This window comes from Streptomyces sp. NPDC001492, from assembly GCF_053597275.1.
The window spans coordinates 57672-113679 of the sequence record NZ_JBSFHW010000018.1 but is presented as its reverse complement, the minus strand read 5'-3'; the positions used below and the strand labels follow the sequence as shown (position 1 = coordinate 113679).

Sequence of the window (56008 nt, the reverse complement as noted above, 5' to 3'; positions counted from 1 at the left end):
GCCCGCTCCCCGCACTCCGACTTCCACACTCGCCCGGTCGTCCTCGTCCCGGCCGTGGGCGAGGGCATTGGCCAGCAGGTTGTCGAGGAGGAGCCGTAGACCGGGTTCCCAGCCGTGGACGGTGAGCCCGGGTGCCGCATCCAGCATGATGCCCGCGTCGGGCGCGCGGCGTCGGGCCTCGGCGACCGCCGCATCCGCCACCTCGGCGAGGTCCACCGTCCGCAGCGCCTCCGCCTCCACCAGGTCGCCGCGCCCGAGTTCCCGCAGCATCACCAACAGGCCGAGCAGCCGGGCGTGTTCATGGCGCAGGTCGGTGAGGACCTCGGTGCGGTCGGGCTCGGGGAGGTCGGGGTGGGCGGCGAGGATGTCGAGGTTGGTGCCCATGCTCATCAGCGGGGTGCGCAGTTCGTGCGAGGCGGCCGCGGAGAAGGAACGGGCCGTGTCCAGCGCCTCCGCGGTACGAGCGGCCTGTTCGTCGTAGCGGGCGAGGACCGTGCGCAGGGTGGCGGCCAGTTCGTCGACCTCGGTGACCCCGCTCGGCTCCTCGGGCAGCCGGGCCGAGCTGGTGCGCGGGTCGAGTCCGGCGGTACGGCGGCCCAGCCGCCGCAAGGGACCGCTCGCGCCGGTGGCGATACCCCAGGCGAGCAGGCCGGCCAGGGGTGCCGCGAGCACGGAGGTCACCACCACGCGGCGCCGTACGAGACGGAGTTGGGCCTGGTCGGCTGCGTTGGGCGAGAAGACCCAGAGGGTGCCGGAGCCGCGGGCGGTGGTGATCGGCACGGACAGCGCACGCCAGCTGGTGCCGCCGTCGCGGACCGTGACCGGCCTGGTCGCGCGCGCCGGGAGCGGCACCGAGGCGTCCGGCTGCGGGCCGCCGCTGAAGGTGGCGTCCGGTCCGATGACGCGTACGCCCACGTCGAGGGCGGCGCTGTAGAGGAGCCGTTCCCTGTTGTCGGCGGCCTTGGGCCGGTTGTTGGCGCTGGCCCTCAGCAGAGCACGGGCGTCCTGGGCGACGGCTGTGGCGCGGGTCCGCAGATGGTCGTCCTCGGCGCCGTGCAGATCGTGGTTGACCAGCTGCAGCAGCAGCCAGCCAGAGGCCAGCACGAGCAGCGGCACGGTGACTCCGACGGCTAGCCCGATGCGAGTGGAGAGCCTCACGACGACTCGTCCCGCAGCACGAACCCCACCCCGCGCACGGTGTGCACCAGCCTGGCCCGCCCGTCCGCCTCCAGCTTGCGCCGCAGATAGCTGACGAACGTGTCGACGGCGTCGGTGCGCACGTCGAAGTCGTAACCCCACACGCGTTCCAGCAGCTGGTCCCGGGTGAGGACCAACCCGGCGTTGCGGGCGAGGACTTCGAGGAGTTCGAACTCGCGGCGGGTCAGCTCCAGCGGCCGGCCGTCCCGCTCGGCGGTGCGGGCCGCCGGGTCGATCACCAGGCCGGCCACCCGCAGCACCTCGCCCGCGGGCGGCCTTCGCCGCAGGAGCGCGCGCAGCCGCAGCACCAGTTCCTGCAGGGCGAACGGCTTGACCAGGTAGTCGTCGCCGCCCGCCTGCAGCCCGGCGATACGGTCGGCGGTCTCGTCGAGCGCCGAGAGCATCAGGACGGGAAGATCCCGGCCGTCCTCGCGAAGCCGTTCGCACACCTCGATACCGCTCATGCCGGGCATCGACACATCGAGGACGAGCACGTCCGGGGGCGTCTCCTCGACGACCGCGAGCGCCTCCCGGCCGCCGTCCGCGGTACGCACCCGGAAGCCGCTCAGCCGCAGTCCGCGTTCCAGCGAACGGCGGATGGCCGGGTCGTCGTCGACGACCAGTACGGCTCCGGGACTGCCCTTCTCGGTCATGCACCCCTCCCCTCGGCGTTCGGTCAGGGTACGACCCTCAGGGCGTCGACGCCGGGGCCTTCTTGGGCCAGAGCAGATAGGTCAGCGCGATCAGCCCGTGGATGACGACAATCCGCAGCGCCGTCCACTGGCAGGAGCGCAGGGACGAGGTGTCGCCGTCGCCGACGTACCAGATCGCACCCTGGAGCAGGGCGAGAGCGACGGCGGCGGCCAGCAGCGTGCGCAGCCACAGGACGCCCTCGTGGCGGGCCCGGGGCAGGCCGTAGCGCGGGGGCCTTGGCGGTTTCGGTGCCCCGGCGAGGCGATGCGCCGCGTGCCCGTCGAGCCACCGGATCGTGGAGTGGCCGTAGGCGATGGTGAAGCCGATGTAGAGGGCGGCCAGTCCGTGCTCCCAGCCGGGCTTCGCCCCGTTTTTCAGGTCGACGGCCGTGACGACGAACAGCACGACCTCCAGCAGCGGCTCGCACAGCAGCAGCGCCACGCTCGTCCGGCGCCACTTCAGCAGGTAGCGGACGGCCAGCCCGGCGACGAGCAGCACCCAGAACCCGACCTCGCAGGCGATGATCAGCGTGACGACCACGGTTGGCTCCTCTCGGTCACCCTTCCAGGCTCCCGACCGGGCCGGCGGCTTTCGTCGTCGGCGATGACGAAGCCGCCGTACATCGAAAGATGCAGTTCGGGACCCTCCCCCGGAAGCACGCAGGCGGTGCGCGGGGCGTGTTGGATGGAGCCATGGCCGCACGACTCACCCGCCCGCACCGCGACGACGTCCTCATCGCCGTGGGCGGACTGGTCGGAGGGCTGCTGCTCTGTGCCGTCGGCCTCTACAGCCGCACGGCGGACGACCCGATCGCCGTGGTCGACGCCCGCTGGGCGGTCCTCGTGCCGCTCGTCGTCACCGCGGCCTGCGAACTGCTGCGCCGCACCCGCCCGCGCACCGCCCTGCTCGTCGGCACGGTCGCGATCACCGCGGACCTGGTGACCCGCGGGAACCTCGCCACCATCGTGATGTTCACGGACCTCGTCTATGCGGCCGTCCTGTACGGCACGCTCGCCTCGGCCCGCCGCATCACCTGGATCACCGGCCTGCTCACGGTGATCGGAACCGTCGTCCCGTACGTGGCCTGGCGCGTACCGCAGGCCCTGCTCATCGGGGCGGGCGTCGCGCTCGTCACCCTGGCGCCCGCGGCGACGGGCTGGGTCGTGCGCGACCACCGTGACACCGCCGACGCCGAGCGGCTGCGCGCCGAACAGACCGCGCTGCTCGCCGAGATGGACCGCAGCCAGGCGGTCATTGCCGAACGGGCCCGGATGGCAAGGGAGTTGCACGACATGGTCGCCAACCATCTCTCCGCGATCGCCACCCACTCCACGGCCGCACTGTCCATCGACGATCCCGGCACGTCGAGACAGGCCCTCTCCGTCATCCGCGAGAACAGCGTCGAGGGGCTCGCGGAGATGCGGCGACTGATCGGCATCCTGCGCGACGGCGACGGTGAGCCGAGCGCGGTCCCGACCCTCGACGGCCTCACCGCGCTCGTCGACGGCGCCCGCGCCAACGGCCTCGACATCGGCCTCGACACCGACCACGGCAAGGTCCCCGCACCGGTCGAACTCGCCGCCTACCGCATCGTCCAGGAGTCCCTGACCAACGCCCTCAAGCACGCCGGCCCCGGACGCGTCACCGTCGCGCTCGCACAGCGGGACGGCGCCCTCGACGTCCGGGTGACCAGCCCGTACGGCCATCGGGACGGCCCGCGCGCACCCGGCTCCGGTGCCGGACTGGTCGGCATGCGGGAGCGGGCAGGGCTGCTGGGCGGCACCTTCGAGGCGGGACCCGACGGCGCGCTGTGGACCGTACACGCCACGCTCCCCCTGCCCGAAGGAGACTCCGAATGATCCGCGTCCTCGTCGCCGAGGACCAGTCCGCCGTCCGCGCCGGACTGGTCCTCATCCTGGGCAGCGCACCCGACATCGAGGTGGTCGGAGAGGCCGCGGACGGGGAACAGGCCGTGGCGCTGGCACGGGAGTTGCGGCCGGATCTCGTACTGATGGACATCCAGATGCCTCGTCTGGACGGAGTGTCGGCGACCCGGCAGGTCGTCGGGGAGGGGCTGGCCGACGTCCTCGTCCTCACCACCTTCGACCTCGACGAGTACGTCTTCGGGGCACTGCGCGCCGGCGCCGCCGGTTTCCTGCTCAAGAACACGGAGGCGAAGGACCTGCTGGAGGCGGTACGGACCGTGGCGCGCGGGGAGGGGCTGATCGCCCCGGCAGTCACCCGCCGCCTGATCGCCGAGTTCGCCACCAGGTCCGTACGCGAACCCACGGCCGATCCCGCCGTCCTCGACAGCCTCACCCGCCGTGAACGCGAGGTGCTGTCCTGCCTGGGCGAGGGTCTGTCCAACGCCGCCGTCGCGGCCCGCCTCGACATGGCGGAGGCGACGGCGAAGACGCACGTCAGCCGCCTCCTCGGGAAGCTGGAGCTGCGCAGCCGGGTCCAAGCGGCCGTGCTGGCCCAGGAGTTGGGGATCTAGCACGGTCGCCCCAGAGTGGTCCAGACCTATTGACCGATGGTCCAGACCTTTCTATTCTCGCGGCACTGTGGGCGTGAAGGCTCAGTCATGCCCCCCAACTCCCCATAGGAGGCGCACCATGCGCTTCGGACACAGAGCCGCGGCAGGCTTCGCGACCCTGTTGCTGCCGCTGGCCGGCCTCGTCGGCCTCGCAAGCCCCGCCCAGGCCGCGACCACCGCGACGGCGACCTACGCCAAGACCCAGGACTGGGGCACCGGCTTCGAAGGCAAGTGGACGGTGAAGAACACCGGCACCACCGCCATCAGCTCCTGGACGGTCGAGTGGGACTTCCCCTCCGGTACGTCCGTCACCTCGGCCTGGGACGCGGACGTCACGTCCTCCGGCACCCACTGGACCGCCAAGAACAAGTCCTACAACGGCTCCATAGCCCCGGGCGCCTCCGTCTCCTTCGGCTTCAACGGAGCGGGCTCGGGCTCACCCTCCAACTGCAAGCTGAACGGCGACAGTTGTGACGGCGCGACGGTCCCGGGCGACGCGGCCCCCTCCGCGCCGGGCACCCCGACCGCCTCCTCCATCACCGACACCTCGGTGAAGCTGTCCTGGAGCGCGGCCACCGACGACAAGGGCATCAAGAACTACGACGTCCTGCGCGACGGCAAGGTCGTCTCGACGGTCACCACGACCTCGTACACCGACACCGGCCTGACCGCCGGCAGCGACTACTCCTACACCGTCCAGGCCCGTGACACCGCGGGCCAGACCGGCCCGGTCAGCGGCTCGGTGGCCGTGCACACCACGGGCGGCACGACCACTCCCCCGACCTCCGGCTCCACGGTCAAGCTCGGCTACTTCACCGAGTGGGGCATCTACGGCCGCAACTACAACGTCAAGAACCTGGTGACCTCGGGCTCCGCCGCGAAGATCACGCACATCAACTACGCCTTCGGCAACGTCACGAACGGCCAGTGCGCGATCGGCGACTCCTACGCCGACTACGACAAGGCCTTCACCGCCGACCAGTCCGTCAGCGGGGTCGCCGACACCTGGGACCAGCCGCTGCGCGGCAACTTCAACCAGCTCCGTGAGCTGAAGGCCAAGTACCCGAACATCAAGGTCCTGTGGTCCTTCGGCGGCTGGACCTGGTCCGGCGGCTTCGGGCAGGCGGCGGCCAACCCGACCGCCTTCGCGAACTCCTGCTACAACCTGGTCAAGGATCCGCGCTGGGCCGACGTGTTCGACGGCATCGACATCGACTGGGAGTACCCGAACGCCTGCGGCCTGTCCTGCGACACCAGCGGCGCGGCGGCCTTCAAGAACGTGATGTCGGCGCTGCGCGCCAAGTTCGGCTCCGGCGCGCTGGTCACGGCCGCGGTCACCGCGGACGGCTCGTCCGGCGGCAAGATCGAGGCCGCCGACTACGCGGGCGCCGCACAGTACGTCAACTGGTACAACGTGATGACGTACGACTTCTTCGGCGCCTGGGACGCCCAGGGCCCGACCGCCCCGCACTCCCCGCTCACCTCGTACAGCGGCATCCCGAAGGCCGGGTTCACCACGGCCGACGCGATGGCCAAGTACAAGGCGGCCGGCGTCCCCGCGAGCAAGCTGCTGATCGGCATCGGCTTCTACGGGCGCGGCTGGACCGGCGTGACCCAGGACGCCCCCGGCGGCACCGCGACGGGCCCGGCCGCGGGCACGTACGAGCAGGGCATCGAGGACTACAAGGTGCTCAAGACGTCCTGCCCGGCCACCGGCACCGTCGCCGGCACGGCGTACGCGCACTGCGGCAGCAACTGGTGGTCGTACGACACCCCGTCGACCATCGCCGGGAAGATGAGCTGGGCCAAGTCCCAGGGTCTCGGCGGCGCGTTCTTCTGGGAGTTCAGCGGCGACACCAGCAACGGTGAGCTGGTGAGCGCCATCAGCAGCGGGCTGAGCTGATCGTCCGAGCCTCGCCCCGCACCCGCCGCGGACGGTCCACGAGCCCGTCCGCGGCGGGCTTCTCTGTGCGCAGAACGGCGGGTGGCAGTGGGTCGCCGACGACACCCAACACCCGGTCTGTCAGGCCACGTTGACGCTCCCCCAGGCTTCGTCCGGGGGCACCCTCATTCAACCGGCTGGGAATTAGGCGACATTTACCCGTTGCCCGGGCGGAGCTGCCTCCAGCCACGCGAGGAACCCGGTCAGCGCGTCTTCGCTCATCGCGAGTTCGAGACGCGTGCCCCGGTGCAGACAGGTGAGGATCACCGCGTCGGAGAGCAGCGCCAGCTCCTCCTCGCCCTCGGGGAGGCGACGGCCGGCGACCTCGATCGCGGCGCGTTCCAGGATGCGGCGCGGACGATAGGCGTAGGAGAAGACGCGGTACCACTCGATGCGGTCGCCGTTGTAGCGGGCGACTCCGTAGCTCCAGCCTTTTCCGCTCGTGTCCGTCTTCTCGGGGACGTCCCAGCGCAGCGAACAGTCGAAGGTGCCCCCGGAGCGCTGGATGAGTCTGCGGCGCAGGCCGAAGACGAACAGCCCCAGCACCACCAGGGCGACCACGACTCCGCACACAGTCAGAGCGAGGACCATCGACACCGACCTCCTCGTCTCCTAGGTACCGAAAATAGGTAACGGAACGGAAAAAACACCTATATCTGCCTCAGCCGCGGTCGGCTCCGGATTGCTCCGGTGCCGACCGCGGCTGAGTGAATTCATACAGCTCCGCGCGGGCTCAGCTCGTCGCCGCCGCGCGCAGTCGAACATCGGCGCGACGCTCGGCGGCGGCGTCACCCTCCGCCTTCGCGCGCTCCAGCTCGCGCTCCACGCGCTGGACATCGATCTCGTCCGACAGCTCGGCGATCTCGGCCAGCAGCGACAGCTTGTTGTCCGCGAACGAGATGAAACCGCCGTGCACCGCGGCGACGACCGTTCCACCTTCACTCGTACGGATGGTCACCGGGCCCGACTCCAGCACACCGAGCAGCGGCTGGTGACCGGGCATGACGCCGATGTCGCCGGACGTGGTGCGCGCGACGACCAGGGTGGCCTCGCCGGACCAGACCTCTCGGTCGGCCGCGACCAGCGCGACGTGCAGCTCAGCAGCCAAGGTGGCTCCTCGGGTCACCACCCGGCGTCTCCTGCCGGGTGTTGGTTACAAGTCTAATGGGCGTGAAAGAGGGGGCGGGACGTACCCCGCCCCCTCTTACGAACTCAGGGAGTTCAGGAGACGCCCAGCTCCTTGGCGTTGGCCTTGAGGTCCTCGATGCCACCGCACATGAAGAACGCCTGCTCCGGGAAGTGGTCGTACTCGCCGTCGCAGATCGCGTTGAAGGCCGCGATCGACTCGTCCAGCGGGACGTCCGACCCGTCGACGCCGGTGAACTGCTTGGCGACGTGGGTGTTCTGGGACAGGAAGCGCTCCACGCGACGGGCACGGTGGACGACGAGCTTGTCCTCCTCGCCGAGCTCGTCGATACCGAGGATCGCGATGATGTCCTGGAGGTCCTTGTACTTCTGCAGGATCGTCTTGACGCGCATGGCGGCGTCGTAGTGGTCCTGCGCGATGTAGCGCGGGTCCAGGATGCGGGACGTGGAGTCCAGCGGGTCCACGGCCGGGTAGATGCCCTTCTCCGAGATCGGACGGGACAGAACCGTCGTCGCGTCGAGGTGGGCGAAGGTGGTGGCCGGGGCCGGGTCGGTCAGGTCGTCCGCGGGGACGTAGATCGCCTGCATCGAGGTGATCGAGTGACCACGGGTCGAGGTGATGCGCTCCTGGAGGAGACCCATCTCGTCGGCCAGGTTCGGCTGGTAGCCCACCGCGGAGGGCATACGGCCGAGCAGCGTGGAGACCTCGGAACCGGCCTGGGTGAAGCGGAAGATGTTGTCGATGAAGAACAGCACGTCCTGCTTCTGCACATCGCGGAAGTACTCCGCCATGGTCAGACCCGCGAGGGCCACGCGCAGACGGGTGCCCGGGGGCTCGTCCATCTGACCGAAGACCAGCGCGGTCTTGTCGATGACGCCCGAGTCGGACATCTCCTCGATGAGGTCGTTGCCCTCACGGGTGCGCTCGCCGACACCGGCGAACACGGAGACACCGTCGTGGTTGTTGGCGACGCGGTAGATCATCTCCTGGATGAGCACCGTCTTGCCGACGCCGGCGCCGCCGAACAGACCGATCTTGCCGCCCTTGACGTACGGGGTCAGCAGGTCGATGACCTTGACGCCGGTCTCGAACATCTCGGTCTTCGACTCGAGCTCGTCGAAGTTCGGGGCCTTGCGGTGGATGCCCCAGCGCTCGCCGTCGTACTTCTCGTCGACGTTCAGCACCTCACCGAGGGTGTTGAACACCTTGCCCTTGGTGAAGTCACCGACGGGCACCGTGATGGAGTTGCCGGTGTCGGTGACGGCGGCCTGGCGGACCAGACCGTCGGTGGGCTGCATGGAGATGGTGCGGACCAGGCCGTCACCCAGGTGCTGGGCGACCTCCAGGGTCAGCGTCTTCTTCTCGCCCTCCTTCGCCGGGTCGAGGACCTCGACGTGCAGAGCGTTGTAGATGTCGGGCATCGCGTCGACGGGGAACTCCACGTCGACGACCGGGCCGATGACCCGGGCGACGCGGCCCGTGGCAACGGCCGTCTCAACTGTCGTCGTCATTACCTGTCACTCCCCGCGGTCGCGTCGGCCAGGGCTGCGGAGCCACCGACGATCTCGCTGATTTCCTGGGTGATTTCGGCCTGGCGGGCCGCGTTGGCAAGTCGGGAGAGCGTGGTGATCAGCTCGCCCGCGTTGTCGGTGGCCGACTTCATCGCGCGCCGCGTGGCGGCGTGCTTGGAGGCGGCCGACTGGAGCAGCGCGTTGTAGATACGGCTCTCCACGTAGCGCGGCAGCAGGGCGTCGAGGACGTCCTCCGCCGAGGGCTCGAAGTCGTACAGCGGAAGGATCTCGCCCTGGGGGGTTGCTTCCTTCGCCACCTCTTCGAGGCTGAGCGGCAGCAGACGGTCGTCGAGCGCCGTCTGCGTCATCATCGACACGAACTCGGTGAAGACGATGTGGAGCTCATCCACGCCGCCCTCGGCCGTCTCGGTCTCGATGGCCTCGATCAACGGGGCCGCGACCTTCTTGGCGTCCGCGTACGTCGGCTCGTCGGTGAAGCCCGACCACGACTCCACGACCTTGCGCTCGCGGAAGTTGTAGTGGGCGAGGCCCCGGCGGCCGACGATGTACGTGTCGACCTCCTGGCCCGCGGCCTCGAGACGCGCGGTCAACTGCTCCGCGGCCTTGATGGCGTTGGAGTTGAAGGCACCGGCGAGACCACGGTCGCTCGTGAGGAGCAGCACCGCGGACCGCGTGACCGTCTCGGCCTGCGTGGTCAGCGGGTGCTTCGTGTTCGAGCCGGTACCGACCGCCGTGACCGCACGCGTCAGTTCCTGCGCGTACGGCGTGGAGGCCGCCACCTTGCGCTGCGCCTTGACGACGCGCGAGGCGGCGATCATCTCCATCGCCTTGGTGATCTTCTTGGTCGCGGTGACGGATCGGATGCGACGCTTGTAGACCCGGAGCTGGGCTCCCATGAGTCAGGTCCCTTCCTTACGTCACTTGGCCGCGGCCGGGGCGTCCTCGCCGAGAAGCTTGCCGTCCGAGGTCTCGAACTGCTTCTTGAACTCGGCGATCGCGTCGGCAACAGCGGTGAGGGTGTCGTCCGACAGCTTGCCGCCCTCGCGGATGGAGGTCATGAGGCCCTGCTCCTTGCGGTGCAGGTACTCCAGGAGCTCCTTCTCGAAGCGGCGGATGTCGGCGACCGGGACGTCGTCCATCTTGCCGGTGGTGCCGGCCCACACCGAGACGACCTGGTCCTCGGTCGACATCGGCTGGTACTGGGCCTGCTTCAGCAGCTCGACCATGCGCTGACCGCGCTCCAGCTGCGCCTTCGACGCGGCGTCCAGGTCGGAACCGAAGGCGGCGAACGCCTCCAGCTCGCGGAACTGGGCGAGGTCGACGCGCAGACGGCCGGAGACCTGCTTCATCGCCTTGTGCTGCGCGGAACCACCGACTCGGGAGACGGAGATACCGACGTTCAGCGCGGGGCGCTGACCGGCGTTGAACAGGTCCGACTCCAGGAAGCACTGGCCGTCGGTGATGGAGATGACGTTGGTCGGGATGAACGCCGAGACGTCGTTGGCCTTGGTCTCGACGATCGGCAGACCCGTCATCGAGCCCTTGCCCATGTCGTCGGAGAGCTTCGCGCAGCGCTCCAGCAGACGGGAGTGCAGGTAGAAGACGTCACCCGGGTAGGCCTCGCGGCCCGGCGGACGGCGCAGCAGCAGCGACACGGCGCGGTAGGCGTCGGCCTGCTTCGAGAGGTCGTCGAAGATGATGAGGACGTGCTTGCCCTCGTACATCCACTGCTGACCGATGGCCGAACCGGTGTACGGCGCCAGGTACTTGAAGCCGGCCGGGTCGGACGCGGGGGCGGCGACGATGGTCGTGTACTCGAGCGCGCCGTTCTCCTCCAGCGCGCGGCGGACCGACGCGATGGTCGAGCCCTTCTGGCCGATGGCGACGTAGATGCAGCGGACCTGCTTGTTCACGTCGCCCGAGCGCCAGTTGTCGCGCTGGTTGATGATGGTGTCGACGGCCAGGGCGGTCTTGCCGGTCTGTCGGTCACCGATGATCAGCTGGCGCTGGCCGCGGCCGATCGGGGTCATCGCGTCGACGGCCTTGTAGCCGGTCTCCATCGGCTCGTGCACCGACTTGCGCTGCATGACCGTGGGGGCCTGCAGCTCGAGGGCGCGGCGACCGGTGGTCTCGATCTCGCCGAGGCCGTCGATCGGGTTGCCGAGCGGGTCGACGACACGGCCGAGGTAGCCCTCGCCGACTGCCACGGAGAGCACCTCACCGGTGCGCTGCACCGGCTGACCCTCCTCGATGCCGCTGAACTCACCGAGGACGATGGCACCGATCTCGCGCTCCTCGAGGTTGAGGGCGAGGCCGAGGGTGCCGTCCTCGAACTTCAGCAGTTCGTTGGCCATGGCCGAGGGCAGACCCTCGACCTTCGCGATGCCGTCGCCGGCAAGGGTGACCGTACCGACCTCCTCGCGCGAGGCCGCGTCCGGCTTGTACGACTGGACGAAGTTCTCCAGCGCGTCCCGGATCTCCTCCGGCCGGATCGTGAGCTCCGCCATCTGGGTTCCCTGCTCTCCTTGTTGGGCCCGAAGTTTCAACTTGGGGGTCTGGGGGCGACCCCCAGGAATCCTCTGCACGACCCAACCGGGCCGTAGGTACGTACTGCTGTACTGCTGTTCTGCTTATGAAGTTGCTGCTCAGCTCGCCAGGCGGCGGCCGGCGTCCTCGATGCGGTCCGCGATCGAGCCGTTGATGACCTCGTCGCCGACCTGCACCCGGATCCCGCCGAGAATCTCGGGGTCCACGTCGATGTTGAGGTGCATCGTGTGGCCGTAGAGCTTCGCGAGGGCGGCGCCCAGGCGCTGCTTCTGCGTGTCGCTCAGCGGTACCGCCGAGGTCACGACGGCGACCAGCCGGTCCCGGCGCTCGGCGGCCAGCTTGGACAGGGACTCCAGTCCCGCCTCCAGGCTACGTCCCCGCGGCGCGGTCACAAGGCGCGTCACAAGACGCTCGGTCGACGGGACGGCCCGGCCGCCGAGCAGCCGGTGCAGCAGCTCGGTCTTGGCCGCGGTGGTGGCGGCGCGGTCGGTCAGCGCGGCGCGCAGCTCGGTGTTCGAGGAGACGATCCGCCCGAAGCGGAACAGCTCGTCCTCCACGTCGTCGAGCGCGCCCCTCTTCTGCGCGGCGGTGAGCTCGGCGGTGTCCGCCAGCTCCTCCAGCGCGTCCACCAGGTCACGGGACTGCGACCAGCGGGAGCGCACCATGCCGGACACCAGATCGGCAGTCGCGCCGCCGACCTGGGAGCCGAGCAGACGCCGGGCCAGCTCGGCCTTCGCCTCACCGGGCTGCGCCGGGTCGGTCAGGACCCGACGCAGCGACACCTCGCGGTCGAGCAGCGCGGTGACGGCGGCCAGCTCGTCGGCGAGCTTCGTCGCGTCGGCGGACGTGGAGTCCGTCAGCGCGTCGAGACGCTCGCGTGCGGCTGCCAGGGCCTCGCGGCTCGCTCCGTTCATCGGGTGGCCTCGGCCTTCTCCTCGAGCTCGTCGAGGAAGCGGTCGATGACGCGGCTCTGCCGGGCGTGGTCCTCGAGGGACTCACCGACCAGCTTGCCGGCCAGCTCGGTCGCGAGGTGACCGACGTCCTGCCGCAGCGCGGACGCGGCGGCCTTGCGGTCGGCCTCGATCTGCGCGTGACCGGCGGCGACGATCTCCTCGCGCTGGCGCTGGCCCTCGGCGCGCATCTCGGCGATGAGCGCGGCACCCTGCTCCTGCGCCTCCTGGCGCAGACGCGCGGCCTCGTGCCGGGCCTCGGCGAGCTGGGCCTTGTACTGCTCGAGGACGCTCTGGGCTTCGACCTGAGCGGCCTCGGCCTTCTCGATGCCACCTTCGATCGCCTCGCGGCGCTCCTCCAGAACCTTGTTGATGTTCGGGAGCAGCTTCTTCCAGAAGAAGAAGAACACGATGGCGAAGGCGATGGCTCCAACAAGCAGCTCGGGGCCGGCCGGGATCAGCGGGTTCTGCTTCTCCTCGGCCGCGAGCGCTACCAGGTTGGCGATCACATCAGTGCCTTTCGTCGGAACGTGTCAGGTAAGGCGGATCAGGTACCGAACACGAACGGCATGACGATGCCGATGAGGGCGAGCGCCTCACAGAAGGCGAAACCCAGGATCTGGTTGGCGCGGATCAGGCCGGCCGCCTCGGGCTGACGGGCCAGGGCCTGCGTGCCGTTACCGAAGATGATGCCGACGCCGACGCCGGGGCCGATGGCTGCAAGGCCGTAGCCGATGGAGCCGAGCGAGCCGTGAACGGTGTCAGCAGCAAGTGTCTGGAGAGCGGACATGCCGGTTCTTCCTTCTCTTTCTTGGACCGGTGGGGGTTGGCCACCGGACGTCTCGGGGGTGCGGGCGGGTGGTACTCGGCTCAGTGATGCTCGGCGAGAGCGCCCTGAACGTAGGAGCAGGCCAGCAGCACGAAGACGTACGCCTGGACGGCCTGTACGAAAAGCTCGAAGAGGATCATGACCACGGTCATCACGAACGAGACACCGGCGGCCGGGATCATGTAGCTGTTCAGCAGGTACCAGGAGGCGACGGTGAACATCACCAGCATCAGGTGACCCGCGAACATGTTGGCGAAGAGTCGCACCGCGTGCGTGAACGGGCGGACCAGCAGGTTCGAGAAGAACTCGATGACCATGACGAGCGGCAGGACGCCACCGAGCGACTTGTCGTAGCCCGTCACGTTCTTGAAGAAGCCGACGAAGCCGTGCTTCTTGAAGGTCAGGGAGACCCACGTGATGTAGACGACCGCGGCCAGCACCACCGGGAAGGCGAAGACCGAGGAAACCGGGAACTGGGCCAGCGGAATCACGGACCAGATGTTCATGATCCAGATGAAGAAGAACAGCGAGACCATGAGCGGGACGTATTTCTCGCCCTCGCGCTTGCCCAGCGTCTCGTAGACGATCCCCCGGCGTACGAAGTCGTAGCCCGCTTCGGCAACCATCTGGAGCTTGCCCGGGACGACCTTGGCCTTGCCGAAGGCCGCCGCGAAGAAGGTGATGACGAGGAGGCTGGTGATGAGGGCAAGGAGCATGACCTTGTTGAACTCGAACCCCCCGACCGTGACGATCGGCTTGAAGAGGAACGAGTTCAGGCCCGGGGCCGGGAAGCCACACCCGTTGTCGGACATGATCCGACAACTCCAGTCAAAGGCGAGCTGGGTCTGGTCAGCACTCACCGCGGGCTCCTTCGGCGTGACGCATGGGTACGGCAACCTCGTTGTGTCGGCGCGGCGCGCAGCCGCGGGTCGGCACTGGACTGGTGTTACGGATGTGAGGGCGGCTGGGGGGCATCAAGCCTCGCGATCGATCAGGCGTCAGCTCAGATGCCCGCGCCCGCGATGCCGCAGTTGGCACCGGACGATAGCAGGAGATCCCACAAGCCTTTATCCCGCCCCTATCCCTCACGACGACGACCCTGTCTTCTCGGACTTTCCACTCTTCTCGGAGTCGGGGTCGATGTAGAAAAGCTTGGCTTTCATATGCGCACGAGCCTGCGCGGCCATCCACACGACAGTTGCGACGACGAGCGAGACGGCGAACGTCTTCGCATTGAAGAGGTTGGTGTCCTTGAAGACGGCGACGAAGATCAGGAGCAGCAGGAGCTGAGCGACGTAGAGCATCAGCCCCATGGCCTGGAACAACTGCGGGAGCGTTTTTGCCGTCCACTGCAGGACATACAGACCGATCCCCATGAACAGGATCGCGAGCAGTGTGCCGACCACCGCGCCGAGCGCACCCTTGCCGCCGGCGACCCCAGCGCTGACGGCGACGACGATCGCGCCGGCAGCCGCTGCGGGCACAGCGGTCTGCAAGAGGTTCCGGACGTCATTGGACGGCATGGCGGCAACTCCGCTTTCACAGGGGGGCAGGTGTCGTCATGGACGAGCGTAGTCCCGGATCGAGAGGGGAACTCACGGCCAATGGACCGTCGCACTACGGTCCTTCAGCTCTCTCCGGGGTTCTCGTGAACCGTATCACAAACTATTTGATGCGGTCTTTACCTAGTCGGTGTGCTTGCTGTCACACATGAGAGTGACAGTGCGCGTCTGTGCAGAAACAGAACCGGCTTGTCTGGTATTGGGAGACTTTGCTCCCCCACGAGTTGGCAATGCTCTAGTCAGATTCTTACCTTGCCCGGTCAACGCGGGGTACCGGCCTTGCGCCGGTCCAGGAAACGCGGCCGCGCGCCGAGGGCGGTCGCACCGTTGACCCCTGCCACACCGGCCACGGCCGGTGGGCGCTGTTCCTCTTCGACCGCGGCCGCGTGCGCGGGAGTCGAGGCCGATTCGGCGACGGCCCTGCGGCGGCGGTAGCGCGGCGGCACGAAGTGCTCGGCCCAGCGCGGGGCGCGTGGGGTGAAGCGCGGCAGCAGGAGGAGCAGCAGACCGATGGCGCACAGGACCACGATGCCCAGCACGATCCACATGGAGGCCGAGTTGACCGAGTAGGCGAGGGCGCCGAAGGCGATCAGCGCCGACCAGAAGTACATGATCAGGACGGCCCTGCTGTGCGAGTGCCCGATCTCCAGCAGCCGGTGGTGCAGATGCCCGCGGTCCGCGGCGAAGGGCGACTGACCGCGCCAGGTGCGGCGCACGATGGCCAGCACCAGGTCGGCGGCGGGGATCGCGATGATCGTCAGCGGCAGCAGCAGGGGGATGTAGACCGGCACCATCTGGTGCACCGCCTGGCGCTGGGACCCGCCGAACAGGCTGTCCGGGTCGACCTGCCCCGTGATGGAGATCGCGCCCGCGGCCAGCACCAGCCCGATCAGCATCGAGCCCGAGTCGCCCATGAAGATGCGCGCCGGGTGCATGTTGTGCGGCAGGAAGCCGAGGCACATGCCCATCAGAATGGCCGCGAACAGCGTCGCGGGGGCGGCGGCCTCGATGCCGTACGAGTACCAGATGCGGTAGGCGTACATGAAGAACGCGGCGGCGGCGATGCACACCATGCCGGAGGCGAGACCGTCGAGGCCGTCGACGAAGTTGACCGCGTTGATGGTGATGACGACCAGCGCCACCGTCAGCAGGGTGCCCTGCCACTGGGTCAGCGCGACGGTGCCCACGCTCGGGATCGGCAGCCACAGGATCGTCAGACCCTGCATGACCATGACGCCGGCGGCGATCATCTGGCCGCCCAGCTTGATCAGGGCGTCGATCTCGAACTTGTCGTCCAGGACGCCGATGAGCCAGATGAGCGCCGCTCCGGAGAGCAGCGCCCGCGGTTCGTTGGACTTCTCGAAGACCTCGTTGAGGTTGGTGAGATGGTCCGCGACCAGCAGGCCCGCGCACAGGCCGAAGAACATGGCGATCCCGCCGAGGCGCGGAGTGGGCTCCCGGTGCACGTCACGGGCCCTGATCTCCGGCATGGCTCCGGCCACGATCGCGAACTTCCGTACCGGCCCTGTCAGCAGATACGTCACCGCGGCCGTGATGCAGAGCGTCAGCAGGTATTCACGCACAGGCTTCCCCACAGGTCTCGCTGGCCATCTCAGCCCCACACCCTAGCGACGCACGCATATGAATGGGGACTGCCGGGTAGCGACGATGGTTGCACGCGTGCCTGTGCACGCAGGCTGCACCCAGTGGTACGCAGGTGCGTCTACCCCCGCTCAGCCGGTGTACGGCTGAAATCTACCGGTGAGCTCGCGCACCTGATCACGCGCCTTCTGGCTCTCGGTCCCGCCCCGCAGCACATCCGCGAGCAGCGAGGCGATCGAGGCCATTTCCTCCTCTCCCATCCCCTGGGTGGTCACGGCCGCCGTGCCGAGCCGCAGGCCACGGGCGTCCCCGTGCGGCAGCGCACAGCAGTCCAGGACGATTCCGGCCGCGGCGAGGCGGCCGCGCGCGGTGCGTCCGTCGACGCCGAGGGGCGCCGGGTCGGCGGTGATCAGATGGGTGTCCGTGCCGCCCGTGGTGACCACCAGGCCCTCCGCGGCCAGCAGCGCCGCCAGTGTCCGGGCATTGGCGACCACCTGATGGGCGTACAAGCTGAACGCCGGTGTTGCCGCCTCGCCGAACGCGACGGCCTTGGCGGCGATGGTGTGCATCTGCGCGCCGCCCTGGGTGAAGGGGAAGACGGCCCGGTCGACCCGTTCGGCGAGTTCGGCGCCGCACAGGATCATCCCGCCGCGCGGCCCGCGCAGCACCTTGTGCGTGGTCGCGCAGACCACATCGGCGTACGGCACCGGGCTGGGCGCCGCTCCCCCGGCGATGAGTCCCATGGGATGGGCGGCGTCGGCGATGAGATAGGCACCGATCTCGTCGGCGATCTCGCGGAAGAGGGCGTAGTCGATGTGCCGGGGGTAGGCGATGGAGCCGCACACGATCGCCTTGGGGCGGTGCGTACGGGCGAGGGTGCGCACCTGGTCGTAGTCGATGAGCCCGGTCTCGGCGTCGACGCCGTAGCCGACGAAGTCGAACCAGCGGCCGGAGAAGTTGGCGGGCGAGCCGTGCGTGAGATGGCCGCCGTACGGAAGGCCGAGGGCGAGGACGGTGTCGCCGGGCCGCAGGAGTGCCGCGTACGCGGCGAGGACGGCCGAAGACCCGGAGTGCGACTGCACGTTGGCGTGCTCGGCGCCGAACAGGGCCTTCGCGCGGTCCACGGCGAGGCGCTCGGCGACGTCGACGATCTCGCAGCCGCCGTGGTGGCGGGCGCCCGGGTACCCCTCGGCGTACTTGTTGGCCAGCGGCGAGCCCAACGCGGCCAGCACCGCGGGCGAGGAGAAGTTCTCGGCGGCGATGAGCTGCAGCGTCGTCGACTGCCGGTCGCGCTCACCGAGCAGGATCTCGGCCAGCTCGGGGTCCTGCCGGCGCAGGACATCGGCCTCGAGGGTGTGAGTGACCGGCATGATGGGCTCCGGGGGCGTCGACGGTGACGTACGACCAATGTAGGCCCGGTACGGGTGAGGTGCTCGGTTGTTACGCCTTCGCAGGTACCCCGGTGAGTGATGTGACACGACGCGTCCGGCGTCAAGCGCGCGCGGGCACCCCTGTCAGCGCCGTCACCACCGGATCCAGCGCCTGGTGTATCTCCTCACCGATGGACCGGAAGAAGGACAGCGGCGCCCCGTACGGGTCGTACACCTCGTCCGCCTCGGCGGTCGGGGCCAGGAGCCACCCGCGTAGAGCCGCCGCAGCCCGCACCAGGGCACGCGCGCGCGCCACCACGCCGTCCTCCAGGGGCGGCAGCGTCGCGGGGTCTATCGCCTTCACCAGGCGGGTGAACTCCTTCAGGGTGAAGGTGCGCAGGCCCGCCGAGTGACCCATGGAGATGACCTGGGCGCGGTGGTCGCGGGTCGCCGTCAGGACGAGGTCGGCCATGATGACGTGCTCGTCGAGGAGTTCACGGCCCATGAAGCCGGAGGCGTCCGCGCCGAAGTCCGCGAGGACCGCCTCCGCGTTGGCCTCCATCGGCGCGCCCTCGTGGCCCCAGGTGCCCGCGCTCTCCACGATCAGCCCGCCCCACAGGGGGTCGCCGAGCCGGGCCGCCAGGGCATGGCGGGTCAGCCGCTCGGTGATCGGCGAGCGGCACACATTGCCGGTGCTGACGTGGAGGATGCGGAAGTTGGTCATGGGGACGCCGTGTTCGAACAGGTTCCCCGTCTCTTCCCCGTTGCCTATGCCACGCCCCGCGTCAGGGGCCGTCAATTCGCCACCTCGAGGTCGGGTACGACCTTCCGCAGCTCGTCCGGCGAGATCGCGCCCTCGCGCAGCAGCACCGGCACCGTGCCGGTGACGTCGACGATGGAGGACGGGACGTTGCCGGGGGTCGGGCCGCCGTCCAGGTAGACGGAGACCGAGTCACCGAGCATCTCCTGCGCGGCGTCGCAGTCCTCGGGGGCGGGGTGGCCGGTCAGGTTCGCCGAGGACACGGCCATGGGGCCGACCTCGGTCAGCAGTTCGATGGCGACCGGGTGCAGCGGCATCCGGATGGCGACCGTGCCCCGGGTGTCCCCCAGGTCCCACTGCAGGGACGGCTGGTGCTTGGCGACGAGGGTGAGCGCGCCCGGCCAGAAGGCGTCGACGAGCTCCCAGGCCGGCTCGGAGAAGTCGGTGACGAGACCGTGGAGCGTGTTCGGAGACCCGATCAGCACGGGGGTGGGCATGGTGCGGCCCCGGCCCTTGGCCTCCAGCAGGTCGGCGACCGCCTCCGAGGAGAACGCGTCCGCGCCGATGCCGTACACCGTGTCGGTCGGGAGGACCACGAGCTCGCCACGGCGAACGGCGGACGCGGCTTCGCGCAGACCGGTCGTGCGGTCCGTCGCGTCGTTGGTGTCGTATCGCCGAGCCATCTCTAGCGGGCCTCCTCGTACACGAAGTACACGTACATCGGGAAGTGGGTCGTCGGGGCGGTCACGGCAGTGCCTTGCGGGCCGTCGCGAACCGGGGGCGGTTGTTGAGGTCCGGGTGGTCGGCCGCGTCGGCCCAGCCCCGCTCCTCCGTGAAGATCCACGGCACCTGGCCGCCCTGGGTGTCGGCGTGCTCGATGACGACGACACCGCCCGGGCGCAGGAGCCGGTGCGCGGTCCGTTCCAGACCGCGGATGAGATCGAGGCCGTCCTCCCCCGAGAACAGGGCGAGTTCGGGATCGTAGTCCCGCGCCTCGGGAGCGACGTACTCCCATTCGGTCAGCGGGATGTACGGCGGGTTGGAGATGACCAGGTCGACCTGGCCGTCGAGGTCCGGGAAGGCGTCGAGGGCGTTGCCCTGGCGCAGGTCGACGCGCGAACCCTCGACGTTCTTGCGGGTCCACTGGAGCGCTTCCTCGGACAGCTCCACGGCGTGCACACGCGAGCGCGGCACCTCCTGGGCGAGGGCGAGCGCGATGGCGCCGGAGCCGGTGCACAGGTCGACGATGCAGGGCTCCACGACGTCCATGGCGCGTACGGCGTCTATGGCCCATCCGACCACGGACTCGGTCTCGGGCCGCGGCACGAACACGCCCGGCCCCACCTGGAGTTCGAGGTAGCGGAAGTAGGCCCGCCCGGTGATGTGCTGCAGCGGCTCGCGCTGCTCACGCCGGGCGATGACCTCCCAGTAGCGGGCGTCGAAGTCCGAGTCCTTCACGGAGTGCAGTTGGCTGCGCTTCACGCCGTGCACGAACGCGGCGAGCTCCTCCGCGTCGGTGCGCGGCGAGGGCACGCCGGCGTCGGCCAGCCGCTGGGTGGCCTGTGCCACCTCTGCGAGCAGCAGGTTCACGCATTCCTCCGTGTCGTACTGGGTGGTGCGCAGGTGCCTTTATGCAGCCGCCAGCTTCGCCGCCGAATCCGCGTCGACGCAGGCCTGGATCACCGCGTCGAGGTCGCCGTCCAGGACCTGGTCCAGGTTGTAGGCCTTGAAGCCGACGCGGTGGTCCGAGATGCGGTTCTCCGGGAAGTTGTACGTGCGGATCTTCTCGGAGCGGTCGACGGTGCGGACCTGGCTGCGGCGGGCGTCGGCGGCTTCCTTCTCCGCTTCCTCCTGCGCCGCTGCGAGCAGCCTGGAGCGCAGGATACGCATCGCCTGCTCCTTGTTCTGCAGCTGGCTCTTCTCGTTCTGGCAGGAGGCGACGACTCCGGTCGGAATGTGCGTGATGCGCACCGCGGAGTCGGTGGTGTTGACGGACTGGCCGCCGGGTCCCGAGGAGCGGTAGACGTCGATGCGGAGGTCGTTCGGGTTGATCTCGACGTCGACCTCCTCGGCCTCGGGCGTGACCAGGACACCGGCCGCGGAGGTGTGGATACGGCCCTGGGACTCGGTGGCCGGCACGCGCTGCACGCGGTGCACGCCGCCCTCGTACTTCAGCCGGGCCCACACGCCCTGCCCGGGCTCGGTGGCGCCCTGGCCGCCCTTGGTCTTCACGGCGACCTGGACGTCCTTGTAGCCGCCCAGCTCGGACTCGGTGGCGTCGATGATCTCGGTCTTCCAGCCGACGCGCTCGGCGTACCGGAGGTACATGCGCAGCAGGTCGCCGGCGAAGAGCGCGGACTCGTCGCCGCCCGCGCCGGCCTTGATCTCGAGGATCACGTCCTTGTCGTCGGACGGGTCCCGGGGCACGAGCAGCAGGCGCAGCTTCTCCGTCAGCTCCTCGCGCTGCTTCTCCAGCTCCTTGACCTCGGCGGCGAAGTCCGGGTCGGCGGCGGCGAATTCCTTCGCCGTCTCGATGTCGTCGCCGGTCTGCTTCCAGGAGCGGTACGTGGCGACGATCGGGGTGAGCTCCGCATAGCGCTTGTTCAGCTTGCGCGCGTTGGCCTGGTCGGCGTGGACCGACGGGTCGGCGAGCTTCTTCTCCAGGTCGGCGTGCTCACCGACGAGTTCCTCGACGGCCTCGAACATCTTGGGCTCCTGTACTGCGTGGAAGAAGGGGGAAGGCGGGCGACCAAAAACGCCGGTCCCGGCACGCCTGAGAAGGGCGCGGCCGTGGACCGGCGAATGGGAGCCAGCTACTTCTTGGAGCCGGCAGCAGCCTTGCCGAAGCGGGCCTCGAAGCGGGCCACACGGCCACCGGTGTCGAGGATCTTCTGCTTGCCCGTGTAGAACGGGTGGCACTCGGAGCAGACCTCGGCGCGGATGGTGCCGCTGGAGATCGTGCTACGGGTGGTGAACGACGCGCCACAGGTGCAGCTGACCTGCGTCTCGACGTACTCGGGGTGGATGTCGCGCTTCAAGGTGTCTCCTAGTTTCGGGAGGGCGCCGGGTCGCTTCCGCGGGGTGCGGTCGCGTGAACCGGGGCCGACGTACCAGTCTGCCAGGACTGGGGCCATCCCCCAAAACCGGGGGTTCGGGTCGTGTATTCCCGTGCGGGCCAGTGGGGGTTGATCGCGCAGTTCCCCGCGCCCCTCAAGGGGCGCTCACCACACCCTTTGCTTCGCCACTTGCCGTTCCCTCAGTCGCCGACTTCGGGATCGTGCGGTCGTTCTTGAGAGCGTCCCAGACCTGTTGGGCCTTGACCTTCTCCACGATCACGCGGTTCGGGTTCGACGGGTCGTACTGGACCGGCATCGTGATCATGTGCATGTTGCTGGAGCCGATGCTCTTCAGGCCGTTGGCGAAGCCCATGAGGGAGTTGACCGAGCCGAGGTCGGAGTCGGTCGTCACGGCCTTGGTGGCGGTGTCGGCGAGGTCGTAGAGCTTCTTCGGGCTGGTGAAGATGCCGACGTGCTTGACCTGCTCGACCAGGGCCTTGATGAAGGCCTGCTGGAGCTGGATACGGCCGAGGTCGGAGCCGTCGCCGACGCCGTGCCGGGTGCGGACCAGGCCGAGGGCCTGCTCGCCGTCGAGCGTGTGCGTGCCGGCCTTGAGGTTCAGATGGCTCTGGGAGTCCTTGATGTTCTTGGTCGTGGTGACCGGGACGCCGCCGAGCTCGTCGATGAGCTTCTCGAAGCCGCTGAAGTCGACCTCGAGGTAGTGGTCCATGCGCAGCCCGGTGATCGACTCCACGGTCTTCACGGCGCAGGCGGCGCCGCCGGTGGAGTACGCGGTGTTGAACATGGCGCCGGTCGCGGCGGGATGCGTCCTGCCGTTCGTGTCGGTGCACTCGGGGCGGTCGATGAGGGTGTCGCGGGGCATGGAGACCACACTGGCCTTCTTGTGGCCCTTGTAGACGTGCACGACCATCGCCGTGTCGGAGCGGGCGCTGCCGTCGTCGGTGCCGCCGCCGAGCTTCTTGTTGCTGCCCGAGCGGCTGTCCGAACCGAGGACCAGGATGTTCTCGGAGCCGTTGTCGACCTTGGTCGGCCGGTCCGTGCCCAGGGCCGAGTCGATGTCGACGCTCTTGATGTTGCCGTTGAGCTTGAAGTACAGGTATCCGGCTCCGGTGCCGCCCAGCACGACGATGCCCGCGGCGGTCCACGCCGCGATCAGCAGGCCTTTGTGGCGCGTGCTGCGGGGCTTGCGGCGGCGGCCCTTGGCGCGGCCGCGCGTGCCGTTGGTGCCGGGCTCCCCCGGTATCCCGGGTTCCGGCGTGCTCTCGGCGGACATGTGCTCCTCGTTCTCGTCCGGTCGGTTACCCCCTGCGTTCAGGGACAGGCCTGTCGAAACGGCGCTTACCGCACCATCGTCGCTCCGTCGGGTCAGACGGAGGAACTCGGGAAAGGGTTGCACAACGCTCTGTGCCCAACCCGCGGAGGATTGGGCACAGAGCGTCACTGCCTGTTTATGGCGGTACCAGGCTCACCAGCGGTTTCAGCCGAAGATGTCGTACTGCTTGTAGTCGCTGCCGACGGAGATCCTTGTGGCAAAGATCTCCGTCGTGGCCTTGCCGGTGCCCTTGTAGAGATAGAGCGTGCCGCCCGAGGTACGGGCCAGGAAGTCGGCCTTGCCGTCGCCGCTCACGTCCCCGACGGCCGCGAAGGCGTTGTATCCGGTCCAGGCGCTGCGCACCTTGACACGGGCCGAGAAGGCACCCGTGCCGGACTTGCCGGTGCCCTTGTACAGGTACAGGTCGCCGGTGCTGCTCTTGCGGGCGAGCAGGTCGGCCTTGCCGTCACCGTTGAAGTCGCCGTGTCCGCGCAGCATGTTGTACTGGTTCCAGCCCGTGCCCACGGACACGCGCGCCCCGAAGGAGCCGTTGCCCTTGCCGGGGTAGATCCACAGCGTGCCGCCGGAGTCGACCGAGAGCAGGTCGGGCAGGTAGTCACCGGTGACGTCGCCGGGCGTGATGATCCGCAGGCGGGTCTTCCAGTCGCTGTACAGCTTCGACTTGGCCCAGGAGTCGCTGGCGGGCACGTAGTGCGTCCAGTAGACGTCGCCGGTGGAGCTCTGCCGGACCACGAAGTCCTGGTAGCCGTCCCGGTTGAGGTCGGTCTGCAGCACGACGTTGAGGCCCGAGAAGCTGCCCAGGTTCACGACCGGGGAGAACGCGCTGCCCTTGGAGTCCGCCTCGTAGCCCGTGCCGTCGGAGGCACGGCGCAGGAACAGGTCGGCCTTGCCGTCCGTGTAGCTGAGGTTGGTGTCGGCGACGTTCGCGTAGGCGGCACCGATGTAGGTGCTGACCTTGGAGAAGACGCTGTAGTAGCCCTTCTCCACGCAGTCCGCGACGCCCCATGAAACGACGCCCACGATGCGGTTGTTGACGATCAGCGGACCGCCGGAGTCGCCGTTGCAGGCGGCCTTGGTACCGGTGTCGCTGCCGCTCTGCGTGCCTGCGCAGATCATGTGGCCCGCGATGTACTCGCTGCCGTACACGCCCGAGCAGGTGCTGTCGGCGTGAATGGTCAGGGAGACCGACTTCAGCGTGTCGGAGATGTCCTGGCTCTGGGAGCTGGTGCGTCCCCAGCCGTAGAGCGTGGCGCTGGTGCCGCCCGCGTAGGAGGCCGTGTCGCCCGAGGTCGTCATCCTGATCGGGGTGGCCGTGATCGGCGAGGCCAGGGTGAGGACGGCGATGTCGTTGTTGATCGTCGACGGGCTGTACGACGGGTGGTTCCACTGCCTGAGCGGGAGCGAGACGGTGCCGCCGTGCAGGTCGGTGTTGCCGGAGCTGTCCGTGGTCGGCAGCTGCGAGGTGCCGGTCAGGACGGCGCCGTAGGCCTTCCAGTTGTAGCTGGTGCCGTTCTCGTCCTTGACGCAGTGCGCGGCGGTGAGGATCTTCGTCGGCGAGACGACCGTGCCGCCGCAGAAGAAGCCCAGGTCGTCGCTGGTGTCGGTGGTGCCCTGGTCGTCGTAGTACCAGAGCTGCGCCATCCAGGGCGCCGAGGTGATGGCGGTGTCGGTGCCGCCGATGACGTACGGGCTCACGGTGGAGCCGGACGAGGTGGAGTCGGTGGTGCTCGCGCTGAACGACGACTTCGGGGCCGTCTTCCCCGCGGTGCCGCCGGTGGCGAGCGCACCGGCGATCCGCTTGGTCAGCTGTGCCGTCGAGACGGACTTGGTGGCGGGCTTGGTGGCCGGCGCCGGCACGGAGGTGGCGGCATTCGCCGAGGAACTCAGCAGCGCGGCGGCGACGGCCGCGGCAACGCCTGCGGCGGCGACGGGCAGGGCAAGACGCATCCGACGTCTGTGACGACCGCTGCCGGACATGGGTGTGGACAAGGGTGTTTCCCCCTGGGGACACAAGTGACAGGAGGGGCGCAAGAGTGCACCCCTTCCTCTCAGCGCCAAAAGGCCGCCCCCCGTCACTGCTGTGACGGGGGGCGGCCTTTTGGTGTCGAGCTGTCAGTCGCCGTTCCCAGGCGTGGGAGTCGTCTTCTGAATCTGCATCAGGAACTCGACGTTCGACTTCGTCTGCTTCATCTTGTCCAGCAGCAGCTCGATGGCCTGCTGCTGGTCGAGCGCGTGCAGCACCCGCCGCAGCTTCCAGACGACCGCCAGCTCCTCGTTGCCGAGCAGGATCTCTTCCTTACGGGTGCCGGACGCGTCCACGTCCACCGCCGGGAAGATGCGCTTGTCGGCCAGCTTCCGGTCCAGCTTGAGCTCCATGTTGCCGGTGCCCTTGAACTCCTCGAAGATCACCTCGTCCATGCGGGACCCGGTGTCCACCAGGGCGGTGGCGAGGATGGTCAGCGAACCGCCGTCCTCGATGTTGCGCGCCGCACCGAAGAAGCGCTTCGGCGGGTACAGCGCGGTCGAGTCGACACCACCGGACAGGATGCGGCCGGAGGCGGGCGCGGCGAGGTTGTAGGCACGGCCCAGACGGGTGATGGAGTCGAGCAGCACGACCACGTCGTGACCCAGCTCCACCAGGCGCTTGGCGCGCTCGATGGCGAGCTCGGCGACCGTGGTGTGGTCCTCGGCCGGGCGGTCGAAGGTCGAGGAGATGACCTCGCCCTTGACCGACCGCTGCATGTCGGTGACCTCTTCCGGACGCTCGTCGACCAGGACGACCATCAGGTGGCACTCGGGGTTGTTGTGCGTGATCGCGTTGGCGATCGCCTGCATGATCATGGTCTTACCGGTCTTCGGCGGGGCCACGATCAGACCGCGCTGGCCCTTACCGATCGGCGACACGAGGTCGATGATCCGGGTGGTGAGGACACCGGGGTCCGTCTCCAGGCGGAGGCGGTCCTGCGGGTAGAGCGGGGTGAGCTTGTTGAACTCCGGGCGGCCACGGCCGTGTTCGGGCGCCATGCCGTTGACGGAGTCGAGACGCACCAGCGCGTTGAACTTCTCGCGCCGCTCGCCTTCCTTGGGCTGACGGACCGCGCCGGTCACGTGGTCGCCCTTGCGCAGGCCGTTCTTGCGGACCTGGGCGAGGGAGACGTACACGTCGTTGGGGCCCGGCAGGTAGCCCGACGTACGGATGAAGGCGTAGTTGTCCAGGATGTCGAGGATGCCCGCGACCGGGATCAGGACGTCGTCCTCGCCGATCTGCGGCTCGCTGCTGCCCATCTCGTCACGGCCACGACGGCCACGGCGGTCCCGGTAACGGCCCCGACGGCCGCGGCGGCCGCCCTCGAAGTCGTCGTCGTCCTGCGGGCCGTTGTCACGCTGCTGGCGGTCCTGGCGGGCGCCGCCCTGCTGGCGGTCCCCCCGGTCCTGACGGTCCTGACGGTCCTGGCGCTGCTGGCCACCGCCCTGGCCGCCCTGCTGCTCGTCGCCCTTGTTGCCGCGGCCCGAGCGGTCACGGCCTCCGCGGTCACGGTCCCGGCGGTCACGGCGGCCCTGACGGCCCTCGCCGTCACCGGCGTCGCCCTGCGCCTGCGGGGCGGGCGTCTCGGCCTTCGGCTCGCTCTTCGCCTCGGCGGCGACCGTCTCGGGGCTGCCCGCCTCGGCGGTGGCGCGACGACGGCGGCGCTCGACGGGAGCGTCCTCTCCCCCGCGCTCGGCTTCGCTCGCGCGGGAGGGGCCCCCAGCCGGCTGGCCGGGGATCTCGATCTGCTGCTGGGCCACGGCCTTCTCGGCCGAGGCGGCCGCCTTCTTCTCGGCGGCGGGAGCGGCGTCCTCGCCCGTACGAGCCTTGGAGGTGGCGCGGCGCTTGGGCTTGGTCTCGGCGGCGGCCTCGGCCTTCGCCGGGGCACCGCCACCCGCCTGCGCCTCCTTGATGACCTCGATCAGCTGGCTCTTGCGCATGCGCGCGGTGCCCCTGATGCCGAGGCCGGATGCGACCTGCTGCAGCTCGGCCAGCACCATGCCCTCGAGGCCGGTACCGCGGCGCCGCCGGGAGCCTGCACCGGTGGCAGGCGCGGAGGCGTCCGTGGCGGGCGCGGCAGCGGTCTCCTCGACACGTGCGCCCATCAGATCGGTGGTGTCGCTCACGAAGGGTCCTTCCCTGGAGCGGACGTCGGCCTGTCTGGCTCGGCGACCGGTTGTGCTTCCGGCTTCGGTCCTTGCTGTGTGGACCGTGCCGGGGCGGTGGTCCGCCAAAGGTGGCGGAGGCAATATCTGGGATGGCGCTTCCCAAAGCCGTGGCACCGAGTGTCGGTGTCACGTGGCTTGGTCGCACCGATTCCGGAGCGTGCCCGGCAAGTCGCTCAGTGCCCGCGTACGAGGTACTGCCCGCGTACGTCGTACGGAACACAGTGCGGCTTGGGAGGCTCCCGGAAGAATGTCTGTCCCGGACGGGGACACGAAGCACCTCGCCATGGTGGGGTCGGGTGCAGACTTGAGATTAACACTACCGGATCCAACAAACATTCCCCCTCTCGAAATCCGGCAACCGCAGGCTTTTTAATCAACACCCTGGGTGGCGAGCGGCAGCACGCTCGCTCCCTGGGCATCGAGTTCGAGCCGGTTCGCGGCCCAGCCTTCGCCTGCCAGATGGGCGACCTTGTCGGCGCTGTCGGCGTCGGCCAGCGCCAGCACGGTGGGTCCCGCACCCGAGATGACTGCCGGGACTCCGTCGGCCCGCAGCCGCTCCACCAGCGCGGCGCTCTCCGGCATGGCGGGAGCGCGGTATTCCTGGTGGAGGCGGTCCTCGGTGGCGGGCAGCAGCAGCTCGGGGCGCCTGGTGAGGGCCTCGACGAGCAGGGCGGCACGGCCCGCGTTGGTGGCGGCGTCGACGTGCGGCACGGTGCGCGGGAGCAGGCCGCGCGCGGTCTCGGTGAGGACCGGCTTTCCGGGCACGAAAACCACCGGAACGATGGAATCGGCGGCATCCATCCTGATGGCGCGGGCGGCGCCCGCCTCCATCCAGGAGAGGGTGAAGCCGCCGAGCAGACAGGCCGCCACGTTGTCGGGGTGGCCCTCGATCTCGGTCGCGAGCTCGAGCAGGGCCGTGTCGTCCAGCTTCGACTCCCCGCCTATGGTCACGGCCCGCGCGGCGACGATGCCCGCGCAGATGGCGGCAGAGGAGGATCCCAGGCCACGGCCGTGCGGGATGCGGTTGGCGCAGACGATCTCGAGGCCGCGCGGCTGCCCGCCGAGCAGGTCGAAGGCGGTGCGCAGGGAGCGTACGAGAAGGTGTTTCTCGTCACGCGGCAGCGTCTCGCTGCCCTCGCCCGCGATGTCGATGTGCAGCCCGGAGTCGGCCACCCTGACGACGACGTCGTCGTAGAGCCCCAGCGACAGACCGAAGGCGTCGAAGCCCGGGCCGAGGTTGGCGCTGGTGGCGGGGACGCGCACCCTTACGGCGGCGGCGCGGAAGGCGGGACCGGCCATCTCTCGATGACTCTCCTTGAGCTGCGTGATGGTCGAAAACATTCGATACGACATCGGCTACGTACGGGGAGACCCTCAGGCCGCAGAGACGGCGCGGCACCGTCCAGACGCTCCACGGGTGGAGGCATATGCGGCGGGCGGGTTCGGTACAGCCTATCGAAGGATGCTTCTGTGGCGACATAGGGCGCACAGGAGGCGCACGATGCGTGCCGTAAGCCCCCTGTGCACCCCTCGGAGGGAGTTCCCCCTCGGGCCGGACGTCGTGCCGGTCGTCAGGCCAGACCGAGGCGCTCGGCCGCCGTCACCGCGTCGACCGGGACGGTGACCGGCTGCGGGGCGCCGGCGACGGCCCAGTCGGGATCCTTCAGGCCGTTTCCGGTGACCGTGCACACGATCTTCTGGCCCGGGTCGACCTTGCCCTGCTCGGCGGCCTTCAGCAGGCCGGCGACGGACGCGGCGGACGCCGGCTCGACGAAGACGCCCTCCTGCGCGGCCAACAGCCGGTAGGCGCGCAGGATCTCACGGTCCGTCACCTCGTCGATGAAGCCGCCGGACTCGTCCCGCGCGGCCAGGGCGTACTGCCAGGAGGCGGGGTTGCCGATGCGGATCGCGGTGGCGATGGTCGAGGGGTCCTTGACGATCTCGCCGCGCACGATCGGGGCGGAACCGGAGGCCTGGAAGCCCCACATGCGGGGGGTGCGGGTGGCGACGCCGTCGGCGGCGTACTCCTTGTAGCCCTTCCAGTACGCGGTGATGTTGCCCGCGTTCCCGACCGGGAGGACATGGATGTCCGGGGCGTCGCCCAGCATGTCGACGATCTCGAAGGAGGCCGTCTTCTGGCCCTCGATGCGCACCGGGTTGACCGAATTCACCAGCGCCACGGGGTAGTTGTCGCTCAGGGCGCGGGCCAGGGTGAGGCAGTCGTCGAAGTTGCCGGCGACCTGGAGGATCTTGGCGCCGTGCACGAGCGCCTGTCCCATCTTACCGAGGGCGATCTTGCCCTGCGGGACGAGAACGGCCGAAACCATGCCGGCCCGCACGGCGTACGCGGCCGCGGACGCGGACGTGTTGCCGGTGGAGGCGCAGATCACGGCCTTCGCGCCCTCCTCCTTGGCCCGCGTGATGGCCATGGTCATGCCGCGGTCCTTGAAGGACCCGGTGGGGTTCGCGCCCTCCACCTTCAGGTGGACCTCGCAGCCCGTGCGCTCGGAGAGCACCTGCGCGGGCACGAGGGGCGTGCCGCCCTCGCGGAGCGTCACGACCGGCGTGGTGTCGGACACCGGCAGTCTGTCCCGGTACTCCTCGATGATTCCGCGCCACTGGTGGGTCATTGCTGGTTACTCTCCTTCAACCCGCATGATGCTGGCGACACCCCGCACGGTGTCGAGCTTGCGCAGCGCCTCGACGGTCCCGGAGAGGGAGGCGTCGGACGCGCGGTGGGTGACGACGACGAGCGATGCGTCGCCGTCCCCCTCTGGCCGGCCTTGCTGGCGAACCGTATCGATCGACACACCGTGCTCAGCGAAGACGGTCGCCACCTGGGCGAGAACACCCGGTTTGTCCGCCACGTCGAGGCTGATGTGATAGCGGGTGACGACGTCACCCATGCCCGACACGGGCAGCGCGGCATACGCCGACTCGCCGGGCCCCGTTGCCCCGCTGAGCCGGTTGCGGCAGACGGCGACGAGGTCGCCGAGCACGGCGGACGCGGTCGGCGAACCGCCGGCACCGGGCCCGTAGAACATGAGCTGGCCGCTCGCGTCGGACTCGACGAACACGGCGTTGTACGCGCCGCGCACGGAGGCGAGGGGGTGGCTCAGCGGAATCATGGCGGGGTGCACGCGCGCGGACACCGAGCCGCCGTCCTGCGCCCGCTCGCAGATGGCGAGGAGCTTGATGGTGCAGCCCATGTTCTTCGCCGAGGCGAAGTCGGCCGCGGTGACCTCGGTCATCCCCTCGCGGTAGACGTCGTCGAGCCGCACCCGCGAGTGGAAGGCGATACCGGCGAGGATGGCGGCCTTCGCGGCGGCGTCGAAGCCCTCGACGTCGGCGGTGGGGTCGGCCTCGGCGTAACCGAGCGCCGTGGCCTCGTCGAGCGCCTCCTGGTACCCGGCCCCCGTGCTGTCCATCTTGTCGAGGATGAAGTTCGTCGTCCCATTGACGATGCCGAGCACCCGGTTGACCTTGTCGCCGGCGAGGGACTCGCGCAGCGGGCGGATCAGCGGGATGGCGCCGGCGACGGCGGCCTCGTAGTAGAGGTCCTTGCCGTGCTCCTCGGCGACGGCGTGCAGCGCGGCGCCGTCCTGGGCGAGCAGCGCCTTGTTGGCGGAGACGACGGACGCGCCGTGCTCGAAGGCGGTGGTGATGAGGGAGCGGGCAGGCTCGATGCCGCCGATGACCTCGACCACGACGTCGATGTCGCCGCGTTTGACGAGCGCGGTGGCGTCGGTGGTGACGAGATTCGGGTCGATGCCCTCGCGGACCCGGTCGGGCCGGCGCACGGCCACACCCGCCAGTTCGACGGGCGCCCCGATCCTGGCGGCGAGGTCGTCGGCGTGCGTCGTCATGATGCGCGCCACCTCTGAGCCGACAACCCCACAGCCCAGCAGCGCCACCTTCAGCGGACGCGTACGCATCATCCGACCTCGTTTCCTCATACCGTCTACGGTGGGACCAGTCTCACTCACCGGACGGGAGTTTCTGTCCTATGTCCGGATCGTGAGACATCTATTTCATTTGTACTGGGGTGGCAGACAGGAGATCTTCCACCCCGCCGGGAGTTTCCCGGACGTCCGGCTCATCCGACGTCGAGACGCAGGAGGTCCTCCTCCGTCTCGCGGCGGACGATGACCCGCGCCTCGCCGTCGTTCACGGCGACGACGGGCGGCCGGAGCACGTGGTTGTAGTTGCTGGCCATGGACCGGCAGTACGCACCCGTGGCGGGCACGGCGACGAGGTCACCCGGTGCCAGGTCGGCGGGCAGGAACGCGTCCTTCACCACGATGTCCCCGCTCTCGCAGTGCTTGCCGACGACACGGGCGAGCATGGGTGCGGCGTCCGAGGTCCGCGACACGAGCGCGACGCTGTACTCGGCGTCGTACAGCGCGGTGCGAATGTTGTCCGACATACCGCCGTCGACGGAGACGTAGGTACGGAGGTTGTCGAGGGGCTTGATGGTGCCGACCTCGTACAGCGTGAAGGCCGTCGGACCGACGATGGCCCGTCCCGGCTCGACGGAGATGCGCGGGGTGCGCAGCCTGGCCGACTCGCACTCACGCGTGACGATCTCGGTGAGCGCCTTGGCGATCTCGTGCGGCTCACGCGGATCGTCGTCGCTCGTGTACGCGATCCCGAGCCCGCCCCCGAGGTCGATCTCGGGCAGCTCGACGCCGTGCTCGTCACGGATGTCCTTGAGCAGCCCGACCACCCGGTGCGCGGCAACCTCGAACCCGGACATGTCGAAGATCTGCGACCCGATGTGGCTGTGGATCCCGATGAGCTCGAGCCCGTCGAGCTGCAGCGCCCGCCGCACGGCCTCCGCGGCCTGCCCGCCGGCCAGCGGGATCCCGAACTTCTGGTCCTCGTGCGCGGTGGCGATGAACTCGTGGGTGTGCGCCTCCACACCCACGGTGATACGAATCTGCACCCGCTGCCGCCTGCCGAGTTCCTGCGCGATGTGGGCCACGCGCACGATCTCCTGGAAGGAGTCGAGGACGATCCGCCCGACACCGGCGCGGACGGCCCGCTCGATCTCCTGCACCGACTTGTTGTTGCCGTGGAAGGCGATGCGGTCGGCGGGCATGCCGGCGGAGAGAGCGGTGGTGAGCTCGCCCCCGGAGCACACGTCCAGATTGAGCCCTTCCTCGTGCAGCCACCGCACGACGGCACGCGACAGGAACGCCTTGCCGGCGTAGAAGACGTCGGCGTCGGCCCCGAAGGCACTGCGCCAGGCCCGCGCCCGGGCCCGGAAGTCGGCCTCGTCGAGGACGTAGGCGGGGGTGCCGTACTGCTCGGCGATGGTCTTCACGTCGATACCGCCGACGGTGACCACCCCGTCCTCGTCACGGGTGACCGTCTGGGCCCAGACCTTGGGGTCGAGGACGTTGAGGTCGCTGGGCGGGGCGGAGTAGTGGCCCTCCGGGAGGACGTCGGCGTGACGGGGCCCGGCGGGGTGTGCGGAACGGCTCATCTTCTTCGCTGGCTCTCTAGAGGTGTTGGGGTGCGTCGATGCCGAGCAGGGACAGGCCGCCGGCCAGCACCGCCCCGGCGGCTTCGGCGAGCGCGAGCCGGGCACGGTGGGCGGCCGAGGGTTTCTCGTCACCGCGCGGCAGCACCACCGGAAGGACGGCGAGAACGGCGTCGGCGACGGTGACGAGGTGCCGGGCGAGACTGTCGGGCGTGCGCTGCGCAGCCGCACGGGCGAGGACGCGGGGGTGGTCGGCGAGGACGGCGAGCAGAGCGGCCACGTCCTCTTGTACGTGCTCTACGTCTCCGGGCTCGGGGGTGAAGCCCAGGTCGGCGGCGTTACGGCTGAGGGCCCGGGTGCGGGCGTGGGCGTAACGGACTCGGAAGAGAGGGTTGCTCTCGCGCTGGACCAGATGATCGGCGGTGATACGGGGCCGGTCGTGGGCGGCGGGGTGCAGCAGTGCCCAGCGGGCGGCGTCGGGGCCGAGGAGGGCGGGGTCGTCGGGGGCCGGGACGGGCCGGAGGTTCACCGGCTCACCGTGGTCGACCTCGACGCGGCCGCCCTGGGAACCGACGATGCGCACGAGGGCGTCGGCGACGACTTCCGCCCGGACCTCGTACGGGATACGCAGCTCGACGACCTGCCCGGCGAGGGCGTCACTGTGACCGTACGCCGTGCCGTCACGGAGGATCTCGCGCGTGAGCGCGGCCGCGGACGCGGTTGCCGCGTGCAGGCTGATGTTGAGGAAGCCAGGCCCGGTGACGACGACGTCGGCGACGCCGTCCGTCCGGGCGAGGTGCTGCTGCAGGATCTCTGCAACCCGCCGGGGCGGCTGCCCGGAGGGCCGTGCGAGCTGCAGGGCGATGTTGGTGGCGTAGTCGCCACAGCCACCCGGACCGGGCGGCACCACAACGGCCCGTTGCGGCACGGCCACGCTCAGCTCCCCCTCGTCTACAGCACGACGCACCGCGCGCAGCACGGTGCGGGAGAGCTCGACGGGGGTCACGGCACAAGCGTAGGGGAGGAGGGGGGTGGGAGGGCGAGCCGATTTGGGCGAGGGTCCGCGATGTGGACGGGGCGGGTCAACGCGGGGCGTCCGCCCCGGTCAGCCGCCGGCGCGACCGGCCCGCTCGGCCTCCCCGAACCCGAGAACACTCCCGAGCCCGGACTCACCACCCTCTGCCCGGCCCCTCGCACTTCTCCTGCGCTCGATCAACTGCTGCACGAGGCGCACGAGTTCGGCAGGCTCGAAGGGCTTGGCCAGGAAGGCGTCGACCCCCACATCGAGTCCGGTCTCGACCTCGTACGTGGTGCACGCGCTGACGATGACGAGCGGAAGGTCACGGGTCAGCGGATCGGAGCGGAGCCTGGAGGCGGTCCGCAGCCCGTCCAGCCGGGGCATGACGACATCAAGGGTCACGACATCGGGCCGCACCTGATGAACGACATCCAGACACTCGGCACCGTCAGCCGCGGTCACCACCTCGAAACCCTCCAGTTCGAGATTGACCCTGATCAGCTGCCGGATGACCTTGTTGTCGTCCACAACAAGCACCCGGCCCGACGCGCCTGGCACAACTCGAGAGTAGGTGCGGACCGGCCACCGCGTCCGGGTTTTCCCCACTTCCGGCCCTTGCGGGGGACGCCCCTCGGCCTCCGCCGCCGCGCCGGGCGACGCCGGAAACCCGTTCATGAACACCCCGGATGAACTGGTAGGGTTCTACCCGTCGCCGCGCACGCAGCGCAGCGGACACGCCCCCGTAGCTCAGGGGATAGAGCAACGGCCTCCGGAGCCGTGTGCGCAGGTTCGAATCCTGCCGGGGGCACTGCCGGTCAGAGGGCTAAAAGGCCACCTGACCAGCGCAGATGCCAAAATGAGGGGACTGCAGCTATATGCAGCCAATGGCCAGCGAAAGCAGCCGTAGGACGCGTGCTGCGGGACATACGCGGGATCGGACATTGGGTCACTAAACGTCCAATCCGGCACATAACAAACGCCCCGAGGGTTTAGCCCCGGGGCGTTCAGTGTGATCATCGTCACTCGTATTCGAGCAACAGATCCTCGATTCGTTTGTTGGCTACCACGTGCCGCCCATGGAGGCACTTCGCATACCGAGCCAACAGCACCTCCACCGTGTTTCCGGCCCGCTCCGCGACCTCCGTCGAATCGACTCCGGCGTTCAGCCAGGTGGACAGCGCCGAGTGACGCAAGTCGTACGGACGGTCAGCGAGTGGGCTCGCAACAAGTTCCGGTGGCAGGCCGAGCTCGCGGGCCTCGGCCCACACTCGCGAGTAGGTCGAGGAGCCGACCAGTCCGCCACGCTCGTTGAAGAAGAGTCTGCCGTCATCTGCCGTGCCGAACGTGTCGATGCTGTCGCGCCAGATGGCGACGAGGATCGGTGGCAGTGGGGTCGGGCGCACCTCCTTGGGATCGCGGTTCTTCAGCCCGCGGTCGTCGTGCACCTCGCCCGTCTTGGTCCACTTCTTCCCTGCCGTCGGTCGGGTCCGATGGAGATTCGCCAGCCCCCAGCCCTCCTCGGGGAGGTGGCAGTCCTGGACCGCGACGCCGACAGCCTCCGCCGGGCGCATCCCGGCGTAGTACATGCCGGCGAACATGCCCACCAGTCGCCGACCCCTGGCTCGGTGGTAACCGCCCACGTACGAGACGGCGCCGATCAGGTTGCCGGCCTGCTTCGGGTTCGCCACGACACGGGGGTCAACGGCAACGATTCCTGACGGTCCCTCTACGGAAACCGAATGGACGGGATTGTCGTCGAACTCGCCCAGCTCCGTGGCGTAGTTGAGCGCGTTGACGAGAACCTTACGCTTGCGCTTAAAAGTTTCACTCGACGCCGCTTCTCCGTCGAGTTTCAGCTTTAGCGCTTCCAGCACTCCGCGCATGACGACTGGCTTGGCCAGATCAGCAAGCGGAGGCGAATTCCTTGCCAACCAGTCGACCACGGCTCTGACCTCTGGGGGGATTTCGCGCGCTTCCGGTCCGGGAAGGACAAACACCCAGTCCCGAAGCGCTCGCTGCATCGCTGCATCCGTCGGCCGCCCGGGGCGCTTCGGCATGAGTGCCTTTGTTACACCCGTCAGCGCCTCATTGATCTCGTCCCGATAGTTCGGCGCGGCATGCGGCCACTTCAACTTCAGGTATTTCAAGGCGAAGGCGTACCAGGTGAGGGCAGGCGCCTTTTCCTCCATCGAAGGAGGAAAGCCCGTCTCTGTATCGAATTGCTCCCCATTCTCCTGGGCCATGAGGAGCTGCGCCCGCAGCTTGTCGGCAAGCCCCTTAGTGCGACGCGAGCGAGATACCTCACGCCCCGCCACGACCCAGCGCACCTCGTAGGTGTCCTTGCCCTGGCGCTGCTTTACCCTGACGTCCCATATCCGAACGTCGGTCGTTTTCAAGCTGCAGCTTCCTCTCTCTCATGCAGCCATTCCATGAGCGCACTGCGCCAGACACGCAATTCGCCGTTGGGGAGCTTCAGCACGGCGGGACCTGTACCCAGCTCGCGCCATCTGTAGAAGGTTCGACGGGACGTACCCTTCAGCTCCGCGAGCACCTCGGGGACGGTCATCAACTCGTCACCCTTATCGCCCCGCTTCACCTCGCAACTCCGGCAGAGATCAGAAGCATGGCCGGAGACAGGCGTGCAGGGTTCTGTTTTGGGGCAGGGGGTATCGCGAAAGGGCACACTGAGGGGGATTCCTTACAATGCGGAGCTAAGCCACCGCTGGTCATACGCGGGCTGGCAGTTGGGCGCGGTCGCACCTTTCTCGGATCAGGGTTTTGGAATGGCTGCCCGCGCCGATCCACCGCCAAGTAGCCGGTGCGAACAACATCAATGCTCCAGACGATCCCCGGTTTCGGTAACCGGGGATCATGGCCTATATTGCGCGCCGCGCCGACGAGCTAGCGTCGAGGTTCCCGGGCTCCGGAGGCCAACCTGTACGACCGAAGCCGTGGGGTCGCACCGTCCGTGACGAGTACTAGGAGACCGTCGTCAATGAGGCGGCTGAGGTTGCGGGCTACGACGCGCTGGTTGGCTCCGACCGCTCGGGCAACACTGTGCGTCTGGGCACCGGGGTGAGCAGCGATGTGCGTGAGAACGGCTCGGTCGCGGCGGAATCCGCGTTGCAACAGATCCTCGCCGAACAGCCCGGCCGCGCAGACGCAGAGGCAGAGCGCGGTGGACACCGAGACGTAGTCCCCTGCTTGCTGGCACTCCACGCGTTCATGGCGCCGAGCGAAAGGGGCGTCGGGGCGGTAACGGGGGCCGATCGAAGTGCGGACTTTGGCAGATTAGCCTCCTTGGTAAGGGCCACGTCGGAGGGACAGGGGCCGGGGTCGGGTTCCGAAGCGGCTGGCATCCCACCCCCCTGAACGTCTCTGACCTGGTGTTTTCCGGGGAGGTTGTACGTTGGCATGGTCCCGGGGATGGTTCCAGTCCCTTGGGGCTCTTTTTCGTCTGCCGTGGGCGAATCCATCGTCGGACCCAGGCGTGACGCGCCTAGCCCGATGGGAGGAGGGGGGCCGGCGCACTCGTCGCAGAGCATCCGCGCCACTTCGTTGACCATGGCCCGGTCTTCGCCGACAGGCCGGGCGACCCTGACGTTCACCTCGGGCGGGCGGCCAAGGCGAACCCGGGGGACCGGGGCGGCGCCGCGGATCCTGCTCAGCATCGGTGTCGACGCCGTCGACAAGACGCTCGGCCGGGTGACGACACTGGGCGGCTCGGTCGGCACCGGCCCCAACAAGATGCCGTGGGGACAGCGCGTCGCCCACATCCAGGACCCCGACGGCAACCCGGTCAACCTCACGCAACCGATCCCGGCCGGCCGGACCGGGCCCCGGGACTACCTGAGACGTCCTGGGACGTCCCGCTGATCACCAACCGGCCAACGCACCTCACACCATAGGCTGCGGAGCATGGACCTCACCGTGTGGGCGCGCGACCTGGCCGAGTCCCTCCTCGCCGAGCCCCTGCCGCGGCGGTGGGCACACTCTCAGGGCGTCGCCGCAAAGGCGCAGTCTCTGGCGGGGATCCTGAGCGACGAAGCAGAGCTGCTGTGGGCCGCGGCGATGCTGCACGACATCGGATACACGCCGGCACTGGCCACGACTGGATTCCATCCGCTCGACGGTGCCCGCTACCTGCGCGACCACACGGCTGCGGACGAGTGGCTGGTGCGGCTGGTGGCCAACCATTCGTGTGCGGTGCTGGAGGCGGAGGAGCGCGGGTTGAGGGAGCAACTTGAGGACGAGTTTCCCCTTCTCGGTCATCCTGCGCTGGTCGATGCACTGGCCTACTGCGACATGACCACAACGCCGGACGGTGAGCCGACCACGGTCGATGCCCGCTTGTCGGAGATCCTCGGTCGCTACGGTCTCGACAGCATCGTCGGTCGGTTCATCCGACGAGCGGAACCCGAGCTGCGCGCGGCGGTGCACAGGGTCGAAGTCCGGCTCGCTACGGTCGGCAAGTAGGGACGCGGGCGGACTTTCAGTCCACGTGCGGGTACGTCCCGTTGAGGAAGTGGTCGATCTGCTTCCTCATGGAGGGGTGGATGTCGTAGGACTCCAGTTCGCTGGGCAGGATCCAGCGGACGCCGTCGGCCTCGTCGTTGATGGTGGGCTCGCCGCCGACCGGCCGGCCGATGACGGTCACCTCGTACGCCTGCCGGATCTCCCCGTCCGTGTAGGCCACGACATGTTCCGGGGGCGAGTACACGCCTAGGAGCCCGATCGGTTCGGCGTCGATGCCGGTCTCCTCCTTGCATTCCCGGACCGCGCACTGCGCCGGGGATTCCCCGATGTCCATGGCTCCACCGGGCAGGGCCCACTGCCCCGTGTCCCGGCGCCGCTGCAGGAGGATCGCCCCGTCGGTCTCCCGGGCGACGAGCATGTTGCACGCCGGGATCAGCGTGTTGGGCTTCGGCGCATTCTCGTCGTACCAGTACTCCGTACGTCCCATCGCGGGCCGTGCTCCTCACATGGACTCGGGTGACCAGGGCTTTGCAGTCTCCCAGACCGCGTCGAAGCTGCCCGCGTAGTGGTCGAACCAGCCGTCATCCCCCAGGCGGCGCAGTTCGAACAACGGGTTGGCGCTGGCCGGCTGCCCCCACACGTGGGGGTTGACGAGCAGTGCGTCATCGAAACGGAACAGGCTGTTGTAAAGGGTCGTGTCGTGCAGGCGCACCTCGCAGCCGGGGGTGCCGACCAACTTTCGGTAGTAGGTGAGCGATGCCCTGATCTTCGCGGAGAGTGTGCCGCCGATCCCTTCCTCCGCGTCTCGGACGGCGACCGCCTTGCCAGCCGGGTCGCCGAAACAGAGGCGGACCCGGACGCCGGCTTCGGCGCGCTCGGCAAGCATCGCCGCCACACGCGGGTTGGTCTGCGCGAAGAATGTTCCGCTGAACACCAGGACGTCGATGTGCTTCTGGGCGGACTTCAGGAGGTGGACCCAGGTCTTCTGCGGGACGGACGCGCGGTTGGGAAAGACGGCGACCAGCTCCGCCTGCTCCGTCGACTGCCCCTGGGTGTCGTCCTCCTCCGGCGGCCACAGGTACGACTCGTCCACACCGAGGGCCTGCGACGCCGCCCAGCGGTACTTGCGGAGCGGCTGTCGGCCCAAGCTGATCCAGCGCTCCACCGTCTTGGGATCGACTTCGCACACAGCCGCAAGGTCCTCCGTGGTCACCTTCCGCTGGATCATCACCGTACGCAGCCGCTCGTTCACATTCGCATCCTCCCAGGACGTTCTGGGACGCGGCAAGATCTTGCGGGACGCCAGGACGTCCCAAGAAGGCACTGTTAACAGGCAGTTCACGCTGCATACCCTGGGCACGTGCAGCTCATCGTGCTCTGGGACGTGGACCACACCCTCGTAGACAACGCCGGTGTCAGCAAAGAGATCTACGCCAGCGCCTTCAAGGCCCTCGCGGGGCGTGACGCCGAGCTGCCCGCGCCGACGGAAGGGCGCACGGACCGGGCGATCATGCGTGAGATGTTCGTCCGGCACGGTCTGCCGGTTCCCCAATGGGCCTCGGCGCAGCGGGCGCTGGAAGAAGCAGGGCGGGGTCGCGAGGAAGATCTGCGGCGACGGGGCCGAGTTCTGCCTGGTGTCCAGGAGGCGTTGAAGTCGCTCGCGACAGACTCCGAGATCTGCTCGTCAGTCCTCACGGGCAACATCGCGGCGAACGCGCGCGTCAAGCTGGGGGCGTTCGGTCTCGACGGCCTCCTCGACATGACTGTGGGTGGGTACGGCGAGGACAGCGAGGACCGGGCCTGTCTAGTCGATGCTGCCCGGGCCCGGATTCACGCCGCCTACGGCGTGGCGCTGACGACGCCGACCGTGCTGATCGGTGACACGCCTCGCGACGTGCGGGCCGCGCATGACACTGGGGCGCGCTGTATTGCTGTCGCCTCGGGCATCCACTCGGTGCCGGAACTCCGTGCCGCTGGCGCCGACTTCGTCATTTCGGATCTGACGGATACGGAGGGACTGTTGGCCCACCTGCATGCAGCAGCGGCCTGAGCCAGGCTTCCCTGCCACCGGAGACCCTCGTCGAGGTCAGGATGTGGATCGTGACGGGTCAGGGGCGCAGGGCGTAGCAGCGCATCGAGTCCAGGTCTTCGCTTCGTACCGATGACCAGGGCGCGGTCAGCAATTCCGCTTGCTGCGGGGTGATGCCGATCGATTGCCGTTCCTCCGGGAGGCGTTCAGCGAGAGGGGTCACCAGCCAGAAGGTTCCGCCGGGCGGGAGGAGGCATCGGATGCGGTCGAGGAAGGCGGGCTTGTCCTTGATGAAAGCGAACACGAGGCGGCAGGTGACGAGGGCGTAGCCGGCGTCCGGGAGCGCGCTGGTGTCGTCGGTCTCGATGTCCAGTTGCTGGAAGACCGGGCCGTCGTCCGCGTTGTGCTCGGCCTGCGCGATCTTCAGAGCGGCGGAGGAGCAGTCGATCGCCGTGGTGCGGTATCCCAGGTCGGCGTGCAGGTACCGGGCGCCAGCGCCGTCGCCGCAGCCGATGTCGAGCGCGGGCCGGCCGCGGCCGGCGCCGAGGAAGCGGCGGGTCAGCTGCTGTTCCTCGGGGCCGAGTCCGCGGTAGCGGCGTCCCGATGCCCACAGCCGGTTCCAGTAATCGGCCGGGTTGGTGATCGTCATGGGTTGGCGGGCTCCTCGTTCGGGGTCAGGGAGATGGGGGCGGCGGGGCCGAGAGCGCGGACAGGCGAGTTCCACAGCACGAGGAACGGGACGACCAAGGCCGCGGTGATGAGCGTGAGGGTGGGGCGCAGCCCGAGCAGGGTGCCCAGAGCGCCGGCGGCGAGGGCGGCGAACGGGCGCAGGCTGAAGGCGAGCCAGGCTCCCGTGGCCTGGGCCCGTCCCTGGAGATGGTCGGGGGCGAGTTCCTGTCGGACGGCGCGCTGGAGTCCGCCGTGGCAGACGGCGGCACCGGTTTGGATGACCATGCCGGCGCCGATGGCAAACTGCCCACTGGGTCCGGGGCCGACGAGGACCAGGGGAATCTGGGCGAGAGGGTTGAGGGCGAGCGCGCCGAGCATCACCCGGCCCGGGCCCCAGCGTCGTTCCAGGGGCTGCCAGACGAGGGCGCCGAGGATGCCGCCGATTCCGCCGGCGCCCATGACGATCCCGAGGGCGGTCGGGCTCCAGTGCAGGTCGCGCAGCAGGTACAGCGACCACAGGGCACTGCTGGCGGCCAGGACGAAGGAGGTGGCCGTATTCGCCAGCACGATCGAGCGCACGACGGGGGTGTGCACGGTGTAGGTGAGGCCCTCGCGGATTTCCGCCCAATGGCTGGTGCCCGCGGTGCGGGCGGGTGGCGGCTCCTCGCAGTGCTTGATGCGCCACAGGAGCAGGGCGCTGGCCAGGTAGGAGGCGGCATCGACGGTGACGGCGCGGGCCGCGCCTAGGACGGTGACGAGGATGCCGCCGGAGTTGGTGCCGATCAGGTCGGCCAGGGAGTTGTTGGCGCCCATCTTGGAGTTGCCGTCCTTGATCCGGCCTGGGCCGAGGAGGGAGGGCAGGTAACTGATGGAGGCGTTGCTGCCGATGACCTGCAGGGCGGACACCGTGAAGGCGACCGCGTAGAGGTGGATCAGGGTGATGCGGGCGAGGAACTGTGCGGTGGGGAGGGTGAGCAGGACGGCGGCGCAGAGCAGGTCGCAGGTGATGATCAGGGGGCGTTTGCGGCGGCGGTCGGCCAACACGCCGGCGTGGAGGGACAGCAGCAGGGGTGGGAGTTTGGAGGCGAAGGCGATCAGCGCGACGTTGAAGGTGGAGGCGTGCAGGTCGACGACGGCCAGGACGGACAGCGCGATCGTGGTCACGCCGCTCCCGGTGACGCTGATGCCCTGGGCGACGGCGTAGTGCCCAAAGTCCCTGTCTCGCCACAGGCTTCCTGGGGTGTCTGGTTCGGATCGGTGCGGCACGTCAGGAACTCCCCTCGTAGGTACGGCTGTTATGGGTCGGCCGGGCGGTGTCTCATCCCGTATGGGGCTCCGGCTGCCAGCTGGGGCGGCACGGGTCAGCGCGGCAGAAGCCGTTCGACTCCGAGCGCGGCCTCGGACTCGGAGAGGGACTGTTCCGTCTTCCAGACTCGTTTCAGGAGCCGCTTCATCGCGCCTCCGATACGACTGGGCCGGGCAAAAGGTGGGACGTGCCGTCGATCAGTACGGCCGGCACGCCCGAGATCAGCGCGGTGTGCGCCGCCTGGATGCGGCGTGCGAGGCGGTGCGGCAGCCGCGCGAGGGCCTCCTCGACGGGCAGGAACTCGGCGGCGCCGATCTCCCCGTCCGCAAAGCGCAGGGACTGTGTCTGCTGGTCGGTGAGGGGACCGACGTGGAACACCGTGACGACCATGGCTCGCCCGTACCGGGCAGCGGGGACCTGGTCCAGGACGAGGAACCGGCCGATCGGCACGCCGGTCAGGTCGAGTTCCTCGGCCAGTTCACGTTCCAGGCCCTCGATCTGCGTTTCGCCGGCCTCCACCATGCCGCCGGGCATGTCGAAGCCGTCCTTGTAGGTCGGGTCGACCACGAGAATCCGGCCGTCAGCATCGGTGATCAGGGCGGTGCAGGAGGCCATGGGCGCCTCGACCCGGGCCCAGTACGTCCGTTGCTCGTCGGTGACCACGCGGTCAGGGCAGCCGACAGCCTGCTCGGTGGTGTCAGGTTCGTCGGACATGAGAGTCCTCCTCTAGGGCCAGAAGGGCAGTGCAGGGCATCGCGCCGGCAGGGCTCCGGCACGAGGTGGTCGTCATGTGCGGAGGTCAGGGCAGGAGGGCCGCCATGCCCGTGTGGGGGATCTCGATCGCGGCCTGCGGCGCACTCAGCGGAATTCCCCAGCGGGCTGCCGCCGTTTGGGCTGCGTACGCGGCCTGTTCGGCCCCGGCGCGTCCGAGGCCGAGCAGCTCGCTCGCCTGCACCGGGCTGACCAGCAGCCGGCCGTAGGTGATGCCGGTCGCAACATCCGGAGCGGCGGGCCCCAGGGAGTCGATGCGTGCGATGTACCGTGCCCGGGCGTTCGCCCCCGTGTCTGGGCCGTAGACCGCGCCGTCCGGATCGTGGAGGTAGCCGAGGTAGGCGGCATCGTGCAGGCGCAGAGCCGCCTCTTCTGCGGCTTCGCGCAGAGCCGCCGCCTTCGGCCCGTCGTCGTCCATTTCGACCGTTCCGCCAGGCAGGACGACATGGCCGTCGCGCGGATCCACGAGGACGACGACCCGGCCGAGCGGATCGAAGGCCCACACCCAGGCTTGCTTCACGGGAAGGCCGGCGGAGGGCTCCAGGGCCGGGTGCCAGCCGATGTGCTGGTAGCCGATCGCAATACGCGGGACGACGTTCAATCGCTGTAGCGCCTGTCCGAGCCCGACGGTGTCCCCGTCTTCCAGCACAACAGGGCCGGCACGGTCGATCCGGGCGCGCAAGGCAGCGAGCATCCGTCGCCGCTCGATCGGGCGCATCCTGCGTGCGGCCTGCCCCGGCGGAAGGAAATGGAACGAGGTGATCTCGTCCTCGGGCAGGCGAATCCGGGCGATGTCGCTCTCCTCCAGGACACCACCGTCCCAAATGGACACGGTTTCACCGGGGAAGCCGTGCACCTTTCCGAACTCCGGATTGCCCTTGCTGACCCAGTCGACCGCCAGAAGCTGGCTCACGCTGACGGACAGACCGAGTTCCTCGGCCACCTCGCGCACCGCCGCGGCCGACGGCTGCTCCGCCTGGTCCACTCCCCCGCCGGGCAACAGCAGCTTTCCGGGCCGGTACGAGGGATCCAGGACCAAAACCCTGCCCGCCGCGTCGGTGAACAGCACCGCGGCCCCACCCCAAAAGACCGCGCGTGAACTCGCATAGTCCTCCGGCACCATCAAACCCACCGGCTCGCGCACCTCGTCAGCAGGCATCGGGCCACCCCAGCGTGCTCGCGCTCTGGCCCCGCTGAATACAGATCAGCGCCTGACGGGTGTAGCGCACCAATTTCTCCGGCAGCTCGGAGAGCGGCCACCACCGCCACTCCGCACACTTGTCCGGCTCCGCAACACAGGGTCGGCCCGAGTACTGCTTGGCGGTGAAGAAGACTTGCAGCCGACTCTGACCGGTTTCGAGATCGTGGTCGTGAACGGTGTGCGCGACCACCAGGTCCTCCTCCGCGAGGGCGATGCCCAGCTCCTCCCGAGCCTCACGGACCATGCCGGCAAGGAAAGACTCCCCGTCCTCAAGATGGCCAGCGGGGACGTGCCACCAGCCGTCACACCAGGCAGTGCCCGCACGCAGGCCGAGCAGCACGTGGCCCTGCTCGAGCAGAACCAGATGAAGTCCGATCACGGACCGGTATGGCAATGCCTTCTCCTCCTCGACGTAGCGGTGCGTTCGGAGGGCAGTTGACCGCGGGGGCCGCAGGGCAACTGCCCGGGCACAGGGTCCGTGCTGCGAACGTGACAGCTGATGAGCACGCGGCCTTGTGGCAGGCGAGGGAATAGGTTCGGTCAACGCCCCAGCAGGAGCGTCGGGGTGATTGCGACGGCGCCTGGCAGGCAGCACACACGGCACAGCGGGCCTCCCGAAGCATGAGGAATTCAATGCGTACGCCGCCTGTGACCGCAGCGACTCGGGTGCCCGTTGCCGGACTCAGCCGAGTCTATCCAGCCTGAGTCGTAAGGGTGTTGGGCAAGTCCGTGTTCTCAACGCTTCCACTCGTTGCGGTGCTTCTTCGAAGCCTGGGCGCGTCGAGGCGTGCTACGGCAGGGCTGCCCGCGCTCACCGATGATGGGAACAGCCGTGGCAGCCTTACGTCCCCAACACATTGCGGAACTCGGTGCTCGCATGGACGAAGACCAACGCATGCGTATGCTGCCCACTGCCGAGAGCCGCAGGAGTACCTACGTCCGTTGCGCGCCATCGAAGTCGACGGCACCGCCGTGCTCTCCCGCACAGTCGACGAGTTCGGCCGACCGGGGATCAACCTGGTGGACAAGGCGAGTCCTCACGGGCCGAGGCTGGCGACCATCTCGGGATTCGGCTCCGCCTGCTTGCTACGGTCCCGTATATGACGCTTCCTGTGCCTCGCTCCGTTGATCTACGCCGAGAATCGATTGGCGGGGTGCTGGACCGAGTGGAGCGGTCGCTGCAGCTGGGTCTCGACCGGGAGACGGTGGTACGCAAGCGCCGGACAGTCGGGGCACGGACGGACCGCAATACATGGGTGCGCATCGAGCGGCGAGGGTTCGACCGGATCGGCGCCCAGGGGTGGAACGGCCCCGAATCAGCTGCTGTCTTGAGCGGGGTCGCCATGCCCTCGTGGTACGCAGGGTGTGCGTGGCGCGAGCCGGGTGAACCGGTGATGTGGCGCGCGGATGAGATGGAACTGGTCAGCTCCGCGCCGGTTGGTCAAGCCGCTGTCGTGATCGAAGACCCCCGTCTCCCGGCTGAGTGGTGGTCCGCGCTGAACGCCTCACTGGACGCCCTTGCCGCCCAGTCGGCACCTCGCCTCGCTACGCCGGACACTCAAACCATCACGCAGGAGCTAGTGACAGCAACCCTCGGGGGTGCTTTCCCCGAGGTGACCGACACCGCGGTGAAGGAGTGGCTGCCGGCCCACGCCGACCTGACGTGGGCGAACGTGACCGGCCCGCAGTTCTGCATGATCGACTGGGAAGACTGGGGCATGGCGCCACGAGGGCTGGACGCGGCAACGCTATGGGGCCATGCCCTCGCCGTCCCGGCCTTGGCGAAACGCGTGTGGAGCGAACGTCGGCCAGACCTGGAGACCAGGTCCGGCCGGCTGATGGCCCTGTTCGTGTGCGCGAAGATCGCAGGGCCACACGCGTACCCCGAGGATCCTCGGCTGGAGTTGGCCCGTAAGGAAGCCGTGCGGCTCATTGCTGAGCTTCACGACTTCGGGCCACGCCTCCGGGGCAGCTGCCCGGACTGACCGTCATCCGGCCTCTGGCCAGCCGTCGAATGAAAGGATCGGGCCGCCGTCGAGGTGCCGCTTGACGGCGACCAGGGTAGTACGTGTGAACGGTTGCGGCAGGTCGTCCGGCGGCACCCAGGCAATGGTGTCGTGCTTGTGCGGCTCCGCGTTGTGGGGGGTACCGCTCCACCGGTCAGTGTGAAAGACCAGGGCCATGAACATCCCGGGGACCTCCGCTCCCCAGGAGCCGTGCACGACGTGGACGAGGCGTAGGTCCGCCTCGGTGGCCACGACGCCCGTCTCCTCCTTCAGTTCCCGTATTGCGGTCGCGGTGACCGGTTCCTGGGGTTCGCCCTTGCCACTGGGGACATCCCACTCGCCAGGCGCGAAGTCCAAGTGGCTACTACGGCGCAGGATAAGGAGTCTGCCGTTGTCGGGATCCGTGACAAGAACGGCAGCGATGAGCCGCGTCGTCATCGACTCGCTCTTCCACCGGGCCGTCGGCTGATCGGACTCAGTCAAATCGCCTTCCTCCAAACGATCTTAAGGTGTGGGAGGGATACATCCAGCGAAGGGGATCAGCCAGTCTGCCGCAGAAGCCGTATGGCTCGCCTCGCCTTTTCGCCGCAGAGCCCGCTGGTCGAAACTGGTACCCCTTTCCCGACGCTTTCGATGCGACCCGACCGCGAGGTGCGCAAGCGGCTCGGCGGCACGTTCAGCCTCCGGCCCGTCTGACCGCAGGCGCATCCGCGGGGCCCGCGCCAGCTGACGGTCGCCGTGGCCGTGATCTTCGGCCCTGGGCCCCTCCATCCCACACCATGGCTACGGCCATCGAACAAATGGCTGAATCACCCGCATGAAGAGGCTCAACACCCCACGTCACCGGAGATAGAATCACCAACGTCCGGCAACGGGCACCCGAGCGTCGCGGTCACAGACGGCATTGGACAGGATTCGTCGTCCCCTGGAGCGCCGCCTCGTGACGTACACGCGCACCCTTATGCCAGAGCCGACTCGCTGGCGAACTCACCCCTGCTGGCGTCGGGCACCTCAGCGCGGCTCCGGGCTGACTGGAGGCCGCCGTACGCCAACTGCCGGCCTTGGCCTGATCCGCCTCACCGAGCACTCTGCTGCGCGGCCCGACACAGAGGCCGCGCCCCTCGGCCGATGCGCTGGAGCCCCAGCCACTCCTGCGGGGGAAGCAGATCTGGTTCCGGCCCAGCGGCACCGCCGCCGAGGGCGGCGAGGAGGGGTGGTGCCGACGCACGGCAAGGGCTGCTGTTTCAGCCCATCTCGCCTATTCCGTAAGCCAGTTCGACCATTTTCAGGCTGTCTTGATGTGCGTTCGCGCGGCCTAGACTCAAGGTCGTTTGCCCGGCGTCGGCCCTCCGTCATCAAGGGGTGCCTGCCGTGCGCCCTGGCTTTGGGCGCCGCCGGGTGCGCGACCGATTCCATCGAATGAAGAAGGGTGTTCTCGTGCCCGAAAAGGTCACCAAGGACAAAGTGCTGTGCTACGTCGTGCGTGACGGGAAGCTGCTGGTCTTCCGGCACACCGACTACAGCTACGAGGAGGTGGGCATCCAGGTCCCGGCCGGCAGCATCCGCGAGGGCGAGACGCCGGAGGCGGCGGCGCTGCGCGAGGCCCGCGAGGAGACGGGCCTCAAAGACTTCAAGATCGTGCGGAAGCTCGGCGAGACCGAGTACGACATCAGCCCCTACCGGTTCGAGCTCCAGCACCGGCACGTCTTCCACCTGGAGCTGACCGAGCCCACCCCGGAGCGCTGGATGAGCCAGGAGGATCACGACGGGCAGCAGGAGCCCACGCACTTCGAGTGCTTCTGGATCCCGCTGGAGGCCGCCCACATCCTGCAGTCCGGCCAGGGCGCCCTGCTGGGTCGCCTGTACGACTGATCCCCTGCCGGTCACGGCCATCCCGGGAGGCAGCCGATGTACCGCACCACCGAACAGCACGACCCGATAGCCCAACTGTACCGCGGCCTGGACACCCAGGATACGGACAGCGCCGTATCGGTGATCTTGAAGTTACGCGGTGAGACCTGCGACGTCGACTGCCTGTACTGCTACGAGAAACGTAAGGAGGCCCCGGGCGGAGCGCGGATCGACGCCGGCCAAGTACGCCGGCTTGCCGAGCTCTTCCGGGGGCGTCCGCTCGCTGTCGAACTCCACGGCGGCGAGCCGCTGAGCGCTGGCCGCGACCACGTCGCCGACGTCCTGCGTGAACTCGCCGCGCAGCCCACCGTGGTCCGCGTCTCCCTTCAGACCAACGGCGTGAAGCTGGACGAAGAGTGGCTGGACCTCTTCGACGCCCTGTACCCGGACCTGCAGATCGGCATTTCACTGGACGGGGACGCGACGGGCAACGCCTGGCGTGTCGGCTACGACGGCCAGCCGGTCTACCCGCGCGTCGCCGCCGCCCTGCGGCTGCTGGCCGCTCGCGGCAGGAGGGTGGGTGTGATTGCCGCGGTCACCCCGCTCGTGCTCGGCCGCGCGGCGGCGGTTCTGGACCACCTCGCTGGGTTCGAGGCGGTCAACGCCGTCAGCTTCGTGCCCTGCTTCGACGCCTCCGTCCAGCGTCCGACCACCGCTCAGGGGCGGCGCCTCCCGGCGAGCCGACTGCTGCAGGAAGCTGCGGTCCGCGGTTCCGATGGGCCCGCGTGGGCGATCAGCCCGGCTGAGTACGCCGAGTTCGCGCTCGCCGCGGCCGTTCACTGGATCGGCGCCGGGTATTTCGCCCGCCTGAAACTGGAACCGGCCGTGTCCACCATCCGGCGGCTGCGCGGGCTGGACAGCGGCTTCTGCCACTTCTCCAGCATGAAGTGCGACCACGTCTTCACGCTCTACCCGGACGGACGGCTCGGCAGTTGTGACGAACTGCCCTGGCCGGAGGCCAAACTCGGACGCCTGGACCGGATCCCCGACGAGGCGGTGGTTGTCGCCGCTCAGCGGCGGCTTCCGCTGCTCAACGCGGGCAAGGCCCTGATGGAGCGGTGCACGACGTGCTCGTACCGGTCCGCGTGCGGCGGCGGCTGTGTGGCCACCCGATGGCGCCAGGACCAGGCCGGGGACCAGGACGCCTACTGTGACTACCGAATGCGGGTGATCGACGGCATCGCCGCGCTCCTCGCCCAGCCCGCTCACCCGGCGGGTGTCTGGTGCCGTACGGTGCGCTGGCGCCCCCGCAGCCCGAACAGCATGCGCAACGTCGCAGCGTTCCTCGCGCGTTGGGATCGCGTCGACGCCCATCGCGCCCCGGTGCGGCTGCACACCAGCGCGCATGGCAATATCAATACCGTTGGCCTGCCCGGCGTGCACGAGGCCGACGATCTGGAACCGGCCCACCCGCAGTGGCACGAAGCGATCGAGCCCGGCGTCCGCCCCCTGGTCGACGCCCTCACCCGATCGTGGGGACTGGTCACGTACGACAGCTGCCAGGGCCACCCGTACACCGGCCTTGACCTTCCGCCCGCCGAGCGCCGCATAGGCATCCTCCCCCGCGACCGAGCCGAGTACGCCCAGGCTGCCGCGGCTCTGTGCCGGGCGGTCACCGCCGCGGCCTCTAAGCTGCCCGCCCCGGTGCAGGTCACCGTGGGGCGGGCTGAGTTGACGTGCGAGACCACCGGGGCCACAACACCCGTGCTCGACCTGGCGCTACACCCAGCCCTCGAGCACGACTGGCCGGCGTACTTCCAAGCCCTAGAGGCGGCCACCCACCTCGTCGCGGACGCACTGCATAGTGAACGACCCGCCGAGGGCGACGCCTGCTGCTGCCCGGTCCCGCAGACGACTGTCCCTACGAAAGAGGCGCCGGCGTGAGCAGTGCCACCGACACGATGACGATTCACCAGTTACTGGGGCGGATCGTGTACTTCCACGCCCTATTCATCGAACCCGCGCTCCAGCCCGGCCCATCGCCCGGACCAGGCCCGGCGTGCTGCAATCACCGGGCAGCACCAGGCCGCCAACCCACCGTCGGCGCATTGCTACCGGACTCCGCCTGGGCAGCGCTCATCGAAGCCGCCGCCACCCTCCCGGCTCATCACACGTCATGCCCGCAGACCGGCAGCGGGTGCTGCGCCACCTGCCGCGTCGCTGCCGCATCAGGGACGGTCGCCGTCGGATGGGCACGGACCGAGTACCGCGCCTACCAGCGGACCGATCCCACAGAAACGCTTCTGCGCTCTTGCGCCCGCGCAGCGGCGGCCCGGCTCGGACGGGCCTTCGCCGCCCAGCACGCCGTCTCGTGCCCTGCGCTGGACCAGCTGACCGTGCCGGAGGAGCTGCCCAGCTCTGAGGAGCTGCCGCTGACCGGCGAGCTGTTGGCCCTGTGGGCCAACCCGACTGACACCACCCGCCGCCCTGTGGCCAGTTGGCTCAACCACTGCACCGGCCTGGACGACGTCCGCCGCGTGCTAGAGACGAGGAGGACCGGCTCGTGATCCACATAGCCGAGACCGTCGCGGTCGGCAGCATCGAGGACTTCTTGCATCCCGAGGAACGCGCCCAACTCGCCGCCATGATGAACGCTTTCCTCACCGAGGAGAACCGCGCCCACTTCGGCACACAGCGGTCCAGCTCTATCCACGAGATCCCCGGCCACTCTCACGAGCAGGCCATGGCCGTCTACGAGCCGGCCGGCCGAGTCGAGGTCCCCAAGATCCCGGACGAGCCCGAGAGCCTGCTCCAGCACGCCTTCGACCGCGCCCGCCCCGCCCTGTCCCGCGTCATGCCGTCGATCACGGCCTGCCGCCCGTGGACTTACGTCGAATACGGCCCCGGCCAGCACATCACCGGCCACCTCGACGGGATCGCCCCCGACCCATTCGCCTGGCCCCGGCAGATCGCCGGCATCAGCGTGATCATCCACGAGGCTGAGGCCGGCGGCGCGTTCTACGTCGAAAGCACCTCCAGCGACCGCCTGTGGAACACACGCCTGCACCACGACACCCAGGGCCACGGGTATGCGGACGGCATGTGGCTGGCCCACGACGGCGCCGACCACTCCGCCGACTGGTACGCAGCCATGCCCCGCACCCGGTGGAGCGTGAATCCCGCACAGGGCACCGCCCTGCTCTACGGCTCCCAACTCACCCACGGCACCGAACCGGTCACCCATGGCCGGGTCGCGAAGTTCATCAGCTGGCTCATCGCCGAGAAACCCGAGGAGTGAGGCCCGTGCTGCTGGCCCTGGAAGGAATTGCCGGAGCCGGGAAGAGCACCCTGCGCGACCGGCTCCTGGCCGCCACCGCGGCCGACGATCGCGCCCTCGGGCACATCGGCCAATTCTCCTGGCTGTCGCTGCCGGCCACGCGCACCATCATCGGCCTGCGGGCCGGCCGCCCGGCGGCCACCGCCGAACACGCGGTCGCCGCCGCCCGGTTGGACCTGGAGCTCCACGCCCGCCACAACCTGGCCCCCGCCCTGTCCCTGGGCCCGGTCGTCGCCGACCGCCTCATCCTCTCCACGGCTTGCCTGCTCGCCCTGCTCCACGACCGCCCCGTCACCGACTACGTGAAACAACTCGCCGACGTGAAGGCCGCCAGGGCAGAGCTGACCGTCCTCCTGACCACCGCGCCTGAGCTGTGCCACACCCGGCTCTCCCACCGGGCCACCACGCGCCGCTTCGGCGAGGACCCGCCCGCCGCCGCCCGGCTCGCCGACCTGTACGAGCAGGCCGCCACCGCCTGGACCGAGGCGACCGGGCTGCCTGTGCTGCGCCACCCGTGCACCAACGAGCCCGACCTCGACCTGCTGACCGCCGACTGCCTGAACCAGCTGCGCAACACCGCCCCGCCCACGGCGCACATATGAGGAGCCGCCCCATGGACCTGCACCCGATGCACCCCGCTGCCTGGGTCCTCGACCAGCTCCGCCACGACGGCTGGCACGTCCACGACCTTCTCTCCTTCACCCGTGCCAGCACCCTGGTCCTCGCCAGCCACGACGATGCGCCCCCGGTGGTCCTCAAGGCCGGCTTCGGCAGCAACCACGTCCTGGCCGAACTCGGCGAAAGCGCCCGCAAGGCCGCCTACGGTTTCTACTGGTACGCAGAGATGACGGAAGCCGAACGGGCCCTGACCCGCGAGGACTTTCGCCATGAGATTGCCGTCACCCGCGCCGCCAAAGGCGCGCAGCACGTCGTACCGCTGCTGGAGGAGGGCAGCACCGACCGGTTCGACTGGTACACCATGCCCTTCTGCCCCGGCGGCAACTTCCGCTCCCATCTCACCGCCGCCCCGACTCTCACCCCTGGCGAGAAGGCTGCCGGGCTGGGCCTCCTGGCGGACGTCGCCGAGGGCCTGCGCACCCTCCACGAGCGCGGAATCGTGCACCGCGACGTGTACCAGGAGAACATCCTCATCCACGATGGCCACGGGCTGATCACCGACCTCGGCGCCGCACGCCACACCGACACCCCACGCGGCCCCACCGCCCGCAGCCCGGAAGTGCACTGGCCCCCCGAGTACGCCACCTCCTACAACCGCGCCACCCCGGCCGCCGACGCCTTCAGCCTTGCCGTCCTGACCTACCGCTTCCTGTGCGAGGACATCCCCCGGCACGGCCACTCCCGCCTCGACGCCGCCCCAGCGGATCTGCGCGTGCCAATCTCGGCCGCGCTCGCCCCCACGCCCGAGGACCGGCCCACCATAAGCGAGCTGCGCGACGCCCTGCGCCGGGCGGCCACCCCCGCCGCCGCGCCGGCCCCGCGCAGCCAGTGACCCACCACCGCCCGGAAGGAGACCGCGATGCCCACCGCACGTCCGCCGCCGCACCACCTGGCCCCAGAAGGTGCACCGCCCTATCACCCCTGATCGGAAGGACGAGCACACTCATGACCGACGACCGGATCAGCGAGTTCCTGGCTGCCGTGGACGACCTGCGCGGCGACGACACCACCGTCCGTACCACCGCTCACACCTCCAGCGTCTCCGCCGAAGGCTGGCCGACCACCGAGGCCCCCACGATGACCGAGGCCCCCGCAGGCACCAACGCCTGAACACCACGCACCACACCGGCAGCACATCGCCGGTGAGCACCTCCTGGGGCCGGCCTGCCAAGGGCCCGGCCCCAGGCCCAGCTGCTGTCGGAAGGACCCGCCCTGTGGACGCTCCCGCCACTGCCCTCTCCTTCGCCCCCATTCAGGCCCAGCACCGCGACCGCACCCGCCGGATCCGCACCGTCCTCAAATGCGCCGCCCAGCGCCAGGCCGGCACACCCGATTCCGCAGAATCGGCCGCCGACTACTGCCTGGCTCACCACGTCCTCGAAGGCGCCGAGACCGCCGCCCGCGCCCGCGACACCGCAACCTTCGACTGGTACGGCGCCCACCCGGACACGAACGCCCCGGCGCTGTCCACCTCCACCGTCATCGGCCCGCGTATCGTGGTCGCGACCGACCCGGATCGCATGCCCCGCTCGGCGATCTCCGAGACCCCCTACTATGTACTGGGTCCCGACACCGTCCCCGCCCCACCGGACCTGCGGGAACTCGCCGCCGCCGCGTACGCTGTCGGCGTCCGCCACGGTTTCGCTGGTCTGCTCGCCAGCCACGCCGTAGTCCTGTGCCTGCTGCATCGCAAGAAGCTCGGTGACACCCTCGACAGCTGGACCATCACCCGGCTGCCCGGCACGATCTACTGCGACCACGTCGACGAACCAGTCGTGCTCGCCCGCGACCTGATCCACGAAGCGGGCCACAACTGGCTCAACGACGCCCTCGCCGCCACCGCCTGCAAGATCAGCGAGGAGACCACGTTCTACTCCCCGTGGAAGAGGACGATGCGGCCCGCCTTCGGCTTCCTTCACGCCTGCTTCGCCTTCCCCCTCACCATGATCTACACCGCCCGCGTCCTGCCCTCCACCAGCGGCGATCTCCACCGGTTCCTGTCCACATATCTGGACCAGCAGCGCGGACTGCTCGCTGGAACCGTCGACGACCACGCCCACGCGCTCGGCCTGATCACCGATCCCGACCTCCGCCGACGCCTGCACACCGTCCACCACGAGGCGATCGGCCTGTGAGCCTCGACCGCACCCCGACCTCAGTCACGGACCGACTGGCCCAGCCCGGCGTGATCCTGCTGGCTCATCACGCCGACGGCCCGCGAGTCCAAGCGCACACCGGGGCGGCCAGTCTCGAACTCGCCGTACCCATCGGGGAGAACACTGCCTTCAACGCCGGCTCCATCGCCAAACAGATCACCGCCTATCTGTGCGTACGCGCTGCCCGCGATGGCCTCCTCGCCCTAGACCGGCCGGTGCGCGACATCCTGCCCAACTTCCGTATCCCCGACGTGACCGTCGCCGACCTCATCCGGCACCGCGGCGGCATCCGGGACGCCGAAACTCTGCTGTCCCTGGCCGGCTTCCGCGACCTCGACCACTACACCGCCGACGACCTGCTCCAACTCGCCTACCGCCAGCAACGCCGAGCCGTTGAGCCTGGCCGCTTCCTGTACAGCAACACCGGCTACCTCCTCCTTGCGGAGGTCCTGACCCAGGTCCACGGCGCCGGGCTCCAGCAGATCGCCGACCGGCAGGTCTTCACGCCCCTCGGCATGACCGCGGCCCGCTTCAAGACCGATCCTCGCGATGTCATCCCCGGTGCTGCCGCCAGCTACCACGTCACGGCCGACGGCTGGCAGCACCAGCAGCGCCCGGTCGCACTGCCCGGCCCCGGCTCCCTATGGTCTACTGCCGCTGACCTGGACCGCTGGTTCGAATACCTCTGGGAGGATTGGAACGAGTCAGCCGACGACGGACTTCCGCACGGGCGCCATGTCGACTACTGGCCCAGCGACCACCCGCCGTTCACGTACGGGCCCGGGCTGTATGGCGACACGAGGCCCGGCCGAGCGGCCGTCTTCCACTACGGCCACGAGCAGGGCTTTTCCGCCGCCGCACACCTCACCCGCGCGGGGCTCCGCGTCATCTGTCTATCCAATCACTCCGGCATAGACGCAGCCCAAGTATCTGCCGCTGCCCGCGCCGAACTCGCTCGCACACTCGAAGCCGATCTTTCCAAACTCCTGCACCACCAGCCCAGCCCCCCACCTACCGTCGCGGACAGGAGCGGCGCCGACACGCCGCATATCCCGCTCGGCACATACACGTGCGACGAGGTGCCCGGCACCCTACGCCTGACGTGCAGCAAGAGTTCGCTCTACCTGTGGCGCAGAGGAACCCACGACTGTCTCACCCGCACCGGGGCCGCGACGTATGCGGCGAAGGGCTACAGGCTCACGCTCCCGACTGCGCCAGCCGACGACAGCGCCTCCATGCCCGACAGCTTCATACTCGATCTCGACCGCGCGCCAGGACTGCGATACCGGCGGCAGTCGGACTGACCAACTCCCCACCGCAACCGCGTAGGTGGCTTCACAAGGTCCGCGAGGCCCTGGAGACCGGCGTATGGCCGAGATGTCACCCCATCCTGCCCTCGAAGACGAAAGCGATGACCGCTGTTCACCAGGGCGGTCACCCGACCGACATGGACCGCCTCGGGCGCTTCGCCCACCGCGCTGTGCTGTTCGGACAAGCAGCCGGGTCGGGCATGCTGCTCGACGACCCGTCGGAACCTGCCGATGTCGTACGTGCAGTGGAGAGGATCCACGACAACTGCATGCACCAACCGCGCGCCCAGAAGACTTGGCCGGATTCGAGGTCGCAATCATCGCGGTACCGACCCCGCTACACGACGGCGCACCAGATCTTTCCGCGATCGAGCATGCCGGCCTGGCACTGGCCCTGGCCTGGCCCTCACACCTTCAACCCGGCTGCGTCATTATCCTGGAATT

At 69.1% G+C, this 56008-nt stretch carries 55 protein-coding genes, 1 tRNA gene and 1 pseudogene (1 of these 57 running past the window's edge); 17 read left to right on the top strand and 40 right to left on the bottom strand.

The window, feature by feature from the left end; all coding sequences use genetic code 11:
* The 3 genes in view from ACWC1K_RS23300 to ACWC1K_RS23290 are tightly spaced (at most 37 nt apart) and all read right to left on the bottom strand, a layout consistent with a single transcriptional unit that may run on beyond the window.
* Nucleotides 1–1158: the 5' portion of an ATP-binding protein gene (locus ACWC1K_RS23300; RefSeq protein ID WP_450833893.1), read on the bottom strand. Its footprint begins 306 nt before the window's first position; the window shows 1158 of its 1464 coding nt (coding positions 1–1158); it begins with the start codon at nucleotides 1156–1158; its stop codon lies off the left edge, out of view.
* Entirely contained in the window at nucleotides 1155–1850 is a 696-nt protein-coding gene (locus tag ACWC1K_RS23295) for a response regulator transcription factor (protein WP_450833891.1), read from the bottom strand. Before ACWC1K_RS23295 ends, ACWC1K_RS23300 begins: the two co-directional genes overlap by 4 nt.
* Before the next feature lie 37 nt (nucleotides 1851–1887).
* Complete coding sequence (locus ACWC1K_RS23290; RefSeq protein ID WP_450833889.1) at nucleotides 1888–2430, bottom strand: hypothetical protein; 543 nt, start codon at nucleotides 2428–2430, stop codon at nucleotides 1888–1890.
* Nucleotides 2431–2582: 152 nt separating this feature from the next.
* Between ACWC1K_RS23290 and ACWC1K_RS23285 the strand changes: the two genes are divergently transcribed.
* The 3 genes from ACWC1K_RS23285 to ACWC1K_RS23275 all read left to right on the top strand — a co-directional run bounded on the left by ACWC1K_RS23285 (nucleotide 2583) and on the right by ACWC1K_RS23275 (nucleotide 6329).
* Nucleotides 2583–3749, top strand: a complete 1167-nt coding sequence (locus ACWC1K_RS23285; RefSeq protein ID WP_450833887.1) for a sensor histidine kinase — start codon at nucleotides 2583–2585, stop codon at nucleotides 3747–3749.
* Nucleotides 3746–4387 (top strand): response regulator, encoded by a 642-nt coding sequence (locus tag ACWC1K_RS23280; RefSeq protein ID WP_450833886.1) that lies wholly within the window; start codon nucleotides 3746–3748, stop codon nucleotides 4385–4387. Before ACWC1K_RS23285 ends, ACWC1K_RS23280 begins: the two co-directional genes overlap by 4 nt.
* Before the next feature lie 118 nt (nucleotides 4388–4505).
* Nucleotides 4506–6329, top strand: coding sequence for a glycosyl hydrolase family 18 protein (locus tag ACWC1K_RS23275; protein WP_450833885.1), 1824 nt, complete (start codon nucleotides 4506–4508; stop codon nucleotides 6327–6329).
* Between the two features lie 183 nt (nucleotides 6330–6512).
* Here ACWC1K_RS23275 and ACWC1K_RS23270 read toward each other — a convergent pair whose 3' ends face one another.
* From ACWC1K_RS23270 to ACWC1K_RS23145, 26 genes are all read right to left on the bottom strand, one after another.
* Nucleotides 6513–6959: a DUF2550 domain-containing protein gene (locus ACWC1K_RS23270; RefSeq protein WP_344399113.1), complete on the bottom strand. Its 447-nt coding sequence runs from the start codon at nucleotides 6957–6959 to the stop codon at nucleotides 6513–6515.
* A gap of 142 nt (nucleotides 6960–7101) precedes the next feature.
* Nucleotides 7102–7476 (bottom strand): F0F1 ATP synthase subunit epsilon, encoded by a 375-nt coding sequence (locus ACWC1K_RS23265; RefSeq protein WP_133044680.1) that lies wholly within the window; start codon nucleotides 7474–7476, stop codon nucleotides 7102–7104.
* A 113-nt stretch (nucleotides 7477–7589) separates the two neighbouring features.
* Complete coding sequence (gene atpD, locus ACWC1K_RS23260) at nucleotides 7590–9026, bottom strand: F0F1 ATP synthase subunit beta (protein ID WP_450833883.1); 1437 nt, start codon at nucleotides 9024–9026, stop codon at nucleotides 7590–7592.
* On the bottom strand, nucleotides 9026–9943 hold the full coding sequence (locus ACWC1K_RS23255) for a F0F1 ATP synthase subunit gamma (RefSeq protein WP_450833881.1): 918 nt from the start codon (nucleotides 9941–9943) through the stop codon (nucleotides 9026–9028). The genes atpD and ACWC1K_RS23255 overlap by 1 nt, the downstream gene beginning before the upstream one ends.
* Nucleotides 9944–9964: 21 nt before the next feature.
* Nucleotides 9965–11554: a F0F1 ATP synthase subunit alpha gene (gene atpA / locus ACWC1K_RS23250; protein WP_450833879.1), complete on the bottom strand. Its 1590-nt coding sequence runs from the start codon at nucleotides 11552–11554 to the stop codon at nucleotides 9965–9967.
* 138 nt (nucleotides 11555–11692) lie between these two features.
* Complete coding sequence (locus ACWC1K_RS23245) at nucleotides 11693–12508, bottom strand: F0F1 ATP synthase subunit delta (protein WP_450833878.1); 816 nt, start codon at nucleotides 12506–12508, stop codon at nucleotides 11693–11695.
* A complete protein-coding gene (locus ACWC1K_RS23240) occupies nucleotides 12505–13053 on the bottom strand; it encodes a F0F1 ATP synthase subunit B (RefSeq protein WP_099931313.1) in 549 nt (182 codons plus the stop codon). Before ACWC1K_RS23240 ends, ACWC1K_RS23245 begins: the two co-directional genes overlap by 4 nt.
* Nucleotides 13054–13091: 38 nt before the next feature.
* Nucleotides 13092–13334, bottom strand: coding sequence for an ATP synthase subunit c family protein (locus ACWC1K_RS23235; RefSeq protein ID WP_099931312.1), 243 nt, complete (start codon nucleotides 13332–13334; stop codon nucleotides 13092–13094).
* An 80-nt stretch (nucleotides 13335–13414) separates the two neighbouring features.
* On the bottom strand, nucleotides 13415–14185 hold the full coding sequence (gene atpB / locus ACWC1K_RS23230; protein ID WP_450833977.1) for a F0F1 ATP synthase subunit A: 771 nt from the start codon (nucleotides 14183–14185) through the stop codon (nucleotides 13415–13417).
* Between the two features lie 273 nt (nucleotides 14186–14458).
* Nucleotides 14459–14896 (bottom strand): hypothetical protein, encoded by a 438-nt coding sequence (locus ACWC1K_RS23225; RefSeq protein WP_450833876.1) that lies wholly within the window; start codon nucleotides 14894–14896, stop codon nucleotides 14459–14461.
* Between the two features lie 299 nt (nucleotides 14897–15195).
* Complete coding sequence (locus ACWC1K_RS23220; protein WP_450833874.1) at nucleotides 15196–16518, bottom strand: MraY family glycosyltransferase; 1323 nt, start codon at nucleotides 16516–16518, stop codon at nucleotides 15196–15198.
* Between the two features lie 150 nt (nucleotides 16519–16668).
* A complete protein-coding gene (locus ACWC1K_RS23215; protein WP_450833873.1) occupies nucleotides 16669–17907 on the bottom strand; it encodes a serine hydroxymethyltransferase in 1239 nt (412 codons plus the stop codon).
* 121 nt (nucleotides 17908–18028) lie between these two features.
* Complete coding sequence (locus ACWC1K_RS23210) at nucleotides 18029–18706, bottom strand: arsenate reductase/protein-tyrosine-phosphatase family protein (RefSeq protein WP_450833872.1); 678 nt, start codon at nucleotides 18704–18706, stop codon at nucleotides 18029–18031.
* Nucleotides 18703–19350, bottom strand: a complete 648-nt coding sequence (locus ACWC1K_RS23205; RefSeq protein ID WP_450833871.1) for an L-threonylcarbamoyladenylate synthase — start codon at nucleotides 19348–19350, stop codon at nucleotides 18703–18705. The genes ACWC1K_RS23210 and ACWC1K_RS23205 overlap by 4 nt, the downstream gene beginning before the upstream one ends.
* 61 nt (nucleotides 19351–19411) lie before the next feature.
* Nucleotides 19412–20257 (bottom strand): peptide chain release factor N(5)-glutamine methyltransferase, encoded by an 846-nt coding sequence (prmC, locus tag ACWC1K_RS23200; protein WP_030928668.1) that lies wholly within the window; start codon nucleotides 20255–20257, stop codon nucleotides 19412–19414.
* Nucleotides 20258–20296: 39 nt separating this feature from the next.
* Nucleotides 20297–21373: a peptide chain release factor 1 gene (gene prfA / locus ACWC1K_RS23195; protein ID WP_450833870.1), complete on the bottom strand. Its 1077-nt coding sequence runs from the start codon at nucleotides 21371–21373 to the stop codon at nucleotides 20297–20299.
* Between the two features lie 107 nt (nucleotides 21374–21480).
* Nucleotides 21481–21705, bottom strand: coding sequence for a 50S ribosomal protein L31 (rpmE, locus tag ACWC1K_RS23190; RefSeq protein ID WP_019753312.1), 225 nt, complete (start codon nucleotides 21703–21705; stop codon nucleotides 21481–21483).
* A 172-nt stretch (nucleotides 21706–21877) separates the two neighbouring features.
* Nucleotides 21878–23017, bottom strand: coding sequence for an LCP family protein (locus tag ACWC1K_RS23185; protein ID WP_450833868.1), 1140 nt, complete (start codon nucleotides 23015–23017; stop codon nucleotides 21878–21880).
* Nucleotides 23018–23221: 204 nt separating this feature from the next.
* A complete protein-coding gene (locus ACWC1K_RS23180; RefSeq protein WP_450833867.1) occupies nucleotides 23222–25024 on the bottom strand; it encodes a trypsin-like serine protease in 1803 nt (600 codons plus the stop codon).
* 165 nt (nucleotides 25025–25189) lie between these two features.
* The gene (gene rho / locus ACWC1K_RS23175) at nucleotides 25190–27229 is read right to left on the bottom strand and encodes a transcription termination factor Rho (RefSeq protein ID WP_450833865.1); all 2040 of its coding nucleotides are present in this window, start codon (nucleotides 27227–27229) and stop codon (nucleotides 25190–25192) included.
* A gap of 411 nt (nucleotides 27230–27640) precedes the next feature.
* Nucleotides 27641–28570 carry a homoserine kinase gene (thrB, locus tag ACWC1K_RS23170; protein WP_450833864.1) on the bottom strand — a complete coding sequence of 310 codons (930 nt, stop codon included), beginning with the start codon at nucleotides 28568–28570 and terminating at the stop codon, nucleotides 27641–27643.
* Nucleotides 28571–28842: 272 nt separating this feature from the next.
* Nucleotides 28843–29901, bottom strand: a complete 1059-nt coding sequence (gene thrC / locus ACWC1K_RS23165) for a threonine synthase (protein ID WP_450833862.1) — start codon at nucleotides 29899–29901, stop codon at nucleotides 28843–28845.
* 6 nt (nucleotides 29902–29907) lie between these two features.
* Nucleotides 29908–31206 (bottom strand): homoserine dehydrogenase, encoded by a 1299-nt coding sequence (locus tag ACWC1K_RS23160; protein WP_450833976.1) that lies wholly within the window; start codon nucleotides 31204–31206, stop codon nucleotides 29908–29910.
* A 161-nt stretch (nucleotides 31207–31367) separates the two neighbouring features.
* Entirely contained in the window at nucleotides 31368–32759 is a 1392-nt protein-coding gene (lysA, locus tag ACWC1K_RS23155) for a diaminopimelate decarboxylase (RefSeq protein WP_450833861.1), read from the bottom strand.
* 16 nt (nucleotides 32760–32775) lie between these two features.
* Nucleotides 32776–33762 (bottom strand): ArgS-related anticodon-binding protein NrtL, encoded by a 987-nt coding sequence (gene nrtL / locus ACWC1K_RS23150; protein ID WP_450833859.1) that lies wholly within the window; start codon nucleotides 33760–33762, stop codon nucleotides 32776–32778.
* Between the two features lie 99 nt (nucleotides 33763–33861).
* Nucleotides 33862–34449, bottom strand: coding sequence for a response regulator (locus tag ACWC1K_RS23145; protein WP_450833857.1), 588 nt, complete (start codon nucleotides 34447–34449; stop codon nucleotides 33862–33864).
* A gap of 61 nt (nucleotides 34450–34510) precedes the next feature.
* On the opposite strand from ACWC1K_RS23145, the gene ACWC1K_RS23140 reads away from it, so the two are divergent.
* A tRNA-Arg gene (locus ACWC1K_RS23140) sits at nucleotides 34511–34582 on the top strand.
* Nucleotides 34583–34793: 211 nt separating this feature from the next.
* Here the strand turns inward: ACWC1K_RS23140 and ACWC1K_RS23135 are convergent.
* From ACWC1K_RS23135 to ACWC1K_RS23125, 3 genes are all read right to left on the bottom strand, one after another.
* The gene (locus ACWC1K_RS23135) at nucleotides 34794–36170 is read right to left on the bottom strand and encodes a tyrosine-type recombinase/integrase (RefSeq protein WP_450833855.1); all 1377 of its coding nucleotides are present in this window, start codon (nucleotides 36168–36170) and stop codon (nucleotides 34794–34796) included.
* Nucleotides 36167–36340: a helix-turn-helix transcriptional regulator gene (locus tag ACWC1K_RS23130; protein ID WP_450833853.1), complete on the bottom strand. Its 174-nt coding sequence runs from the start codon at nucleotides 36338–36340 to the stop codon at nucleotides 36167–36169. The genes ACWC1K_RS23135 and ACWC1K_RS23130 overlap by 4 nt, the downstream gene beginning before the upstream one ends.
* A gap of 335 nt (nucleotides 36341–36675) precedes the next feature.
* Entirely contained in the window at nucleotides 36676–36960 is a 285-nt protein-coding gene (locus ACWC1K_RS23125; protein ID WP_450833851.1) for a winged helix-turn-helix transcriptional regulator, read from the bottom strand.
* Between the two features lie 374 nt (nucleotides 36961–37334).
* On the opposite strand from ACWC1K_RS23125, the pseudogene ACWC1K_RS23120 reads away from it, so the two are divergent.
* Together ACWC1K_RS23120 and ACWC1K_RS23115 are read left to right on the top strand one after the other, a co-directional pair.
* Nucleotides 37335–37650: pseudogene (locus ACWC1K_RS23120) on the top strand (VOC family protein); the annotation flags it as partial.
* A 42-nt stretch (nucleotides 37651–37692) separates the two neighbouring features.
* On the top strand, nucleotides 37693–38250 hold the full coding sequence (locus ACWC1K_RS23115) for an HD domain-containing protein (protein ID WP_450833850.1): 558 nt from the start codon (nucleotides 37693–37695) through the stop codon (nucleotides 38248–38250).
* Nucleotides 38251–38266: 16 nt separating this feature from the next.
* Here ACWC1K_RS23115 and ACWC1K_RS23110 read toward each other — a convergent pair whose 3' ends face one another.
* Together ACWC1K_RS23110 and ACWC1K_RS23105 are read right to left on the bottom strand one after the other, a co-directional pair.
* A complete protein-coding gene (locus ACWC1K_RS23110) occupies nucleotides 38267–38737 on the bottom strand; it encodes an NUDIX hydrolase (protein WP_389086792.1) in 471 nt (156 codons plus the stop codon).
* A gap of 15 nt (nucleotides 38738–38752) precedes the next feature.
* Nucleotides 38753–39502 (bottom strand): XRE family transcriptional regulator, encoded by a 750-nt coding sequence (locus tag ACWC1K_RS23105; protein ID WP_389086790.1) that lies wholly within the window; start codon nucleotides 39500–39502, stop codon nucleotides 38753–38755.
* A 108-nt stretch (nucleotides 39503–39610) separates the two neighbouring features.
* Here ACWC1K_RS23105 and ACWC1K_RS23100 point away from each other — a divergent pair, with 108 nt between their 5' ends.
* Nucleotides 39611–40300, top strand: coding sequence for an HAD family hydrolase (locus ACWC1K_RS23100; RefSeq protein WP_389086787.1), 690 nt, complete (start codon nucleotides 39611–39613; stop codon nucleotides 40298–40300).
* Between the two features lie 58 nt (nucleotides 40301–40358).
* Here the strand turns inward: ACWC1K_RS23100 and ACWC1K_RS23095 are convergent, their stop codons facing one another.
* The 5 genes from ACWC1K_RS23095 to ACWC1K_RS23075 form a co-directional block, all read right to left on the bottom strand.
* A complete protein-coding gene (locus ACWC1K_RS23095) occupies nucleotides 40359–40928 on the bottom strand; it encodes a class I SAM-dependent methyltransferase (protein WP_389086784.1) in 570 nt (189 codons plus the stop codon).
* Nucleotides 40925–42214 (bottom strand): MFS transporter, encoded by a 1290-nt coding sequence (locus ACWC1K_RS23090; RefSeq protein WP_389086782.1) that lies wholly within the window; start codon nucleotides 42212–42214, stop codon nucleotides 40925–40927. The genes ACWC1K_RS23095 and ACWC1K_RS23090 overlap by 4 nt, the downstream gene beginning before the upstream one ends.
* Nucleotides 42215–42398: 184 nt before the next feature.
* A complete protein-coding gene (locus tag ACWC1K_RS23085) occupies nucleotides 42399–42968 on the bottom strand; it encodes an NUDIX domain-containing protein (protein WP_389086779.1) in 570 nt (189 codons plus the stop codon).
* A gap of 85 nt (nucleotides 42969–43053) precedes the next feature.
* On the bottom strand, nucleotides 43054–44184 hold the full coding sequence (locus tag ACWC1K_RS23080; RefSeq protein ID WP_450833845.1) for an NUDIX domain-containing protein: 1131 nt from the start codon (nucleotides 44182–44184) through the stop codon (nucleotides 43054–43056).
* Nucleotides 44174–44605 carry an NUDIX hydrolase gene (locus ACWC1K_RS23075; RefSeq protein ID WP_450833843.1) on the bottom strand — a complete coding sequence of 144 codons (432 nt, stop codon included), beginning with the start codon at nucleotides 44603–44605 and terminating at the stop codon, nucleotides 44174–44176. The genes ACWC1K_RS23080 and ACWC1K_RS23075 overlap by 11 nt, the downstream gene beginning before the upstream one ends.
* A gap of 721 nt (nucleotides 44606–45326) precedes the next feature.
* On the opposite strand from ACWC1K_RS23075, the gene ACWC1K_RS23070 reads away from it, so the two are divergent.
* The gene (locus ACWC1K_RS23070; protein WP_450833842.1) at nucleotides 45327–46211 is read left to right on the top strand and encodes a hypothetical protein; all 885 of its coding nucleotides are present in this window, start codon (nucleotides 45327–45329) and stop codon (nucleotides 46209–46211) included.
* A 3-nt stretch (nucleotides 46212–46214) separates the two neighbouring features.
* Here ACWC1K_RS23070 and ACWC1K_RS23065 read toward each other — a convergent pair whose 3' ends face one another.
* Nucleotides 46215–46670, bottom strand: coding sequence for an NUDIX domain-containing protein (locus ACWC1K_RS23065; RefSeq protein WP_389086770.1), 456 nt, complete (start codon nucleotides 46668–46670; stop codon nucleotides 46215–46217).
* 999 nt (nucleotides 46671–47669) lie between these two features.
* Between ACWC1K_RS23065 and ACWC1K_RS23060 the strand changes: the two genes are divergently transcribed.
* From ACWC1K_RS23060 to ACWC1K_RS23020, 9 genes are all read left to right on the top strand, one after another.
* Nucleotides 47670–48104, top strand: a complete 435-nt coding sequence (locus ACWC1K_RS23060) for an NUDIX hydrolase (RefSeq protein ID WP_389086768.1) — start codon at nucleotides 47670–47672, stop codon at nucleotides 48102–48104.
* 36 nt (nucleotides 48105–48140) lie between these two features.
* Nucleotides 48141–50027, top strand: coding sequence for a radical SAM protein (locus ACWC1K_RS23055; RefSeq protein ID WP_450833839.1), 1887 nt, complete (start codon nucleotides 48141–48143; stop codon nucleotides 50025–50027).
* A 164-nt stretch (nucleotides 50028–50191) separates the two neighbouring features.
* Nucleotides 50192–50650 carry a hypothetical protein gene (locus ACWC1K_RS23050; RefSeq protein ID WP_389086763.1) on the top strand — a complete coding sequence of 153 codons (459 nt, stop codon included), beginning with the start codon at nucleotides 50192–50194 and terminating at the stop codon, nucleotides 50648–50650.
* On the top strand, nucleotides 50647–51381 hold the full coding sequence (locus tag ACWC1K_RS23045; protein WP_389086761.1) for a hypothetical protein: 735 nt from the start codon (nucleotides 50647–50649) through the stop codon (nucleotides 51379–51381). Before ACWC1K_RS23050 ends, ACWC1K_RS23045 begins: the two co-directional genes overlap by 4 nt.
* A gap of 5 nt (nucleotides 51382–51386) precedes the next feature.
* A complete protein-coding gene (locus ACWC1K_RS23040; protein ID WP_389086758.1) occupies nucleotides 51387–52022 on the top strand; it encodes a hypothetical protein in 636 nt (211 codons plus the stop codon).
* An 11-nt stretch (nucleotides 52023–52033) separates the two neighbouring features.
* Nucleotides 52034–52930, top strand: a complete 897-nt coding sequence (locus ACWC1K_RS23035; protein WP_389086756.1) for a protein kinase domain-containing protein — start codon at nucleotides 52034–52036, stop codon at nucleotides 52928–52930.
* Between the two features lie 113 nt (nucleotides 52931–53043).
* Nucleotides 53044–53208: a hypothetical protein gene (locus ACWC1K_RS23030; RefSeq protein ID WP_340375661.1), complete on the top strand. Its 165-nt coding sequence runs from the start codon at nucleotides 53044–53046 to the stop codon at nucleotides 53206–53208.
* Nucleotides 53209–53312: 104 nt separating this feature from the next.
* Nucleotides 53313–54233 (top strand): aKG-HExxH-type peptide beta-hydroxylase, encoded by a 921-nt coding sequence (locus ACWC1K_RS23025; RefSeq protein ID WP_450833836.1) that lies wholly within the window; start codon nucleotides 53313–53315, stop codon nucleotides 54231–54233.
* A complete protein-coding gene (locus ACWC1K_RS23020) occupies nucleotides 54230–55558 on the top strand; it encodes a serine hydrolase domain-containing protein (protein ID WP_450833835.1) in 1329 nt (442 codons plus the stop codon). Before ACWC1K_RS23025 ends, ACWC1K_RS23020 begins: the two co-directional genes overlap by 4 nt.
* Nucleotides 55559–56008: the final 450 nt, after the last annotated feature.

Bases quoted from the DNA above. Each gene is read 5' to 3' on its own strand.
- lysA (WP_450833861.1), bottom strand. From the start codon at position 32,759: ATGAGCCGTTCCGCACACCCCGCCGGGCCCCGTCACGCCGACGTCCTC.
- ACWC1K_RS23280 (WP_450833886.1), top strand. From the start codon at position 3,746: ATGATCCGCGTCCTCGTCGCCGAGGACCAGTCCGCCGTCCGCGCCGGA.
- ACWC1K_RS23185 (WP_450833868.1), bottom strand. From the start codon at position 23,017: ATGTCCGCCGAGAGCACGCCGGAACCCGGGATACCGGGGGAGCCCGGC.
- ACWC1K_RS23030 (WP_340375661.1), top strand. From the start codon at position 53,044: ATGACCGACGACCGGATCAGCGAGTTCCTGGCTGCCGTGGACGACCTG.
- ACWC1K_RS23065 (WP_389086770.1), bottom strand. From the start codon at position 46,670: ATGACGACGCGGCTCATCGCTGCCGTTCTTGTCACGGATCCCGACAAC.
- ACWC1K_RS23130 (WP_450833853.1), bottom strand. From the start codon at position 36,340: ATGACCGTCCCCGAGGTGCTCGCGGAGCTGAAGGGTACGTCCCGTCGA.
- ACWC1K_RS23160 (WP_450833976.1), bottom strand. From the start codon at position 31,206: ATGCGTACGCGTCCGCTGAAGGTGGCGCTGCTGGGCTGTGGGGTTGTC.
- ACWC1K_RS23285 (WP_450833887.1), top strand. From the start codon at position 2,583: ATGGCCGCACGACTCACCCGCCCGCACCGCGACGACGTCCTCATCGCC.
- atpB (WP_450833977.1), bottom strand. From the start codon at position 14,185: ATGTCCGACAACGGGTGTGGCTTCCCGGCCCCGGGCCTGAACTCGTTC.
- atpD (WP_450833883.1), bottom strand. From the start codon at position 9,026: ATGACGACGACAGTTGAGACGGCCGTTGCCACGGGCCGCGTCGCCCGG.
- prfA (WP_450833870.1), bottom strand. From the start codon at position 21,373: ATGTTCGAGGCCGTCGAGGAACTCGTCGGTGAGCACGCCGACCTGGAG.
- thrB (WP_450833864.1), bottom strand. From the start codon at position 28,570: ATGGCCGGTCCCGCCTTCCGCGCCGCCGCCGTAAGGGTGCGCGTCCCC.
- ACWC1K_RS23095 (WP_389086784.1), bottom strand. From the start codon at position 40,928: ATGACGATCACCAACCCGGCCGATTACTGGAACCGGCTGTGGGCATCG.
- thrC (WP_450833862.1), bottom strand. From the start codon at position 29,901: ATGACCCACCAGTGGCGCGGAATCATCGAGGAGTACCGGGACAGACTG.
- ACWC1K_RS23115 (WP_450833850.1), top strand. From the start codon at position 37,693: ATGGACCTCACCGTGTGGGCGCGCGACCTGGCCGAGTCCCTCCTCGCC.
- ACWC1K_RS23145 (WP_450833857.1), bottom strand. From the start codon at position 34,449: ATGAACGGGTTTCCGGCGTCGCCCGGCGCGGCGGCGGAGGCCGAGGGG.
- ACWC1K_RS23235 (WP_099931312.1), bottom strand. From the start codon at position 13,334: ATGTCCGCTCTCCAGACACTTGCTGCTGACACCGTTCACGGCTCGCTC.
- ACWC1K_RS23225 (WP_450833876.1), bottom strand. From the start codon at position 14,896: ATGCCGTCCAATGACGTCCGGAACCTCTTGCAGACCGCTGTGCCCGCA.
- ACWC1K_RS23085 (WP_389086779.1), bottom strand. From the start codon at position 42,968: ATGTCCGACGAACCTGACACCACCGAGCAGGCTGTCGGCTGCCCTGAC.
- ACWC1K_RS23055 (WP_450833839.1), top strand. From the start codon at position 48,141: ATGTACCGCACCACCGAACAGCACGACCCGATAGCCCAACTGTACCGC.
- ACWC1K_RS23110 (WP_389086792.1), bottom strand. From the start codon at position 38,737: ATGGGACGTACGGAGTACTGGTACGACGAGAATGCGCCGAAGCCCAAC.
- ACWC1K_RS23180 (WP_450833867.1), bottom strand. From the start codon at position 25,024: ATGCGTCTTGCCCTGCCCGTCGCCGCCGCAGGCGTTGCCGCGGCCGTC.
- ACWC1K_RS23080 (WP_450833845.1), bottom strand. From the start codon at position 44,184: ATGCCTGCTGACGAGGTGCGCGAGCCGGTGGGTTTGATGGTGCCGGAG.
- ACWC1K_RS23270 (WP_344399113.1), bottom strand. From the start codon at position 6,959: ATGGTCCTCGCTCTGACTGTGTGCGGAGTCGTGGTCGCCCTGGTGGTG.
- ACWC1K_RS23215 (WP_450833873.1), bottom strand. From the start codon at position 17,907: ATGCCGGTCACTCACACCCTCGAGGCCGATGTCCTGCGCCGGCAGGAC.
- ACWC1K_RS23245 (WP_450833878.1), bottom strand. From the start codon at position 12,508: ATGAACGGAGCGAGCCGCGAGGCCCTGGCAGCCGCACGCGAGCGTCTC.
- ACWC1K_RS23295 (WP_450833891.1), bottom strand. From the start codon at position 1,850: ATGACCGAGAAGGGCAGTCCCGGAGCCGTACTGGTCGTCGACGACGAC.
- atpA (WP_450833879.1), bottom strand. From the start codon at position 11,554: ATGGCGGAGCTCACGATCCGGCCGGAGGAGATCCGGGACGCGCTGGAG.
- ACWC1K_RS23035 (WP_389086756.1), top strand. From the start codon at position 52,034: ATGGACCTGCACCCGATGCACCCCGCTGCCTGGGTCCTCGACCAGCTC.
- ACWC1K_RS23070 (WP_450833842.1), top strand. From the start codon at position 45,327: ATGACGCTTCCTGTGCCTCGCTCCGTTGATCTACGCCGAGAATCGATT.
- ACWC1K_RS23275 (WP_450833885.1), top strand. From the start codon at position 4,506: ATGCGCTTCGGACACAGAGCCGCGGCAGGCTTCGCGACCCTGTTGCTG.
- ACWC1K_RS23205 (WP_450833871.1), bottom strand. From the start codon at position 19,350: ATGGCTCGGCGATACGACACCAACGACGCGACGGACCGCACGACCGGT.
- ACWC1K_RS23255 (WP_450833881.1), bottom strand. From the start codon at position 9,943: ATGGGAGCCCAGCTCCGGGTCTACAAGCGTCGCATCCGATCCGTCACC.